This window comes from Catenovulum agarivorans DS-2 (assembly GCF_000568405.1).
Lineage (GTDB): Bacteria > Pseudomonadota > Gammaproteobacteria > Enterobacterales > Alteromonadaceae > Catenovulum > Catenovulum agarivorans_A.
Window position 1 is genome coordinate 1 of record NZ_ARZY01000019.1, and the last position, 57,671, is coordinate 57,671.

A 57,671-nucleotide genomic window follows, 5' to 3' on the forward strand; every position below is an offset into this window, starting at 1 on the left:
AGTTCATTTTCTTATGCGCAGCTCAGGTTAAATTGATTGTTGTACCAATAATCTTGGCTGTTAAGGTGCTGTTCCATTGCATCTAATTGGTGTGGAATGCGCTTTTCTAATACCTCGCGCACTTGTTCTTTTTCGCCAAAAACTTTAAGGCCAATGACTCCGCCACTAAGTTGGTCAACTGAGCTTGCAAAATAAAACAACCATTGCATAAATTTTATATCTTGTTCGTGAGTTAATTGTGGTGCGTGCTCGCGGCAAATATCTAAACAAATTGCTCCTGCTTCAAATAAAACTTCACCGTTGTCTTTTTCAATAGTTGGCATTAACCCATGTGGGTTGATTGATTTAAACGGTTCAACTTTATGTGCGCGTTGAGTTGCATCTAGCTGGATAATTTGTAGTGGCAAATTTAGTTCGTTGGCTAGCCAGCGAACTTTTAAAGAGCGGTCGTATGCAAATAGGTGGTATAGCTTCATGGCGATTTCCTTGCTTTAAAATTTAAGTAACCGATTGGTGTAAAATAATTTAGTTGAGTTACTTTATTTATGCAAGGTATTTTTTACCGAATGGTGTAAAATGCGTTTGTGTAGAAGTATGGAGGAATTATTTAGAGCAAAATTTCTTTTTCATGGATGAAAAAGTGAAGCGTACAAGGATGTATTTACAGCGGTTTTGCGAAAATAATTCCCTCCAAACTTAGAATATAACTGATGTGAACTTCAGGTGATTTATTTAAGATGGCAAGAAGCAAAAATTACGACCGACAAGCTGTGATAGAACAAATAACCAAAGTGTTTTTAGCTAAGGGTTATGAATCAACTTCAATGGCTGATTTAATGTTATGTACAGGCTTAAACAAAAAAAGTTTGTATAACGAATTTGGTAACAAACAAGCTATGTTTATTGTTATTTTGGCTAGTTTTATCGAAAAAGAGCGTAGTTGTGTTGCACCTATTTTTACCCGAGAGCCACTTGGTTTAGCCAACATACGCGCCTTTTATCAACATATTTTAAATGAATTTTCTGAAACAGGTTGTTTGTTAACACTCAGCATCAACGAAGCAAGTTGTATTCCCGAGCAGGCGCTAGAAATGGTTAATCAAAGCTTTTTAGGCCTTGAACAAGGCATAGCTGCAAACTTAGCTGCCTGTTTAGGCGATAGCAAACAAACTGAAATGTTTGCACGTAATATGTTGTCGCTAATGTTGGGCTATGCAAGCTTAACTCGCTCGCCAGCTTTACGTTTAAACAATGAGCAACAGTTAAATGCCTTGCTTGATTTTATCGAGCAGAACGCTTGCTAAATTTTACCTGTATTGTGGTTAGATGCCTGCCTACTAATCGGCTGAGTTAAAAAACACGAACTCGTAACGGAACAAATTGGACAAACTATTCTATGGAAATGGTCTTTTCAAAATATAAAACTCAGGCGATTTTTGCCTCGCTTATTTTAGTTGTATTGCTCGCTGTCTTCGGCAATTTTATTCAAGCTAAAGCCGCGATATTTTCAGTCGCTTTCATCACATTTTGTGGCTGGTTGCCGAATAAACCTTGGCAGAAAACCAGCCAAATAATATTACTGACAGTCGCATCTGTCGGACTAATTCTGCATTTAGTGCCAGGTTTTAATAATATTTTAATTTGGCAAGACAGGCTTTTTAGCGACAGTAGTGTGCCACACACTTTCTATATAAATTTTGATAAAGCACTGGTGGCGATAGCTTTATTGTTTTATTTATTTAGGCAACGCGGGCTGCATGAAAAAGCTCGTCAAACGACTCGCCACTTATTAACCGTTGCGGCCGCCACACTTGTTGTTACATTTGCTTCGGCTTTATTGTTTGGCGTGATTAACTGGGACTTTAAATTACCTGACAACATTTTATTATTCGGCCTTAGCATGGTGTTTATCACAGTGACAGCGGAAGAATGTTTGTTTCGCGGGGTTTTACAACGCTCTTTTTCACATAAAATTGGTGTGTGGGGCGTGCCAATTATTGCTGTGCTGTTTGGGTTAGCGCATCTACCGTTTTCTACTGGCTTTGCTATTTGTGCCACCATAGCCAGCTTAGGGTACGGTTATGTGTATTATAAAAGTGGCCAAATAATCTGGCCGGTAATGCTACACTCAGCGGTTAATTTCACCCACCTGTTTTTGTTTAGTTATCCGTTGCTCCAATAGCTCATTATAAATATTTGCCATCCAACGGATATATGGCTACTTTCGACGGTCAAAACGCAGAATAGCAATTTGAACCAAATTTTTTAAGTGCAAATCAAGTTGCACTCGATATTAGGGAAAATAAATGAAAAAAATATTGAAAGCATGTTTGTTGTCATGCACTTTATTAACAGGTTTTAGCACTTTTAACTTAGCTGCAAATTCACCAGAGCAAGTTGCAACTGACTACAGTCAAATTGAAGAATTTTTTGTAGTGAGTGCTGGTTTTAAAGAATACCAAGGCAAACCAGCGGCTTGGGTCGGTTTATCTAAACCTATCAAACAAAACCAGTCGTTAAACTTGAATATAGATTTAACCAGCAAAGAACAATTAGTCGATGGTGGTTGGGTTTTAGATGACACTAAAACCAATCTTTATTTTCCGGGGTTAACCCCAGAGCAATCTTATACAATCAAAGTTCGGGCGAATTTAACCAGCTTTCAAGATGAAAAACTTGGTGATGTTTTCCAAAGCAGTTTTACCACACCAAAAGTTCAGCCAAGTGCGAGTTTTTTGCAATCAGGCTCTATTTTAAATCCTAGTTTTTCTGAAGGTTTACCTATTGTTGTCGTGAACCTAAATTATGTTGATGTCGAATTTTACCGTTTATCAGAAGAGCAATACCGCAGTGTATTAACGCAAAAAGCAACTGCTGAGCAACGTAGTTACCGCATTCAATCCATTATCAAACAAGCAGAACTGGTTTATTCGCGTAAATATCAAACTAAGGCTGACAAAAATCAAAAACAGCAACTGGTGTTATCAACAACTGGTATTGAAGCGCTGAAAGAGCCAGGTGTATACATGGCCTTTATGCGCGGGCATGGCGAGTATGGTAAAGCACAAACGGCTTTGTTTAATGTCAGCCAGTTAGCACTTGAAGTTAGAGAATATAAAGAAAGGTATTTATTAACTGTATATCAGCAGCAATCAGCGCAACCTCAGTCCGATGTAAAAATTACTTTGTTTGATAGAAAAGGACGGCAGATAGACTGGGCTGAATCTACCAATGCACAAGGGCAAGTTTTTATCGATAAATCATTGTCTGCTGTTGTTGCAACGGCAAGCAGCAAAGGTGATTTTAATTTAATTGATTTAACCAGTTATCAAAAACTGAATTTAACTGACTTTGTAACCACTGGTAGAAATAACTTACCGGTTGAGATATTTAGTTGGGGCGCAAGAGATCTATATCGCCGCGGTGAAATGCTCGAATACTATGCTTTGCTTCGTGACCAAGATGGCCAACGTGTTGCAGATTTTCCAATCAAAGCCGAGCTCGTTTCAGCAGATGGTAAAAGTTTAAATCAAACAATACTGCAGCCTGACGCAGATGGTCTGGGTTTATATTCTTATCGTTATCAATTGGCAGATGAAGTTGCAACAGGCCAATATAAACTTTTGTTTAAACTCAACGACAAAATATATCGGCACAATTTTACAGTTGAAGACTTTATGCCAGAGCGAATGGCAATTGAAATAATAGATGACAAAACATTGCTGGAGCAAGCTGGAGATGCTCAACAGGCCGTTAAAGCACTTTATTTATACGGAGCACCCGCAAGCGATAATAGAATGGATGGCAATGTCGCAATTCGCACGACAGAAAATGCACTAGCAGATCACCCAGGTTTTTATTTTGGTGACAATTCTAAGTTAGGACAGCTTGACTATTATGCCATTAATACGGTGAATACAAATGTAGAAGGCCAAGCTAACTTAACCATTGCAGATAAATGGAGCCGAATTGACGCTGCACTTGAAATAAATGGTTATGCAAATTTATACGAATCAGGCGGTCGGAAAGTTACTAAAAAATTTACTAAATATTGGTGGCCTCACTCAAGTTTAATTGGCATTAAACCCAGTTTTGAAAAATTAACTAGCGAACAAAATAGCCTTGCAGACTTTAGCTTAATTCGCGCAAAACAATCAGGTCAGTTAATAAAAGATGATGTGTTGGTCAGTTTAGTTTGGCACAAAACTAGCTATCTTTGGCAGCACAATGAGCGTGGTGGTTGGCAGCGTATAGAGCAAGTTGAAACAATCCCTGTTTGGCAAAAATCACAACAAATTACCGATGTTTTAAAAGTTTCATTGCCGGTTAAATGGGGTAAATACCAGTTAATTGTTAAGTCAAAAAAAGACGGACGCACAAGCAAACTATTTTTTAATGCTGGACCTGACTGGTATTCGTATTGGGCACAAGATCACGGTAACCAAGTTAAACCAGACCAAATTACACTCGCATTTGATCAAGCCGGTTACCAAAATAATGATGTCGGCAAAGTTAAATTGCACTCGCCGTACCAAGGCCAAGGTTGGTTACGGATTGAAGCGGAAGACTTGTTATATCAACAAGCTATATCCGTTAACAAAGGCGAAAACCTAATTGAATTTCCCGTAGGTGATTGGCAGCAGCACAATATTTATTTATCCGCAGTGGTTGTTTCTCCAGCTTCAAAAAATAACCAACTACAGCGAGCACTCGGCTTAGTGCATTTACCATTAGCACGAGAACAGCGCCAACTGACAGTGGCAATAGATACGCCTGAGACAACTAAACCAGACCAAACATTAAATGTGGCGGTTAAAGTAGAAGGGAGTAGTGAAAACACCAAAGTTGTTTTGGCCGCTGTAGATGTGGGCATATTAAATTTATACGGCTACAAAATGCCATCGCCGTTCGACTACTTTTTTGCACGGCGCGCATATCCTGTGGTGTTGCGCGATAACTTTAATCAGATTATTGCTGCCAATGATTTAACCAAAGCCAATATATTGTGGGGCGGTGGTGCAGCACTTTCGCATGGTGGCCAACAAGCGGCTGCACAAGTGCAATTAGTCTCGTTTTTATCTAAGCCCACAGCTGTGGATGCAAATGGTATGGCCAATGTCGCAGTGCCTATTCCATATTTTAACGGCAAATTAAAATTAGTTGCGGTTGCTTTTGATGCCAACAAATTTGGTGCAAACTCAGCTGAAACTAAAGTTGCTGATAAACTGGTTAGCCAAATTAACTTGCCAAGGTTTATTGCGGTAGGTGATACAGCAACTGGCGTTATTGATTTAGCCAATACCAGCCAAACGGATATGGATTTAGCGTTGACTTTGCAAGCAACAGGCATCAAAGCTGAGCTGGCTAACTCTCAGGTTTCGGTTGAACCTGGGCAGCGCATTAAAGTTAATTTTAAGTTGGATGCAAGAGATGCAATTCAACAACTAGCTGAATTAAATTTAGCCATTAAACAAACCAATCAGCCTGATCAAACAACAGACGCCGAGCCTTTTCAGTTAACCCGCATATGGAAACTTGCTGTGCGTCATCCATACCCTGCAGAGCGCCAATATCAACAATTTCAACTCAGTGCAGGTGATAAGCAGCAGTTGCAAGTTAATTTAGAGAACTGGCATCAACAGGTGCAATCAAGCATTCAAATGAGCAACCGCCCTGATTTTGCATTGGCTGAGCAAATTTCCCGATTATTTGCATTTCCATTAGGTTGTTTAGAGCAAACATCCAGCCGATTGTTACCTTGGTTGGTATTACCGCCAAACATGCGTGAACAATATATAGATGTTTTGGCTGAGCAGTCGTTAAGCCAAACTGTCCAGCAGGGTATAGATGGTATTTTAGTTAAACAAACGCCATCTGGTGGACTGAGTTTATGGTCAAACCGTGGGGTAGAACATTCGTGGTTAACTGTGTATGCCACTGATGTTTTATTAACGGCGCAAGAAGCAGGTTATGCAGTACCACAAGAAAAAATCGATTTATTATTTAAACGCTTGGCGTATTTTTTACGTGCCAGCAGTATTAACGACGGTTATGGTGACTTGTTGCACTACCAGTTTGCCACCCGCAGTTATGCAGCTTATATATTGGCCAAACAGAGGCAGGTAAATCTTACCCATATGCATAAATTGGCTGAACAAGTAAATCATGCCAAATCGCCTTTACCTGTTATTCAATTAGCCGCTGCGTTTGATCTGAAAGGCATACCCAAAGAGCGCAGAAAACTGATTAAACAGGCGAGAAATATCACTTACCAAAAACAATATTCAGCCGATTACAACAGTGAAATACGAGACTTGGCGCTGTCGGTAAATATTTTGCTGAAACATAACCTCGCAACAAAATGGGCACAAGCATTAAGTTTTGAGTTATGGCAAAAACTCAAACACAAATCTTGGTTTAATACCCAACAACGCATGGCTTTGGTGTTAGCTGATTTAGCTTTAGCTGAAAAGTTTTCTGAGCCGTTTAACTATCAACTCAATGTTGCGGAGGCCGAATATCAAGGGCCAGATAAACAGTCTGCATTTTATCGAGTAGACGGTTTAAATATTCAGCAAACAAGCATAGAGAACAGCTCCAAAAAAGACTTATTTGTCAGTGTTATCAGCCAAGGTTACCCAGAACAAATTACCGCGACAAGCAGCCAACAATTAAAAGTTGAACGCAGTTATTACGATTTATTTGGTAATCCAGTAGATATTAATGATGTTTTTGTCCAGTCAGGCCAAAGGTTTTTAGTGCGGTTGCAGGTAAGCAGTGATAAGAGTTATCGAGACCTAATGCTGGTTGATTTGTTACCCGCAGGCTTTGAAATTGAACGAGGCGATATCGAGCAGCACCTGGACATTCATAAAGTTAAATTTGCCCAGCAAAGTATGGCGCAGCTAGTGAAACGTAGCTCGGTTGACTACCAAGCAGGCCGAGACGATAGATTTATTGCCGCAATTAATACCTCTAGTCATGCACCAACCGATGTGTTTTATATAGTGCAAGCCGTGACTCCAGGAGAATTTATTCATCCGCCTGCTTTGGTTGAATCTATGTATCAAGCTGATTTACGCGCGGTCGGTGAAAGTGGGCGAGTGAGTATTGAAAGTTATAATCCAGCGTTACATTAAAAAGCTTGTTGTTGCCCTAGTATTACTGCTGTTTGCACTCAAGGTTTTAGATTTAGTTTTTCCACTAAATCTAACTAAATTAACCGACAGCGCAACAGTGGTTACCGACCGCAACGGCGAGTTACTGCGCGCATTTAGCAATAAAGAGTACATTTGGCGCTTTCAGGTAGAGCAAAGCTCGGTTAGTCCATATTACCTTCAGGCATTATTAACTTACGAAGATAGATATTTTTATTATCACCCCGGGGTCAACCCTGTCGCTTTGCTTCGAGCGCTTTGGCAAGGCATTAGCTCGGGCAAAATAGTTTCAGGTGGTTCAACGTTAACTATGCAGCTTGCACGTTTGCTGCATCCGCATGAAAAAAGTTTACTGGGTAAAAGTCAACAAATATTGCGTGCTTTGCAGCTTGAATGGCACTTTGATAAAACACAAATATTAGATATGTATCTAAACTTAGCACCTTTTGGTGGTGTAATTGAGGGGGTAGAGGCAGCCAGCCTAACTTATTTCGATAAAAAATCGCTTCACCTCACTAAAGCAGAAGCTGCATTGTTAGCTGTTTTGCCACAAGCGCCTTCACGTTATCGACCAGACAGACACCCAGATAATGCACAACAAGCGCGTAATAAATTATTAGACAGAATGGCTGAATATTCAGTTTGGCCACAGCAACAAGTAGATGAGTTGAAACAATTGCCTGTGTATGCTGATTATTTTAGCCAGCCACAAATAGCACCTTTGTTGAGTCGGCGTTTACGCCAGCAAAAGCAAAACCAGATTGAAACTTTTATCGATAAATCACTGCAACAACGTTTGGCATTTTTAACTAAACAGCATGTAACCCAGTTAGGTGATGAAATATCCGCTGCAGTTATGGTGATGCATGGCTTAAATGGCGAAGTGGTCAGTTACATCGGCTCTGCCGATTTTTACAGCCAAAAACGCAAAGGCCAAGTTGATATGATTAGTGCCATCCGCTCGCCAGGTTCAACCCTTAAACCTTTTGTATATGCGGATGCGATTGAATCTGGACTTATTCACGAAAATAGTTTGCTGTTAGACATACCAGTTGTCAGAGGCAACTACAGCCCTCAAAATTTTTTAGGGGGATATTCGGGGCCAGTTACTGCTAAGCAAGCCTTGTTAAAAAGTTTAAATATTCCGGTGTTGCAAGTGGTTAATCATTGCTCTATCAAAGCGCTCACCGCAAAATTAGAAAATGCTGGGCTCAAATTGATTTGGCCCGAACATGCTGAGCCCAATCAAGCTTTAGTATTAGGCGGAGTGGGCACACAACTAGAAAGTTTAGTGCAACTTTATTCGAGTTTGTTAAATCAAGGTATTGCCGTAATACCTAGGTTTGGTAAAGAACAAGCACTAGAAACAAGATTTGCCATGCAGCCAGGTGTTGCTTGGATAATACAAAATATCTTGCGTCAGCAGCAGTCTAATTGGCAGTTTGAGCAGCAGCCAATTGCCACCTCTGCAATTGGTTGGAAAACGGGCACAAGCTATGATTTTAGAGATGCTTGGGTGATAGGTTTTAGTGGTAAATACATTATTGGCGTGTGGGTCGGGCGAGCGGACGCGCAGCCAATTTTCGACAACACAGGTACGCAAAATGCTTTGCCTTTATTTATGCAAATTGCCAAACAAGTTGAATCAGACTTTAAACCGACTAAACCAACATCCGTTAGTCAAGCTGATACTTGTTGGCCATCGGGCAAACAATCCCAAACAACAGAAGAAGGCAGTTGTTTATTCAAGCAGCAAAGCTGGTTATACAACTTGCAAGCGCCGCCGAGCATGAATCATCACACGGCTGGTTTTAACGAAGCTTTAAACATTCAGTATTGGCTAGAGCCAAGTGGCCACCGTGCTTATACAAGCTGTGCAAGCGCACAAGCACAAAAAGTTTCGCAAGCTGTGTTTCCAAAATCGTTAAATGCTTGGCTACCAACTGAATGGAAACAAGAAAATTTATTACCCAAGTTATCAGCAAACTGTCGAAATTTGAGCACAAGCAGCAGTGAATTATTGATAACTTCAATACAAGATCAAAGCCGTTTCATTCGCCGCAATGCAACCGACTCGATTCAGCTAGAGCTTGTTACCAATGAGCCGAATGAAACTATTTTTTGGTTCTTAAACGACAGGCCTATTGTTAGCGATAGACTTATAATAAACAAAGCAGGCCAATATAACTTAGTTGCGTTAGCTCAGTCGGGCATGAGTGATCAGGTGAGTTTTATTGTGGAATAGAAACTTGTCGCAAACCTTAACAAAAACAATGTGTGTGTTAGAATACGCGGCCTTGCTACTAGCTATTCACGGGACTTCATACCATGTTAGACAATATCCGCGTTATTTTGGTTAACACTTCGCACACTGGCAATATCGGCTCAACTGCACGAGCGATGAAAACTATGGGATTATCTAAATTGTGGTTAGTTGACCCAGTACAAGAGCCAGATAGTCATTCAAGTGCATTAGCCGCGGGCGCAACAGATGTATTAGGTAACGCAAAAATTGTAAAAACTTTAGATGAAGCAATTGAAGGTTGCCGACTAGTTGTTGCAACCAGTGCCCGTAGCCGCACCTTGTCGTGGCCTGTTATGGACCCTAGAGAATCAGGGGTTAAATTGGTTGAAGAAGCGCAAACAGGCGAGGTTGCATTAATCTTTGGCCGTGAAAATAATGGTTTAAGCAACGACGAACTACAAAAAGCCCATTTTCATGCGGTTATTCCAGCAAATCCAGATTACAGCTCGTTAAACCTAGCAGCTGCAGTACAAACCTTGTGTTATGAAGTGCGCATGGCGCATCTTGCTAATACTGAAATAAAATCAGACGTTGAGCCTTATCCATTAGTAGAAGATTTAGAACGCTTTTATACTCATTTAGAAGGTACATTGTCGAAAACAGATTTTATTGTAAAAAATCACCCTGGACAGGTAATGGCTAAACTCCGCCGCTTATTTAACCGTGCGCGTCCTGAAACACAAGAATTGAATATTTTGCGCGGTATTTTGTCGTCAATTGATAAGCTAGCTAAATAAAAGGATTGATATATGTTTGAGCGCTTAAAAGAAGATATTGATTCGGTTTTTCACCGCGATCCAGCTGCGCGCAATTTTATCGACGTTTTAACTAACTACCCTGGCATGCAAGCCATCTGGTGGCACCGCCTTAGCCACCCTTTGTATAAAAGAAATTGGAAATGGTTAGCGCGGTTTGTTTCCAATTTAGCGCGTTGGTTAACCGGTATTGAAATTCACCCTGGCGCGACCATTGGCCGTCGATTTTTTATCGACCACGGTATGGGCGTGGTGATAGGGGAAACCGCTGAAATAGGTGATGATGTTACTTTGTACCATGGGGTAACTTTAGGTGGTACAAGTTGGAATAAAGGTAAACGCCATCCAACACTCGGCAATGGTGTTGTGGTAGGTGCGGGTGCAAAAGTATTGGGCCCCATTTACATTGGGGAAAATGCCAAAGTTGGCTCTAACTCTGTTGTGGTTAGAGATGTAGCTGAAGGCGCAACAGTTGTTGGTATACCAGGCAAGGTTGTGACCTCTAAAGCTAAACCTAAACAGGCAACAGAAAACGGTGTAACCGAAAAACGCAAAGCTATAGCTGAAAAATATGGTTTTGATGCTTACGCAGTGAGCGCTGATAACCCTGATCCAGTTGCAAATCACATTGGTAGAATACTTGACCATTTACACATAATGGATAGTAAGGTCACTGAACTTTGCCGAGAAGTAAAAAAGATGGGCGGGGATGTTTGCGACCAAGCTTTACCTAATTTGTCGATTGATGACGATGATGTGGTAAGAGCAGAGCAAGATGCTGCGCGTAGCCGACAATCTCAACACGAATCGTTCGATCCACAAATTTAATGTTTCTTTGCATTTAATTTTAACACGGGATAACAAGTTGTTTTCCCGTATTTAGGGTAAGTAACCATAAGTTACTTGCTTGAGGCTGAATATCTGAAAATTCTTAAGTTAAACTAACAAATCTAACTTCTTTTGATATATTAGGTGTATACCGCTTAAAAGGATGAATTCATGCAGCTTCTTTCAATCAATGTCTCTAAAAAACAATTGATTAATTACGGTACTCGTCAAATTAAAACTGGTATTTTTAAAAAGCCAATTCATAAAGCCGTAGAGGTTTTCACTGATCATATTCAGGGTGATGAACAAGCCGATTTACGCAACCATGGAGGGGTAGACAAAGCCGTTTATGCTTATAGCTTTGCTCACTACACATATTGGAAAGATAAACTCTGTATTAAAGAATTAGACTTTGGTAGCTTTGGCGAAAACTTTACGTTCTCAGAATTAGACGAAGCTAGTATTCAAATTGGTGATATATTCAAAATCGGCAATTGTCTATTACAGGTCAGCCAACCTCGTGTACCTTGTTTTAAACTCGGGCTTAAATTTGATAACGCAGAAATGCCACGTTTGTTCACCAAATCAGCCAAAACCGGTATTTATTTTAGAGTATTGCAAACAGGCATTGTAGCACCAGATCAACAGTTAGAATTGGTTGAAAAAGCACAAAACAGCGTGTCGGTACAAACTCTGTTTAATGCCTATTACAACCAAGATGTCGCACAAGGTTTACCAATAATTGCCAAAGCGGTTGAACTAGCTACTTTGTCTGAAGCGTGGAAAGGACAGTTGACGAAGTATGTGGCAAGGCATGCTAAATAAGCCAAACAAATTAATGGCAAACAATTGGCTAGATCGATTAAAGACAGTTTGAGCTAAGCCTACCACTAACACCTTAAAACTGTCTCCTCACAAGCTCTATATGTTTTTGAAATAGATAGCTTTGTTGGTGGGTTACCACGGATGGTTTCAGTTTATTATCTAGTAAATCTTGGCCAGCGGCTTGTGCTTCAAAGTTAAATCCAAGCGATTGTCTTTGGTCTTCAAAACGTTCAACTTCTTCGTCTAACTCATAGCGTGAACAGCTTTTAGCTTGCCAAAAATCAGGCAAAACTATGTAACCTTTGTCGCCAATAATATAAGCATTATTGTTTAACTTACATTGAAATGAAGTGGCTAGATTCGCTTTGCCTGTAGCAAACTCTGCAAACATGCTAACGTCATTATCTACACCTGTTGGGGCAAAATCAGCTGAAACAAACATAGATTTTATATCATTACCTAAAAAGTAATTGGCAATCGCTATTGGGTAAATGCCCATATCAAACAAGCAACCGCCGGCTAAATCAGGGTTGTATTCTCGCCCTTCTGGGTTATAAGGCATAGGGTAACCAAAGTCTGCTTTTACATGTTTCAGCTGGCCTATTTTGCCTTCATCAACCCACTTTTTAGCCTGGATAATTGCAGGTAAAAAGTAGGTCCACATTGCTTCCATTAAATAAACATTGTTTGCTTTGGCTAATTGAGTTAATTGCTCGCATTCAGCTGATGAAACTGTCATCGGCTTTTCACACAATACATGTTTACCCGCTAAAATGGCGGCTTTGGCTTGCTCAAAATGAAAATTGTGTGGGGTGCCTATATATACAATATCAATCTCTGGATCTTGAAATAAAGCGTCGTAACTGCCGTAGGCCTTGTTTATAGCAAATTTATTAGCGAAGGTTTTTGCATTATCTAAGTTTCTTGCCGCTACTGCTAAAACCTGCCCGTTATCAACATATTGCATGTCTTGTACAAATAAGGTTGAAATTCTACCAGCGCCGACAATGCCCCAATTTATTTTTTTCACGCTTTATACTCCTATAGATCGTTTCGGTTTAGGCTACAAGCCAGCTAGATTACTTTCAAGCAAAAACAAACCGTTAGCTGTAGTCACAACTATGTTTTGTTTGTTTTTGCCACCAAATTCAAGATTGGTTATTTTGTTGGCGATATAATTAGGCAAACTAGTGGTGCTTAGTTGGTTATATGACGCTGCACCAAAAGTATTTTGAAATGAAAAATGCCGCTTAGAATTTTTATAGGAAAAGTTGAGCATGACAGCATGTAACTGGCAACTTTAAAGTATACAACTAGCCATAGGTTGATTTTGATATTATTGCAGCTGTGTTAGCTAAGACAACACAGCTGTGTTTAATCACTTTACTAGTTTGTATTAATGATCGTGATGATCATGCTCGTCGTGATCTTCATGTTCTTCTTCAGCTATACCCAACCAGGTGATTTGGCTAGGTGCGAAACCAAGATCAATTTCTGCTGATTCTTCGAAAGTTTCTAAGTCAATTTGCACAACGTGTTTAGCGACTGGATCAGCTACATAAGCATAATGACCATTTTGTGCAACCGTTAAGCTAAATGACATGCCATCTGGGATAGCTGTTGTATCACCATCGCGTACATCTATAGCCTTATGATGTTCCCATTCAATTGAACCATCATGTACATGCTGCTCTAAAATATTAAGCGTGCCATTAGTTTCTAACACTAGAAAATATTCACCGTGATTCGCAAAGCTGTATGCAGCAGGGCGTATGCCATCTGTAGGTTGCCATTCTAGGACAGACATTGAGTTTTCTTCAGGGTTAACTGCAAGTAGAGTTGCAGTATTACCACCGTGCGCTGCCGCTATGCCGATAAATAATTCGCTGTCCTCATGCCCGTATAAAGTGCCGATTCGGCCGCCGTGTAAATCGTCAATATTGGCAATTTTACTTGCGGAAAAGCCTTGTTCGTTTTCTTCAGCCATTAGCACACCATCACTACAACCGAATAGAACAAACTCTTCGTTTTGTGCTGCACCATGAAGGTCAGGGCAGGTAACGCCAAAAGTTTGTTCTAGTTCAAATTCGCCATCGTGTGCATGATATACACCCACTTGGTCAGGTAAAATTTTCGCTGCTGAAGTGCTTTCGACGTCGTCTCTACGAATGGTTGATAATAAGTGTTCACCTCTTGGCTCAGCGACACCATGCATATTAATGGTATAAGTCAGTGTATTCACATTGGTTTGTGAACCAGCAATATCCGTGTCTGAAATAACTTGCACAGATGCTGCTGCACTTGATTCAGCATCACCATCGTAAAATACTGCCAATTGACCGTCATGTGTAACGACGTGAGTAGGGCGGCTTGCTGTTAGTTCGTAGTCCGACATGCTTGGTTGTTGTTTGTAGTCATGTAAGTGGGCTACATGATCTTCTCGCCATAAACCACCATCAATGAATCCAACATAGTCGTTCGTTCTGCTTGTAATGACTGCGTAGCGGTAGCCAGCAGAAGCGTACAGACTGTTTGATGTATGGGTTAATGAAAAACTGTCAATTGAACTGTTTGTATCTAGGTCGAGTATTGAAACTTGTGCATTTTCTGCAGATAAAACTGCGAGACGGCCCATAGATTCAATTGTATATTCATCACCGTGATCATCATGTTCATCTGGTTTTTCGATAGAATCTTTTTCTACTATGTTAGTTTCAGCGTCACCACAACTTGCCAAAGCTAGTACGGCTAATGCACTGGCAAGTGCATTAAGTTTGAATTGATTATTCATGTTTTCTCCTACAACAATTCTATATATATCTATTAATTAAAAATAGCCGCGAAGGCCTACAGCTACGCTGCGCCCTGGTCTTGGTGCTAAATCTTTTAAGAATGACGTGTGCACGTGCGCTCGTGTGTCAGTTAAATTGGTACCCTTGAGAAATACCGTGGTATCCAAATTAAATATGGGAAGATCGTAACCAACGCTTGCGTCCACCAACGTATAACCATCTGTTGCGGTTTCTAGGTTAGCAACTTTGTCCTGTGTGCTATATCGAGTTACGTCTAACTGTGCACTGATATTTTGATGCTGATAGTTAAATTTGCTACCAAAACGTAATGGAGGTGTTCTCGCTAGGTTTTCACCGTTGGTTAATTTCGCTCGTACATAATCGGAAAACAAGGTAGCTTTAAATGCACTCGAAACCTGCCATGCTAATTGCAGCTCGAACCCTCGGAGGGTTACGTCGTCCATCTCGAAAATATATACGGGCAGTTGACCTTCGTGCTCATCAGCATCATGTGTATCGTGATCATGTTCATCGTGGTCGTGCTCGTGATCATGGTCGTGGTTGTGACCATCATCAGCAAATAACCCTGTGGCTTTTTGGTTATAATAGTTGTCTATTCGATTGTAAAAAACGTTAAATACAAAGCCAACGTCACCTTGGGTTTTACGAAGCGTGAAATCAAGGTTGTTGGCTGTTTCTAAATCTATTGATTGCTCAGACAACTCTACATGAGAATGGTCGTCATGCTGTTCTATCGCAAACAAAGCACCAACTTCATAAGTTCTTGTCCCAATGTGTGGACCAAACGACAATAGTTCAGAAGCAGCTGGTGCTCGCTGTGAGCGTGATAATGAAAGGCCGAGATTGTACCCTTCGGTAAAGTCCCAAACTATCCCAGTTGATAAGCTGATTGGCGTGAAGGTTTGTTTAACATCAAACACCCTAATTAAGTTGGCATCATCGTGATCATGTTCATCAATGTTGGGAAGAAGAACTGAATCAGCATCGAGCGTTACCCGCTCTGCACGACCACCAACTTGAAGCAATAAATCTCCTAAGCGTTTTTCTTCAATGATTGAAACGGCAAACGCTTGAGTTGTTGAAGGTGGAGTAAAGGCCTCGCTGCCTTGGGCTGCAACATCGCTGTGTTTATAGTGTAAACTTACACCGCCTTCCCAGCCTGCAAATTTGCTATGCAACAAGTCAATGTTTACTTCGTTGGTTTGGTTTTCAAACACAGTGCCAACGGCATCGTTTTCTATTTCTTCGTGCTCGTAATCAGAAAAGCCGGCTTTGAATTTTACTTGCTTAAGCAACTGATTTTGGTAATTCACTTCACCTAGTAATTGTACACGAGTTTGCGTTAAGTCAGCATAAACACTTTCGTCACTATGTTCGTGTCCGTGCGAGTGCCCTGGAATACCATATTTTCGTTCAAACTGTTCAACCGCCGCACCGAAGTAACCGTTGTCAAACAAATAACTGGCACCAAGCGTTAAACCCTTTGATTTTTCCGCACTGTTGTCAATTTTATTTTCAGCAGTTGGAACTTCGTAGTCTGACGATTCTCGCCAATAGCCATCTGCATACAAGCCGATGGATTCAACGCCTGTCGTCAAGTTAAAAGCTGCAAGTTTCTTATCGTCAGCAGAGTTTGTTTCTAATGTCCATTCGCCACGGGTTGCATTGTCTTTTGGAACTCGACCATCTACGACATTCACAACACCACCAACTGCGCCACTGCCATAAAATAATGTTGCAGGGCCTCTTAATACTTCTATTTGTTCAGCAGTAGATGCTTCTGAAGCAACAGCATGGTCTGGACCCACTCGTGATACATCAGAGACATCCAAACCATTTTGAGCAATCATGACCCGTGAACCGCTTAAACCGCGAATAACCGGTGTACTGGCAACATTCGCATGAAAGTTAGTGTGTACACCTGGTAATTTTTCTAAAGAATCACCAAGTGTTGACAGTTGTTGTTGGCGCAAGGCTTCACCAGATAAAGCACTAACTGGCGCTGAAGATTCCATAACCGACATATGTACAGGCGTGGAAACGACGTCGATAACCTCAATAGGAGAGCGTTCTAAAACCAGTTCAATTTTTTTATTTTCGCCAGCCGACACATCAACGCTTTTGTGTAAATGAGCATAACCAAGCGCTGAAATATGGATGTCTTGGTCACCGGCTTCAAGGTCTTGAATCGAAAATCTACCTTGTTTGTCTGTTTTAGCCTGATGCGAAGTACCTTCGATTTCTACCATGGCACCTGCCACAGCGGTACCTTTGCTATTTACGATCACACCTTCTAGCGTCTCTGCAAGCACACTAGCAGGCAACACAGCGCTGATAAGCAAAGTGAGTTTGGTAAGTTTTTGCATTTTAAACCTTGGATTATATCTTGAAGTTATAGAATGAATTTATGTTATAACGTAACTTTTTATGTATGTTATAATATAACATTGAGCTTAAGCAAGCACGATATACTCAATTGATAAGTAAATTAGTGTGTTTTAATGTAAAAATTACACACTTGGCCGCCGATATTATTTTTGTAACTCTTCAAAAGCCATTGAATAGTGGTGACATGAAAGCTGGTTAGATTATTGCTTAGGTTAGGTACCTAAACGTTTAGTTTGTAAGCTAAGTAAGGATAATAAATGCTTTTATTTGGTTGGATTGTGCTGTCCGTTGCTTTAGCTGCGGTGACTTTGTTACCTATGTTTAATTGCAGTGATTGGAAAATACGGTGTTGGGAATTTCCGAGGTTGCAAATTTTTGTCTTGGCAACTCTGTGCTGCATATTTGGTTTGTATATAAATTTTTCATTGGCAGCAGAAAATGTAAATAGCTTAATAACATGGTCAATTACACTGCTAAATGTCTGGGTGATGGGATATCAAGCAAAATGGCTATATCGGTTCTTACCTTGGATGGAGAAAACATCTAGAGCATGTAAACAACCTAATTCAGAGCAAGTTGGCCTCAAAGTACTGGTAGCTAATGTACTAATGAAAAATCAACATAAAGATGAATTGATTTCACTGGTAAAGCAAACAAAACCAGACATAGTTATAACTTTGGAGTCAGACAAGGATTGGCAGTGCGCGTTGGATCGTGGGATTGCTTACGATTATCCATATTCAATTAAAAAACCGCTAAACAATTTATATGGCATGCATCTATATTCCAAGCTGGCCATAGAAAAATATGAAGTTAGTTATTTGATCGAGCCGAAAATACCTTCGTTTCACGCGCGTGTAAAAATGCCATCGGGGCAAGAGATTAAGCTGCGTGTTTTACATCCAAAACCTCCAAGTCCTACAGAAGCTGACTATTCTCAATCAAGAGATGCCGAATTATTAGTGGTGGGAAAGCAAATTAGCAAAGATGATGTACCAACTATAGTTACTGGTGACTTGAACGATGTTGCTTGGTCACGGACAACCAGAGAGTTTGTGAAATTGTCAGGATTAAAAGATCCTCGAGAAGGACGTGGTTTTTTTAACACTTTTCATGCGATGATCCCAGTATTGCGTTGGCCGCTGGACCATATATTTCACTCTGATCACTTTAGTTTAGTTAAAATGGAAAAATTTAAATTAAAGGGCTCGGACCATTATTCGTTGTTTACTGAATTAGCTTTAGATAAGCAAAGTGTTGAAATTAAATCGCGAGAACATCAACGACAAGACAAAGATTTAGCTAAACAAAGAATGAATGCAGAAAATGCAGATTCACATGATGTACCGGATGTTGAATAACTTTGTGTCCTAGGATATCGATACAACTAATGAAGCAATATTCTGACAGCCGATAATATATGTTATGTTAAATTACATGTGGTGTGTTTGATTATTTCCTCTCTGCCTAAACCCGTTTTCCTGTACATTTACACAACCTTTACACCCAAATGGTGTAAACGTATTACCACACTTTTTATAATGAATTTATTAACAAGTAAGTTGTGAGTGTAGTTTTGAATTTGCCCAAATGGTTACGGTTTGCATATCTATGCTGTTTTAGTGCGCTATTAAGTGCATGCAGCCATAAGCCAGATGTTGCACCGAAAAAGATGGATATTCAAATTCCAGAACAATGGCAGAGTTTACAATCTGATGTGGCAACGCCCCAGCACAATACGCAGTTATTGCAATTACCCAATGAGTTGCAAGGCCTTATAGCTCAGGCGTTAGCACAGAATACGGACTTTTCGGTCGCGATGCAGCGTCTGCAAATGAGCGCAGCAGATTTGCAGATTGCCCAAGGCCAATTGTTACCGGATGTTTCAGCTGCATCAGGCTGGAGTTACAACGAACGTTTCAACGATAATGACAAGCGCATCGATAGCAAAAGTTTGTCACATAAGTTAAGAGTTGCATGGGAGCTTGATGTTTGGGGAAGACTTGCTGAACAAGAAAACGCCGCGAGTGCTGATTGGCAGGCAGTGCAAGCAGATTACCAAGATGCTCAGCAATCGTTAGTTGCACAAGTAATTCAAGCTTATTTAGATTTAACCCTTAACACCGAGTTATCAGCTTTATTTGCTGCCAACTTTGCAAATCAACAAAAACGAGTTTCAACTATGTTGAACCGGGTTGACTTGGGTTTAGCGAAACCAGTCGATTTATATTTGGCGAAAACCAGTTTGCACAATATAGAAACTCAGCTGTCTACTCAAAAGTCTCGTGTGAACGCTGCGCGTAGTCGGCTGAATATTTTATTGGGGCGCTACCCCACTTCACCACTTAAATTGAATTTTGAACCAGTGCAAATAGCTGATTTTTCATTAAGCATTAATCCAGCCAACGTATTGCAATCTAGGCCAGACATACGAGCTGCGGAATATAGAGTCGCGAGTGCGTTTAATCAATGGAAATCTAGTTCTAAGGGGTATCTACCGAGTTTTAGGTTGGCCGCAGATATTAGTAGCAGCGAAAGCAGTTTACGTGATTTGTTTAATTGGCAATCTTGGCTAGCGCGCCTTGCTGCGGATATTTCAATGCCTATATTTGACGCTGATAGGCTAGAGAATATCCATTTAAAAAACGCCAGTAAAGAGCAAATTGCGTGGCTTAATTATCAAAAGCGAATTTTAACCGCGATGAAAGAAATAGAAAGCAGCGTATATGCTGAATATGAACTAAATGAACGTAAAAGTGCCATTTTTCAATCAACTAATGCTATCCAAGCCGCTGAACAATTGTTATTGGCTCAGTATGAGCAAGGAATCACCAATAGTAGTTCGGTATTTAATATTCAAAGTAGACGTATTAACAGCCAAGCTGACTTAGTAAGAGTTAATCACGCTATTTTATCTAATCGAGTAACGCTGACATTGGCATTAGGCGAACATTTCAATTTTGAGGTAAAGGCAAATGAAACATACTAGGCTTTTTAACTCTGTGTCTATTAACTATGGTTTGTGGGTTAAATGGCTCGTTACTCCATTGGTACTAATTTCACTGGTATACGGCGGATTGGCCTGGTTTAACGCTAATCAACCTGAGCCTAAATCTCGGCCGAACAAGGTAAAAAAAATCCGTGTATTTACTTATCCTTCAAAGCAACAAAATTTACAACTAAAAGCGTATAGCCAAGGAGAAGTTACCGCGGTTAACGAAATTGATTTAAAACCACAGGTCAGTGGTAATTTAGTTTATGTTGCAGACAACTTTGTCTCTGGCGGTATTATTCGACAAGGTCAGTTATTGCTAGAAATTGACCCAACAGACTATGAGTTAGCCGTTACACAAAAACAGGCCAAAGTGATTCAAGCACGTCAGCAACTAGAACATGCTCAAGCTGAAGCCGATGCGGCTGCAATAGAACTGGCAAGTTTAGGCAGAACTCAAGTAAGTGATTTGGCCTTGCGTAAGCCACAATTAGAGCAAGCTAGAGCCAGCCTCGCTGCGGCGAAAGCAGAGCTTGAAAAAGCCGAATTGGATTTAGCACGGACAAAAATTTATGCACCTTTTAATGGCAGAGTTGCCAAAGAAAGTGTCAGCCGCTTCCAATATGTTAATAAGGGTAGCAATGTCGCGAGATTATTCTCAACAGATTTAGCTGAAATTCGTCTACCGGTTAATCTAGATGATTTGCAGCAAATTCGTTTGCCTAGTGCGTATTTTAGTAATTACACCGATTCACAGTATACGGTTGAGTTATTTGATGGAATGGAGCCAAGCGCCAATCGTTGGCAAGGTAAAATCGTTCGAACTGAAGCGAATATAGACGCTAAAACTCGTTCTGTATATTTAGTCGCGCAAGTGAAGGACCCTTATAAAAGTGAATTTACTCCGCTTTTAAATGGGAGTTTTGTACATGCAGAGATTGCAGGGGCTTGGGTTGATGGTGTTAGTTTATTGCCAAAAAATTCGTTGAGGAATAATGGTCAACTTTGGGTTGTCGATAAAAATAATCAATTGTTGATCGTCGATGCAAAGGTTTTGCAGCGCACACAAGATCACATAGTTGTTGCTGACCTACCCAATAAAACTAAAGTGATCACCTCTTCATTAGCAATGGCAACAGCAGGAATGAAAGTCATTCCGATAAATAACAAGCATAAGGCGAGCACGAGTGTCGCTTTAACTGTCAGCGGACAACATAAGGAAGACAACAATGCCTTCTAATTCATTGTTGCTATGGTGGATCCGTAATCCGGTCGCAGCTAATCTTGCTATGTTGCTGCTTATGGTTGCGGGGGCGTTGAGCTATTTCTACTCAGTTGAAAAAGAACCCTTTCCAACAGTGCGTTTGCCTATTATGGACATCTCTATGCGCTGGCCTGGCGCAGGACCTAGAGAAATTGAAGACCAAATTGTCGTGCGCTTTGAAGAGGCAATTAAAAATGTTGAAGGCATTAAATATACGGTTTCACGTGCGTTAGAAGGGCGAGCTTTTGTCACCGTAACGGGTGAAGAAAAAATAGATAGACGTAAGTTCGCTGATGATATTCGTGAAAAAATAAATTCAGTAAACGGCCTACCCAATGATGCAGACAAGGTTATGGTCACCGAGCGAACCAATCGTGAACCAATGATTCGTATTGCGTTGCATGGCATGGTCGATACCGCTACATTAAACAAAGTTTCACGGGAAATTCGCCGTGAGGTCGGTTCCCTCCCCCTTATTTCGCTGGTTCAGGTAACGGGTGATTCAGCTGAAGAGGTTTCTATTGAAATTTCAGAAGAAAAGCTTAGTTATTATCAGCTAAGTTTTGATGAAGTCAGTGACGCGATTAAAAAGCAATCAATAAACTTGTCGGCCGGCGTCATTCGCAGTGAAACCGAATCATACACGTTAAGCGTACGAAGTCGCGCTGAATCGCAAACCGAGTTCGAAGATTTAATCATTCGCCGTAATGGTGACGGTGCCGTGTTAAGGTTAAGAGATGTCGCCAAGGTTATTGATGGACCTATAGTTGGCCGTTGGTATTCTTCATTTGATGGTGAGCCAGCGGTTTTAATCGATGTGATGAACTCGGATCATATGAACATACCTAAAATGTCAGAGAGTATTCGTCAATATATCGAAAGAAAGCAAAAGCATTTACCACAGGGTTTAAGCCTTACAATATGGGATGACTGGAACAATGCATACCAAAGTCGGCTGTCTTCAATTTTTAACAATGCAACCATGGGGTTGATTCTTGTATTTGCTACCCTACTGTTATTCCTTCAGCCCAAAGTAGCACTATGGGTCAGTATTGGTATTGCGACTGCATTTTCTGCTGCATTCTGGTTAATGCCTAGCTTTGATATATCGTTGAACATGATTTCGCTTTTTGCCTTTATGATGGTGATAGGTATTGTTGTTGACGATGCCATAGTGATTGGCGAAAGTATTCATGCAGCAAACGAGAAAGGGCTATCGGGTGAACAAGCTGCATATCTGGGCGTTAAAGAGGTTTGCCAACCTGTTATTTTTGGTGTACTCACAACGGTTATTGTGTTTGTTCCTATGTCACTTTTACCTGGTAGCACTGCAGAGTTTACCCGCTCAATTGCATTTGTCGTCATTCTAGCCTTGTTATTTTCATTGTTTGAGTGTTTATGCATTTTGCCCAATCATTTAAAACATTTGACTGAATATTCAGCTCACAAGCGTCAAAGTCGTCTTAAAAAGTGCCAGCAGCAATTTGCCAACTGCTTAAATTATTCTGCTACTCATTTGTATCAACCAGCTATGCGGGTATTACTAAATTGGCGTTATTTAGTTGTCGGTATTTTTATTCTGGCGTTTCTGGCATCGATCAAGCTATTAAACGACAATCATATTTTGCAGTCGTTCGAGCCTAAAATCGAAGCCGATACCATTCGGTTGAATATTTCCATGCCCGAAAATACCTCATTCGAACGAGTCCAACAAGTACATGAAACGCTTAATCGAGCACAGCAAAAACTAAACGAACACATAGCGCAACTGGATTTAGAAAATAACCAGTTTGTTGAGCATGTATATACGCGTATTGGCAACACCAACATACGTAGTTTCATCAAATTAGTGCCAATGGAACACAGAGCCATGGACATTGACAGTGCAACAGCATTACTCACTGAATTTATTGGCGATATTCCTGATGCAGAAGAAATTGATTTTAAAACAACCTTAAACACCCGTGACCCGCGAATCGCATTTATGATCAGTGGCGAAAATTTGGATGCGATGACACTTGCTGCAGCAGAATTAAAAGAGCATATCGCTACTTATGATGATGTGTTTATGGTTAGAGACAACCTCGATAGAGGCAGTAAAGAAATTGTCTTAACCCTTAAACCAGGTGCTGATGCGATAGGGGTAAACATTCGTGAAGTCAGTAAACAAGTTAGACAAGCGTTCTTTGGCCAAGAAGTTCAACGTTTACCTCGCGCTGGGGGTGATGCTCGGGTAAAAGTTAGATACTCACGTAGTGAACGAGAAGCACTCGACTCAATTTTTAAGCTGAAAATTCGCATGCGTGATGGTCGTGAAATCCCTTTAATGTCAGTCGTTGATTTAGAGATTAAGCCTGGAGTAAATCGAATTATCAGGCGCGACGGCAAAAAAGTTGTGTGGATTTGGGCCGAATACGCAGGTTCGAATCGAGCTGAAGTTATAGACAGCGTGCGTAAAGAGTTTATGCCTGATTGGCTCAAGCGCCATCCAGAAATATCGACCGACAGAAGTGGTCGAAATCAAGACCAACAAGCCTTTATTGATCAGGTAATTTATTATGAAGGAATGGCGTTTTTAGTCGCTTATGTCTTAATGGCGGTCGCTTTTGGTTCGTATAGCCAACCGCTATTAATTATGTCGGCGATACCCTTTGCCTTTTTGGGCTCGATTCTTGGGCATTGGGGGCATAGTATCTATTACGGTGCTTTTTCAATGTTAGGTATTTTGGCTGCGAGTGGTGTTGTGGTGAATGACAATTTAGTTTTAATAGATAAACTAAATAAACTAAGCCGGCAAGGGATTAAGCCGTTTGATGCCATTTTACAAGCGGGCACCAGCCGTTTTCGCCCAATACTGTTAACTTCATTAACCACTTTTATTGGCCTAGTACCTATGCTTTCTGGTGATAATGAGCAATCAAAATTTCTTGTGCCAATGGTTGTGTCGCTTGCGTATGGCGTTGTTATGGCGACCTTAGTGACATTATTTTTCGTGCCTTGTTTGTATTTAGTTGGGGTTGATATCAAGCGCAAAACCCACGCGGCATTCGATTGGTGGAGCAACTTGGGAAAGCCTATTAACACTCAGAGCGAATAATGCCCCCAATTTTTATAAGCGAGCCCAACAATATTTGCTTGGCAAGTGGCTTTGTTGCCAAGCAAACCTAGGCTATAGTTCAACAAAAATAGCTTCAATTTTCACATTGCTGCTTGCGTTTGACACTGTATAACTTGCCACTGCCCCTTGCGAAATATCGTTCACCAGTACATCAGATAATTTGTAACCTTCTTCTGCTGCAAAGGTGAAAGTTTGTGATTTGCCCGCTAGTAAAGTGATGTCTCCTTCCAATGGTTTGACATTACCGTGTGCACTGCTCGAAACTGAAAGTGTGTATTTTTGGCTATCGCAACCATTAAATACAATATTTTCAGTGGTGATTGGGTCAATTTGGTTGTAGGTGTTTTTGTTGCTTTCAGTTAAACACACATCATTAATTTTGACTTGGTCAAAACTAATGTCCGACATTTTATAAATATCACCATTGTCTAACACAGTGCCTTCAATTAAACCTTTAGACGCTTTAGCCGTTTGTTGATAGCCATTGCCCGTAAAATCGAGTTGCTGTCCGGTCACAGTAACATTTTCAAAGTGTTGGCGGTATTTGTTTTTGCTCAATTAAGTAATCCAGCATTGCAGCTAAATTAAGCTCTTTTTCCATGCGCTGGCCATCAAGCACCAGTAACAAATTTGGCTTGTCACCTGCTTTATAATTATAAGGGGTGTATACCCAATAATTACGTGGTGTGTTGTACCAAGTTTGTTCTAGTTGTGGTTGGGTTGGTGCAATTACATAGGGGGTAGATATTTTGCCTTTTTGTTTGGCATTAAATACTTTCGCAGTTTTAGTCGCCACTATTTCAGTTGGGTTATTGGGTAAAAGTTTTGCTGATATTGGGTAGTCGCTGTCTAGTCCATCTATAAGGTTAGACTTCACAACTGTATTGGCTTGAACATTAAATGCAAATGCAATGTTCAAAGCCAACAGCAAAGCTAAACTGCCAAAATTTAAAACCCAAAACTTTAAAGCAATCATTGTTTCTTCTGCAACTGCTCGGGCAATGTCCAAGGGCTTTGGTTGTGCCAAGCCGTAGGTTTGCCTTCCATTGCGAGTTTATCGACAAACTGTAGGTCTTGTGCGGTTGGCGAAAATCGAGCATCTAATACTTTAACTGCAACATCGCTTTGGCTAATTTCAAATTCAATTGGTACTAGCCATAAGTTCCAGCGGTTTTTACCGCCCGCTTGTTTTACATATTCGTGGTCAAACGCTGTTACCCACCATTTGCCATATGGATCTTGAACTAAATTGCCGTGGCCAGCATTTTTAACCATCATTCGTCGTTTACCGTACGGGCCTTTTTTAATAAATGGATCACGTACCAATTCATCTAGTGCATTAAACGCTTGGTTATGTGCTTTTAATAAGCTGAGTTTATCCGTGTTATCAGCCCACACCTTGCCGCTAACCAGCAATAAAAAGCCTACACAAAGCACACGTAAAAGCGCACTTGTCTTCAATCCTTTATAGTGATTATTGTTTAGCATTGATTAGCCCTTGCAGTTTTTTAACTACCTGAGGAAATTTGTCTGCTAGGTTATGTTGCTCTACTGGGTCTTTAGACAAATCAAATAATAAGTCACTATCGTTTGTAGGCACTCGACCAGACCGGCCAACATTATTCATGCCTTTTCTAATATATTTCCAGTTTTGATAACGCACACCTGCAATTTTATTTTTGTAGCTTAAAAACACCGCTGATTCACTGCTAAATGAGCTCGTTACATCAGTCGATTGAAAGAGCGGCACTAGGCTTGTGCCATCTAGTTTATATGTAGATGCATCAACGCCTGCTAGTTGTAACACTGTTGGGACTAAATCAACTGTTGAGCTGATATGCGAACTCACCTGGTTTGCTTTAATTCGACTGGGCAAACTGATAATACCCGGTACACGCACACCGCCTTCGTAATTGGTAAATTTGCCATGACTGTAGGGTTTGGCTGAACCCGCGTGTGAACGATAACCTAGCCAAGGTCCATTGTCTGAGCTAAACACAATTAAGGTATTGTCTGATTGATTGGTCGCTTTTAGGTGGTTAATTAATTGGCCAAAGTAATAATCAATTTCTTCTACCGTGTCACCATACAAACCACCTTTGCTTTTGCCTTTAAAATTTTCGCTGGCAAATAAAGGTACATGTGGCATGGCTGGGGTTAAATATACAAAAAATGGCTCGCTTGAGTTACTAATAAACTCAATGGCTTTTTCAAAATAACGTTTAGTCAACGAGCTTTGCTCAGCTGGATATTCAATAATTTTTTCACCTTCAAATAAAGGCACTAACTCTTTGATCCCCTTGTTTTTAATTATCTGTCTTTTTTTGCCGGCTTGTTTAACCATTTGTTGGTCTCTTTGTGCTTTCGCTAAGTCATATCCGTTATTAAATTTTACTTGCTCTGCAAACTCGTGTTTGTAGCCTATATACATATCGTTGCTAAAAGGTATGCCATAGTAATAATCAAATCCTTGAGCTGTTGGTAAAGTGGTTTTTAAATCACCCAAATGCCATTTGCCAATGGCGGCTGTTTTATAGCCCGCTGGTTTTAGCATTTCAGCCAAAGTAACTTGCTCTGGTTTCATGCCCATAGCATCTGGGAAATAAACACCTGTCACGCCATTATTTTTTGGCAATTTGCCTGTTAACAAAGCTGCTCGAGACGCACTACAAACCGACGAAGCAACATAAAAATCCGTCATACGTATGCCAGACTGGGCAAAATTATCCAAATTAGGCGTTTTGATAGTTTGTGAGCCATAGCTGGATAAGTCGGCATAACCTTGGTCATCGGTAAACACCACAATCACATTTGGTTTTTTCTGCTCATATTTTTTTGCATGGGATTGGTTTGCATGCATTGTGCTTCCACAGCCAGTTATAAGAATACACACGCAAGCAAGTAAGAATATTTTTTTAGGTATATAGCTCATAATTTAGGTCGTTAGTTACGATTCAGTTGTGGTTATTCTTCCACAACTTTAAATCTACCTGACTATCTAGACTTCCCAATAACTCGACATTTTGTATTGTTTTCGTCTATTTAACTAATCGAAAAAACGGTGTAATTAAGTGACTTCTGTGGAGTTTAACAGAAAGAAATGCTAACAAGAGTATAACGTGACTATCGGTCATATTTGATTTTGTGTCCCATATTAAGCCAGTCGATTTATTCTAGAGTTTGCCAGAAGGCTATGTAATGTGTTGGTTTTAAATGAAAATTAAAGATTTTCAATTACTAAAGACAAATTGGCAAAGAATAAAGATTGATAGTCACTCCATTCATAGCGCTGTTCATTAAAAATTAACCCACTAATAACATTACAAACAAACCAAAGAAAAAGGGTTTATACATGCAAAAACTAAAAAGCATTTTCGCGACAACAGCTGTGGTTACAGCTTTGTTGGCGAGTGGATGTTCTTTAACTGACAACCAAACTCAGAAATCAGCTAAAAAACAATCGAACGAGAGCTTATTACTTGAGGTTGCGGAAAAACCCCCGTTGGGCTGGAATAGTTTTGATGCTTGGGGGAGCCGTATCAATGAAAAAGATTTTCGCGAAACCGTCGATTTTATGGCTGAACATCTAAAACCGCATGGTTGGGAATACGCTGTTATTGACTATATTTGGTGGAACCCAGCACCAGGTGCGCACAATACTAAAGAAAATTATCAGCGTCGCCCAGGCCATCCAAACGTTTTGCTTAACCCAGATGGTTCATTAAAAAATCCAGCCGAAGCACCAATGGATGAGTATGGCCGGTTACAACCAGCTGTTGAGCGTTTTCCATCATCTGCTAATGGTCAGGGTTTTAAACCGCTGGCTGACTATGTCCATAGCAAAGGTTTAAAATTTGGTATTCACATTATGCGTGGTATGCATCGTCATGCATGGTACTTAAATACGCCAGTAATGGGCACAGATAAAACCGCGCGCGACATTGCTAAATTTAATGATCATGCGGGTTGGTTAAATAATATGTTTGGTATTGAATACCGTGCAGAAGGTGCGCAAGAATTTTATAACTCAATTTTCAAACAATATGCAGAATGGGGCGTCGACTATATTAAAGCTGACGACATGATGGGCCAATGCGGTGCTCCGTTCCATAGTTATTATGCTGGCGAAATTGAAATGATGCGAAAAGCCATTGATAACTCAGGACGCCCAATGGTGTTGAGTCTATCATGTGGTGAAGCACCAATTGCTCATGCAAACCATTTAGAAAACAATGCCAACATGTGGCGTGTGTCAGCTGATTTCTGGGACAAATGGAAAGACTTAAAACGTAGTTTCCAATTATTAGACAAATGGTCGCCATTTATTGGTGAAGGTACTTGGCCAGATGCGGATATGATCCCGTTTGGTCGTTTATCTCTAGATGATCGACCGCATGGCAAAGAGCGCATGTCGCAATTCACCACTGACGAAAAATATACTCTCATGACCTTATTTAGTATGGCGCGCTCACCACTAATGATAGGTGCAGAGTTAAATACCACGCCATTTGAAGAAATTAAAACCTTCTTTATGAATGATGAAGTTTTATACGTTAATCAAAACAGTACGAACAATCGCCAAATCATTCGTTATGACGAAGAAACTGCGAAAAAAGGCGCTAAAACAAATGACTTTTACGCAGCATGGTACGCAGAAGACCCTGCCAATGGTGATGTATTTATCGCACTATTTAATTTAGGCGACGAAGTTAAGTCTGTAGAAATTAACTTCGACATGGAAGATATGCGTGGAACCTACAAAGTTCGTGACTTATGGGCTAAAAAAGACATAGGCACAGCCAAAGTTAAGTTTGCACAAACACTACCGCCTCATGGTGCTGGTTTGTATCGCTTCACTAAAGTGCCTGGTTCGTCTGAAGCTTGGGTAATCCCTACTGAAGAAAAAGCGCACGATAACCAATAACCAAGAATAGTTAGCCACAAAATATTGTGGCTAACTCACTCTAGCTTGTTGACGTAAATGTTAATTAGGTACCGCCATGAAACACACTTTTGTCTTATTAATTTTCACTTTATTTATCTCTATCACTAACACGGCGCTTGCGACAGAAAAACCAAATATTTGGGTGTTAACTGATTTCTCCGATCCAACCGACAGGCGTACAGGTGGGCATCCACAAAATGATCCTGACGATCAAGTGTCAATGGCAAGTTTATTACTCATGGCTGACCACTTTAACATTGCGGGTATTTCAATCGGTTCAACCGACAGAATTGGTTTGCGTAATCCTTTGCCGTTTTTTAACGACATGTTTGTCAAAGCTTATATACACGACATCAACAATATAAACGGCCGACACAGCTACCAAAAAAAGCTGCCTGTTTTTTGGTCTAGTTTAACTAGCAATGGCAAACCAATTCAATTTGATGCCAAAGATGACTACAAAAATATTCAGCAACTGACCACCATTAAAATGCTTGCTGACTATGCCAGTGAAAACTCAGTGTATGTGCTAAGTTGGGGCCCTATGACAGAAGCCGCTATCTTAGTTAAACATCTAATTACTACAGACAACCGACGCGCATTACAGAATCTACATATTATTTCACATTGGACCATGTCATTTATTGCTCAAGGCACGCCTAATGCACCATATAAAGTGGCGAATTGCACAGACGATCTGGACGCTTGCCACTATTTACATCAGCAAGCTGCTGCTCGTCACGATATTAAATTTACTGAATTAGGCTCAATCGGCCAAAGCGGTTTAGTTAATGGATCAATTAAAAACTTGCTACCAGAGAATTTAGAAAACAGTCAGCTAGCACAAATTTTTAATCGCGCAAAATTCTACTACGGTAAACCTGACCAAAGTGATGCGGCAACCATGTGGGTTTTAATTGATGAGTTCAATATTGGTTTAAATGACTTTCAACACAATGGAACATTAACTCAAGACAAAGAAAGCTATTACCAAAAACTGTTTTTACAAGAATCACCAAAGATGATGGACAAATTAATAGCTGCTAGTAAACGCCTAGCGGGTGAACAAATGGACACCAGTAAAATATCATCTGCGTTTACTTATGTTTACAAAAAACGTCAACACTACGAACTTTACGCGCCTTACGAGAACATGTACTACATAGTCAAAGATGAAAATGGCCAAATTGTGTTGGAAGGTTCAAGCAAACGAGGCAACCAAACACTAGAATTAGCGATAAAAGCAGAAAAGTCTTACAGCGTGACTGTACATTATAAAAATTGGCATAACCATTACTGGTTATAAACAAAGGTAAGTAAATGAGCATTCAAACATTGTTGAGCAAATTATTATTCGTAGCGCTATTGCTGACAGGTTGTAAAACCAATATAACCACAAATGCGGATAGCAGCAACACACAACAACCTTCTGCTCTGCAGGTTGAACATGTAGTTACCTATGCCTATCAAGATTTACCAGATGGGGTGCATTCAAGCAAGTTCAGTATTGATGTTGAAGGCCAATCTGTTGTTTTGTTGCAAACAACCCCACCGCCTGCAGAAATGGCAATTAACATTAAACCTGGTAGCCAAGACGGTGCAAAAAGTTATCGCCAAACCCAACGCAGCTTTAGTTGGGGACAATTTTCGTTCGACCCAACAAAAGGCCCAGTTAATGTACAAGTCAGTAAACTGGATGAAAATTCAGGTGATGTCCGGGACATTATCATCCGGCCAAAACAACTTTCAGGTATAGCATACAAAGTAGTAAATAAAGACCTAGCCAACAGAACAGTGCAATTACAAATCTTGCAATCTAATCGAAAACTTTCGGTTGAATTTGTTGATGATAGATACGCTGTTGAAAAAGACTTACCCTTAGATGCCCTACTCATTTTTGCTGACCAAGCAGAATATATGGATTATTCCGCACCACCTGCTAAAGAAGCGAGCGATACCTATGTGGTAAAAGCCAATGAGGGGTTCGACCCACAAAAAGCCGAACAAGCAACTGCCGTATATTTTGAAGCTGGCACACACAACTTAGGTTTATGGTGGGTACCTACAAAAGTTAAACATGTGTATTTAGCGGGGGGCGCTTATGTTATCGGCTCAATTAACAGTGATCATGCAGGTAAAAATGGACAAACGGGCTATACCCTGTCTGGCCGCGGTGTTATTTCAGGTGAAAAATTTGCGTGGCGTGCAGACACCCGAACTCAAGGACAAACTGTTTGTGTAGATAAAAATGGCTATTCAACTGGTTGCCCGAGCGATGGTGTAAAACCGGTTGATATCGACCAAAATGACTTTTTAGTTGAAGGTATCACCCTAGTTAATATTCCATTTTACGCTTTTAGTGTTAGGCCAGAATCGAGCTTTCCACGCTCTGAAGTTAAAGGCACAGTGCGTAATGTCAAACTAATGGGCATGTGGCGCTACAATAATGACGGTTTCGACTTGCCCGCAAATATTAAATTAAGCGACTGTTTTGTCGCCGCTATGGATGATGCATTTAAGGTATACCACAACAATTCAAGCGTAAAAGACTGTGTTGTGTGGCAAATGGACAATGGCGGTATATTTCAATTTGGTTGGTATCCTAAATCTGTCGATACAGCATTAATTGAAAACATCCATGTTATTCACACTGAATGGACAGGTTTAAATAAAAATAGAGGATTGGCCAATTTAACTGAACGTCCAAGTACAGACACGCGCTCTGGCACAATTAAAAACATCCACTTTAAAAACATCTATATGGAAGGACCCGTTTCACGTGTTTTTTATTTGAGAAACGAGTTTTATCCTAACCAATCTTATGCCAATTGGACCTTTGAAAACATACATGTTGAATCTATCCCGAGTTATCAAGAACTGGTTAACATCAAACAAAAATTTGGTGGCAATGGCCAATTGTCACCAGATTTATTGTTTAACGCAGTAGAAAGTTTGAGTAATACTGCATCAATTAAGGATATTATATTTAAAAATGTGTATATTGCAGGTGAAAAGATGACTCAAGCAAATGCGACAACAACAGGGCGATTTACCCTAACACTTCAAGAAGGTGAAACAGTCACATTTGAATAAAATATACATAAATATAAGGGGTAAAAATGTATTTAAACAAATGTTTGCTGGGCTGCTTAATTGCAGCCTTAGTGTTTGTCACTGCATGTAGTAACAAGAATTCAGCTGATACTGATAACGCGGCCAACATTCAAGCTGCACAAACAGGCTGGCAAATGGTACAAACTAAAAATGCCCCCCACCCTAGACATGAAGCGACCTTTATTGAATTTGATGGTAAATTTTACGCTTTAGGCGGCAGACGCATCCAAGCTGTTAGTATATTTGATCCAGCCACCAATAGCTGGTCGCAAGGGGCAAAACCGCCGTTAGAAATTCATCATTTTCAAGCCGCTATTTATAACAACAAAATAGTGATTGCTGGCGCTATGACCGGCCGTTACCCAAAAGAACAAGCGGTCGAAAACATCATATTTTATGATCCAAAATTAGATGAATGGCAACAAGGACCTGAGATACCAGCTGATAGACGCCGTGGTGGTGCGGGAGTTGTTATTAAAAACGATACTTTATATTTGTTGTCCGGCATACAAAATGGCCATTATGATGGCTGGGTGAAATGGGCTGACAGCTATAATTTTAAAACCAAAAAATGGACAATACTGCCAGATGCACCACGAGCGCGTGACCACTTTCAAGCCGCCGAAGTAAACAACAAAATTTATCTAGCTGGCGGGCGAAAAACCTCGCAAATAACTAAACAAGTATTCTCGTTAACGGTAGCTGAAGTTGATGTGTACGATCTAACAACCAACACCTGGTCAACCCTAGCGCAAAACTTGCCTACCCCACGCGCGGGCAATTCAACTATTAGTTTAAACGGCCATATTCTTGTATTGGGTGGCGAAACCAATCGACCAAAACCCGCCCACAATGAAGTTGAGGTGTACAACCCAACTAGCCAAACTTGGTACAACCTGCCTAATTTAAAAGAAGGTCGCCACGGTACAGGTGTTGTTTACTACAACAATGCGTTATGGACATGCTGTGGCTCAGGCGCTAGAGGCGGCAGCCCTGAGTTGTTAACAACAGAAAAGCTCGTTATAAAACATTAACCGCTAACTCTGCTGGGTAACCACGTGCCTTAGCATAAGCTAGGGCTAACTCTGTTACCTGTTTTTCCTGACAAGCCTGGGTAACTGGGAAGTGATGTTTATCTAGCCCCTCGCCGAGCTGATTTACATCTACCAATCCGCAATTTAATAGATCACGTAAAATTGCATCTGCTGCATTCAAAGCAGACGATGCTTTGACAATTTCTGCTCTAGCGTATCGTTTATGGCTAAAAGAAGCAGACATAGCGCGTAAGTCAGGATCTTCGCCCGGAATTTGTTGCGCGCCAAACATAGGTTTGCCATATACCTGCGCGGAAGAAAACTCTGGGATAAATTGGCTTATATGTTTAATTGCGCCTAAGGTGCGGGATTCTACCGTTGCCGGTGGCCATTGGTGATATATTTTGTCTAAAAATATTTGCGGCAGTTTAGGTTGTGCACTGCTGTTACTACTCGCAACCAAACCTTGTTCAAATAAAGTGATCTCTTTGGTCATACCATGCAGTTGAAAATAACCATTGTGGTAAGGCGTTAACTGCGCCATGCCTTGCGGGGTGCCACGTTCACCATAAAATAATACTTCTGGCCATAGGCCCTGACTCTGTGGCCAATGTGCAACATAGGCGGCTTTAAATTCAACCATGCGCTGCCTGTTAATCTTTATTAGGTCGTCTATTTCACCACTTTTAAAGCCGCAGGCATTAACCACATAATCAAAATCTAATTGCTCGGTTGCTTTTGTATGCTGATTTTCAATGGTTAATTGCCAACCGTCTGGCGCTACTCTTGGGGCTATGGCATTTACTTTACTGGCTAATTTGATATGGCAGCTGGCTAAATTTTGTTGAGCTAATTCGGCAATCGCCGCAATACGAAATGCCGACCAGCCATACTCTTGCACTAACACCAGCGGGAATTTTAATTTAGACATGTCAACATGTTTGGCAAAAGCAATTAGCCAGTCGCTGCGTTTTGTGATTTTTGTTGGCAACGGGCTATTGGCTAAAGCTTGTAATTGCGATTGTGAGTACAACTCAAAGTATTCATCTGGTTCGCCGAGTACTTCGTTGCTTGCATCTTCTTTGACTAATTGGCGATACCTTTCGCGCAGTTTACATAAACGCGGTAATAAATCTAATGGTTCGGTTTTTTCTGTTTTCGGTAAAGCTACGAGGGTTGCGCGCGCATTAATCGCTAACGGGAATACTTTCGCTGTTTCAATCGCTTGCTGTAGCAAAGTTAAACATTGTTCATCAGATATTTCCCGGTAAAAATTACCACCGGCATGCAAATGACAAAAAGGCGGGCCATTAACTAAGGTATCCCCCTGCTCAATTACTGTGGTATCTATTCCGAGTTCAGAAAAACGTAAAGCTATAGTGGCGCCAGCAACACCGCCGCCAATAACTGCAACTTTAGTCGAAGGTTGGTTCATTCTCGTGTGCGATCAGGTCTAAATCGGTTATTGTAATGGATCTCAACCTAGTCACCAACAGTTAAAGCTTATTATCAGACTATATGTCCTGAATAAAAGCTTAAGATTGGCTGACTACCAACCAGTAAAAATGAGTATATTTTGATTGTTGCTCACCATTGTTTTGAGATCGCTTTGGCTGTTTCGCGTATTTGGACGTCGTATTTCGGATCAGAAACAATATCGGTCACAACCAGTTTTATTTCACTTGAAATAGGCCCAATTTCATACAGCAAATTCAGTGTTTGCAGCATGATTGATTCATCGTTGCTTAATAAATGCTGTTCAATTCGCTCTTCTAAAATTTTCGATGGCTCAAATTTAGCCAATAATCGGGTCGATTCTACCGCTAAATCTGTATCATAAGGGGCTGCTGTGGCGGCAATTCGTAAACGAATTTGTTCGGCTGTTTGTTGATCAAAATTATGTGACGACAAACCGACAAATACTTGTGTTAGCACATTATCATTGTTTTCCATGTAGCTATGTTCGATAACTCGACGGATATTCTCACCCGCTGTTTGCGGCGATTCGGAATTGGCACTCGCTAGCAGCCTGTATCCGGCAATTCTAAATTCTCCATTGTTGCTTTTTAGCATTTCAAGCGCAACCTGCTCGCGATATTCATCACTAAATTGAAAAACCACATCAAGCAATAATCGTGTTTCAAAAGCATCGGCTTGTGCATACGCTTTAATAAAATCTATAAGTTGATGAGGGTTTTGTTGCAAGGCGAGTTTTAGCTCGTTACGACTGATATTACGCAGCGGTTTGTATAAAAGCAGCTGGCTTAAATCAGCTTGATGTGATTGTACTTGTGTTGGTGATTTCGTTGGCTCTTTTGTAGCATCAGACTTTATGACGGGGCTTGGTGTTAGCCTAGAGTTTTCAATGGTCTGATTATGGTTTGCAACTGTTTGATTGTTGGTGTTTGAGTTTAATACACATCCTTGCAGTAAATAGCCTATCCCTGCTGCCATAAGGCCGATGAACGACCATACAAATATATAGGTTATTTTTTGCATAAAGGTAATGTTCAGTCTGTTGCGTGATTAAGTCATTTGTGGGTAAAAACTGGCGGCAGTAAAACAAGCCTGCCACCAGTCACAGCTCTGGTTCAGCAATTAATTGCAATAAGTACCATTGGTGATATTGGCATTACTGGTTAATCTAAACTCAGTATTCGAATTGGTCGACGCCTTACACTGGCCGCCAAATAAATTTAACGTTGCGCCGGACACGGTTAAATTGGTATTTGATAAATGACCAAAGGTATATAGTTTTGAACGGCTTTTACCAGCAGCAACTGTATGGTTAAATGCACCTCGATAGTCAACCTTGCGCACATAGCCTGTTTGATTGGTACTCACCCAAGCAAATACCCCATGGCGATAACTAGAGTGGTTGTCTTTAACTGTATTTGACCCTTTTAAAATGAGCTTAGCATAGTCAAAACCACCCCAACCAAATTGGTACGGTGCACCAAACTCGTTATGGGTGATATGCACGTTTTCAACTGTCATTTCTGTACGGTAAACCTTGATGCTGTCGTCAAAGGTATCAATATTTGAATAACGAATAGACGACCCAACGCCACCACCAAAACCATCTGTTGTATGGTGATGGTGCACATCACTATTGGCGGCAATTCGTGTATATAAATTAACGTTGTCCACTAACATCAAGGTGTTGTCAGTGTCACCCAATATATGAAATTTTTCAGGGTTACGGCTGGTTAAATTTGAAATTGAAACTGTGCAGTTACAGTCAGCATAAATGGTACTCAATTTTTTACCCGCTGTACCTTTGGCATCTTCTTGCGATTCGCCCCATAAACCATTTGGCGCAAGAATTGACGTCGACCTATTGTTGCCTCGAATAACCACATCATTTGTGCGGCCTTTAAGAATATGGATATTAGCTTGAATGGTTTTATTTTCAGGAATAACAATTTCATCGTAATCGTTGTTGTCGTCTATCACTATAGTGCCTGTTTGATTCGACAATGTGAGTGTGCCACCCGCATTCGCCAAAGTTGACATAGTTAATAAACCAGTTAGTGCTGTGTATTTTGTAATCTTATTCATAATTGCCTCTGTGTGTGAGTATAAACCTATCATTCCAAAACTTGGTGATTAAAGGTAATTATATAATACATTTAAACTTGGATGGCGCAATAGGAAATTAAACATATTAGATAACTAATAGACACCAAATGTTAACAAATGTCGCCTTTATCCTTGTTTTTTGGGGCTTATACCGATAAAAATTTTCTTTTAAACTAAAATATCGAAACAAAAGTAAAATATTTCTCATTCCAAATATTTACATTTGACATACAAATAAGCGCTAAGCTAAGGTTAAAAACGTTTTACTCCAGCGTTTGATCACCGACGTATGAGCGCTTGCTCAATGGGTGAACTGTAAGGAATAAAATATATACTACAATAATACAAACGGAGCTTTTATGTTTAAACAAACTCAATTGACCACACTGATAAGAACCACACTACTCTCTAGCCTAGTTGTTTACCCAGCAGTTAATACCAGCGCGATAGCGCAAGAGCAACAAACTGACGAAACCGAAGTTATTAGCGTTACAGGTATTCGCAATTCGCTTAAAGAATCAGCTTTTATCAAACGAAATGCGACCCAAGTTGTTGATGCAATCACTGCAGAAGACATAGGTAAATTACCTGACAACAATATCGCAGAAGCTTTGCAACGAGTCACAGGATTACAGATTGGCCGTGACGCAGGTGGCGAAGGTGCGGGCTTTCAAGTGCGAGGCTTAAGCCAAAATCGCGTTGAAGTAAATGGCCGTAGTTTAATTTCAAATAATTCCGACAATCGTAATAACTCGTTTACCGGTATTTCGTCGGCGTTGTTTGCTGGTGTAGAAGTCATTAAATCACCCTCTGCATCAGATACTGAAGGCGCATTAGGTGCAACAGTAAGGTTAAAAACTCGCAAACCATTTGATACCAACCCTGGCACAGTTTCAGTCACTGCAAAGTTAGCATACGACGCACTGCGTAAAGACGAAGTAGATCCAGAATTAAGCTTATTCGCCAGCAATACTTGGGATTCTAGCTTAGGTGACTTTGGCGCACTTATTAATGTTTCGTACCAAGACTATAACCAAAGAACTGAACAGGTAGCTAACAATGGGTGGCGCAAACTTAATGCCGCTAGTTATACCAATGGTGGAGTCAATTCGGCAAACCCAGGTTATCCAGTGTGGGTACCTCGTACCAATAGATTTCAACGCTTTGACTACGACAGGCAAAAGGTGGGGGTAGATGCATCTTTTCAATTTGCGCCAAACACAGAGTTAGAATTTTTTGTAGATACCACCTTTATCCAATTCGATTCGCAACAGTCACAACCAAAAGTTGTAGTTGACCTAAAGGGTGGCTTTTTGGGGTTTGACTATCAAGCCGATGATTTAGTGACTGTGACTCATAAAGACGGTGCACAACAAGGCTTTTTAACCGCGGCTAACGTTGTTTCAGAGACCAAAAGTGATGACCCTGAATTTGGCCAAGGTGGTTGGGTTAAATACAACCCGACAAATGTTTTAGGAGAAGAGCAGCAATACGCGTTTGCATTCGGTGGGACATATACAAAGGATGACTATATAATTTCATTGCAAGCACAAACATCGCGCGCCACTAACGATGTAGGAAACATCAATACAAATTTCTTGCTAGCCAAGTCAGAACAAGTTTTACAACAAGTAAATTATGACTTTTCTGGAAAATCGTTACCTCAAGTCGATATTATGCTTCCTAATGATCGCAGTGGGGCAAATAGAGAAGGGTTTTACATGACCAATGTTTGGGCGCGAAATACTGATAAAGAAACAGGTGAAGATAGTTTAAAAATTGATCTTGAGTACACCTTAGATCAGGGAATTTTTACCAGTTTTGAGACAGGTTTACGTCTAGCCAATAGAACAGCAAACCGCAGAGAGTTTCAGTTGGCAGATGTAAATAATTACTTGTCAGACTTAGACCCAAGCGACCCTAACTATGATGACACTACGATTGGTCAAAGTATGAACGTTTTATTAGATGATTTACCAAGCCAAGTGCAAAACATGATAGTGGTCAGCGACGGTGAATATATGTCTGGTGAAGCTGGTTCAATTCCGCGTAAATGGCTAACACTCAATCATATGTCAACTGATGAGTTCAAAGCAATGGCTGATACTGTTCTAGCCTTAGACGATGATCCTGCTTACTCTGGCCCCGTATCTGCTTTTAACGAGATGCCAACTTCATGGTTTGATATTGAAGAAAAAACCACTGCCGTATATGCACAACAGAACTTCGAAGGAGATGATTTTCGTGGGAACTTTGGTGTGCGCTACGTAAAAACAGATGCAACTGTAGCAGCCAACCAAAATGGTGAACCTAAATCTGAAAGCTCGGATTATTCAGACTTTTTACCCAGCTTTAACATTAACTATGATTTAACCGACACCATGAATTTACGATTTGCTGCAGCTAAAGTGATGTCTCGGCCAAACCCAATTGATTTATCACCCGCATTAAACCTTGCTGGCAATAGCCAAAGTGCTTCAATTGGCAACCCCAACCTATCGCCTTTTAAAGCCACACAATACGACTTAAGCTACGAATGGTATATCTCAGATACCAGTGCATTTACCGCTGCTATCTTTTATAAAGATGTCGCTTCGTTTTTTAAAACGGGTACACGCAATGAAATTATCGACGAAACACTAGATCGTAATTCCGATGGTTGTACGGTAGAGTTAGCTAATCAAGGTACAGATCCCAACTGTAATATCGCTAAAGCGCAAGAAGATGAAGTTGTATTGAGATTCAAGGAAAATGGTGAATCTGGCACCATTCAAGGGTTAGAACTGAGTTGGCAACAAGATTTCAGTGAACTATTATCTGCGCCATTTAATGGGTTTGGTTATGTACTCAACTATACCTACACAGATAGTGAACAGCCAGGGCAAAACTTTAACCAAGTGACTGGGGCGGAATTACCACTACCTCAACTGTCTGAAAATAGCTATAACGCGATAGTTTATTATGAGAAAGATGGTTTAGGTGTACGATTTGCCTATAACTACCGAGATGAACGTTTGTTGTCTAATAGCCAGGGTGGTTTAGCGAAATATGCTGATGCCTTTGATCAATTGGACTTATCAATTGATTATGCGATTGATGACAATATTAACTTGTTTTTCAGCGGTAGTAATATCCTAGACAGTGAAGTGTATCAATACGTTGGCATTACCGATGCAACCTTTATGTATCGCAAAACAGGACCACGTTATACCTTAGGTTTACGTGCTAAGTTTTAAGTATTAGTTGGGTCTCAAGTTTAAGCAGCAGCTTTATTGCTGCTGCATCTTACTAGCATAAATAGACCACAAGATTTATTTAGATCTATGGGTGATTGACAGTTCGCCCAAATGCTTTCGCTATAGTTTCAACGTGATTTTTCGAATTGGTTGGAGTAACACTGGACCAATCAACCCTGAAGCTTGCAGTTCAGTATCTTTGCTGATTTTACTTTCAAAAGTAATCTCCGTTTCAAAGACTTTCGGCTGTTTTTGATCAGGGAATTGTTTCGGGTATTTTAAGTCACCGACCATACGATTAACCCAAGTGGTTGCCACATCCACTTTAAGTTTATTATTGCCTGCAACTAAATAGTCAGTGACATCAACTTGTAGCGGTCTACTCCAAATTTCACCTAAATTGTAGCCGTTAATGGTTACACGCGCCACTACTCCTACTTGACCTAAGTGTAAAATCCAACGTTGATCGTTACGAAGCATATCCGCAGACATGTTAAACTGGTTTTGATAACTTATTGAGCCTGAGTAGTGTTTTAATGCCAGTGGTTTCAACTCGGTTAATGAAACTAACTTATCTAGTGTTAATGAGGTTGCAACATCTCGGTTTTGTTCGAAAGTCAACTGCCACGGTGTATTTAGTGCTAATGGTGATGGTAGATCAGTTAGCTCAACGTTTTGTGTTTGGCCATTAGTTAACTGCACTTGGTAGTCGCCGTTTTGAGGCACATCAATTAAGACCTCACCGGTATTATCAATAGCCGTTGGCAACCAGATATCTTTATCTTGCTTTGAAATTTCTTTGATTGCTTTTGGCTGAATCGCTGCATTCACGGATTTTTCAAAAACGACAAAAGTTGACTGCAAACCTTGTAAGGTTATCGGCGCAACTAAACGGTCATTTTCAATACTGTACTGGCCGATGGTTCTGACATTACCTGTAACCGCATCCCAAGCTTGTGGTTGTCCAAGTTTGTTTGGTGATGAACTTTGCAACCTGAAGCTTGGTTTAATATCAACCACAGCTTCTGATTGGTTGGCAATAAAATAAATTTCGTGCGTATCACTGCTGCGATGGCTCCAGATCACCTCTTCTGGCAAACCAGCAAGATCAGCCGGTTGCTTCAGCTTGTTCATGACCTGTGTTAAGTCAACGTTCTCGGCAGAATCAAAGAATACCATACCTTTGCCATATTGGCCTTGAGTAACAGTTTTGCCATCAATTTGTTGCCACAACTCATTCGCTAGTTGCTGAACTTGTTGATCAGCTTGCGGGTAGTTTTGCAAACTGGGTGACTGCGTTGGTTTAGGGCCATAAATAGCGCCACCATCCGCCACTAATTGTTTTATTTTTGCTAATACTGCTGGACGCATAGTGGAGAAATCAGGCAAAACCAATAGTTTAAAGCGAGCACCGCTCGACAAGACGAATTGACCATCGTCAACACTCAAGCCATGTAAAATTATTTCAGCGTTGATAAAGTCATAAGAATAACCACTAGGTAACGCAGGTTTAATTTCACCAGTCATTGTTGGCGCGTTTTCGCCAATGAAGTACATAATATCAGCAACGTAAGTGCCTTGTTGCATCATATAATTACTGCGTTTTACGTAGTCTAACCAACCGCCCATATAGTCAAACCAAGTGTTGTGGCGATTAAATTCAGAGCCAAACCAAGCGTTGACCCCTGGTTTTTTATCTTCATATCCTTGCTGAATATACACATGTAATAAGGTGTGGTTGATACCCTCAACAAATGACCAATCACCGCGCTTTTTAAAGTTCCAAAAATGGTTTTTAAAGGCATCACTACGACCCGCGGTGAAAGACTCCGACATCACGGTTTTGTGGCCATAAATATGTGCCGCTGAAGATGCAGCTTTTAATTCTATCGCGCCCAAGTTACCGGAAGCCCAAAACTCACCACTAACAATATCGGCTTGACCACCGTATTGTAAAAACTCACCCGGAAAGCCCCAGTGACCGTAGTTTTCCAGCCACAATTTTAAACCATGCTGGTGCGCACGTTCACGAATACCCGCAGTGTATTCATAGGATACCCGGTCGGCAACCATACGGCGCATATCCCATAAAAAGCGCTCACTTTGCTCAGCACTATTAACAATACGGCCAGTATACACAGGTAAAAACTGCATCGGATCGTAGCCAAATTGTTGCTGAAAACGCTCAGCAAAACCGTCGGTCCAGTTTTGTGCACCTCGCTCGTAGCTATCGATAACAATATATTTAAGCGCGCTGCGCTCTTCTGGTTTTAAACGATCGTAGATATCACCGACATAAGCATCAAAATGTGCTTGAGCAATTTCTTTGCTCAGTTTATCAATTTCCGGTCCACGGGTCGCTTTGGTCGTCGGGCCATTGGTCGTGCCTGTGGTACGCATAAAATAGTGCACAACCGTCCAGTCACCTGCTGGCGCTTGCCAATTGAGCTTACCTTCATCAACAAATTCTGTAATGTCTAACACTTGTTCGGCATTGAGTGCGAGGCTCGCTTGATCTTCTGGTGTTGGCGCATCCCACTGATAACTATCGTGTTTTGGCTGAGGGTTAGGGAATACTTTACCGAGTTTTTTCTCTACATAACGTTCTAATTTGTAGCCACTGGTTAATACCAGTTCTTTGATGCCAGGGATTGGATTACTGTTTCTGCTTTTACGGCCAATAACTAATGAATTTAAGGTCAGGCGAAATTCACTGGCTGCTACTTTTGGAAAATTGATGACAATTGGCGCATCATGCTCAGGACCAATCGACGCCATGTTTCGTGGACGTTGCAAGTCAAAAGATCTAATTGTTTCAAACTCACCTTGAGCATTTTTAAATGACAAGGTAGCTTTTGCCGAATGAGTATCATTAGGATAAATTTCTAAACTGCGCGCAGTTAATATTTCATCATGAACAAAATCGATGTTTAACTTGCTGCCTTTGTTTTTTAGCACTGATGCTGGAAAGTAATAGACAGACTGATGATCACCATCAAGTAGACCTTCAATATTTGCTTCTACGTGTTTTTCACTGTTAATCAAAGCCGTTGCGCTAACTTTAGTTTGATTATTGTTAAGGCGAATTAGTTCACCGGCAGGCGTTTTAAAGGCTATGACTTTTACATCTTCAGCGTAGCCTTCGGGCTTATTCAAAGAAAGGTTAGTGTTTTGACCACCAACTAAGTGATATTCGCGGTTATCTAAATAACGCATCGACTGATGCATCTCAACCCAAGGGCCACCAGATTGGCTCCAACCAGGTGAGTTAAATAGACCAATATCTATGTTGTACTCGGGGGCTTTTTTGATTGCAAAAAGCAAAACATCCCACCATTCATCTGTAAAAGGTTTGAGCTTGCCATAGCCACCAATACTTGGCTGTAGGTGAATGATGCCGATAAGCGCAGTACTAATGCCTTGCTCCTGCATTTTTTTAAGGTCGTTTTCAACTCCTTCTTTAGAGATATGGTCATTGATCCAATACCAATATACCCAAGGTTTGACGGCATCGGGTGGAGCTTTAAAGTTAGCTTTTAGTTCATCAGCAGGTGCGTGATAAAACGACTCTGGCATTGGGCTAACGGGTTTGTGTAGTTTTTTACTAGGCTCACTGCAGCCAGTTAATAACAAGCTAACTAGTATCGCTGATAAATAACCTATTGGGGTGTTTTTTATTGCCTCAGAAAATCTGTTCATTAATATCTGTGCTGTTGTTCGCACGAATTTCATTGCTTGCTCCTAAGCGCTATTTGCCACGAGTAATATGTTGTTATTGCCAATTAATAAAAGGCAAATCTATTCAAAGTTGATACCCCAAAATTTGTAAATAGCTGACAATGCAATGCCATATTCGCTTAATAATGCTGATAAATATGAGTAGCGAACTCTACAAAAAATGGAGTTATCAAACCTTTAAAAACGTATCTAGCGGCAGCTCGAAAATAGTGAACATAAATAAAATCTACTCATTTTATTTACTTTTTTATACCGCCGAGCGCAAAGTAACCAAAGCGCTACGTGCGAATTCCTAGACGCTACTGTTTCCGAGCAGTACGCGCTTTTTCCTTAGCCAATAGTTGCGCTAATTCAGCTACTTTTTCTGGCATTCTTGCTGCTAAATCTATTTGCTCAGATGGATCTTTGGTTAGGTTATATAACTGAGCGGTTGGTTTGGCGCCAATATCTATATTTTTTCGCTCTTTAATTGCCGCTTTTCTTTTCATCCGATTTTCATTGGCTGGCGTAATATATTTCCATGACCCCATGCGTAATGCTAAGCCAACTGATTGTTGAATAATAAAGTCTCGACCAGGCTCTTGCGCGTTAAACCAAGCATCTGTCAGTACTTGGCTGTCAATCGCCTCTTGATTCTCTAAAGGGATATTAAGGTAATTTGCTAAAGATGCGTAAATATCGACTTGCGTCATTAAAGCATCACTTACCCCAGGCTTAACTCTATTTGGGTAATGGATAATAGTTGGTACCCGAGTACCCGCTTCATGAGCGCTATATTTTCCACCTTTATAAATGCCGTTTGGCTTATGTTCGCCAAGTAACTCTTCAGCTTGATCTTCATAACCATCATTGAGTACTGCACCATTATCGCTGGTGAATAGAATAATAGTGTTATCCAATAAGTTATATTTTTTTAACTGATTGACAATTTGCCCGGTTATCCAATCCATTTGCACAATGGCGTCACCGCGTGGTCCCATGTCTGTTTGTCCTTGAAACATCTTATGCGGTAAACGCGGCACATGAATATCATGAAACGGGAAAAACAAGAAAAAAGGTTGTTCTTTATTAGCGGTTATAAAGTCATTGGCTTTGTCAGTAAACACTTGATAAAAGTCTTCATCTATCCACTCAGCGCTCTTACCGCAGGCCATCCAACCCATACGGCTGATGCCATTAACAATGGTTTTATTGTGACCCTCATCAGGGGTTTGCCGCACTAATTCTGGGTTTTCATAACCTGTGGGGCGATTACCTATTTTGTGTTTGTAGTTAACGTACAAAGGATCATCTTGAGATAAGTTAACCACATGATGATTTTCTAGGTAAACACTCGGAACACGATCTCCCGTTGCTGGCAACAAAAAGCTATAATCAAAACCAATTTCCAATGGCCCTGGTTTTACCGCTTTATTCCAATCAACAAAACCATCGCCCAAACCCAAATGCCACTTACCGACAACGGCGGTTTTGTAACCGACTTTTTTCAACATTTTTGGCAACGTTGGCTGATTTACATCTATCAGTAATGGCGCGTCCCCAGGCAAAATTCGCGCCCGTTTGTTTCTAAACGCTTGCTCACCAGTCAGTAGTGAATAGCGTGAAGGCGTACAGGTTGCAGCAGATGAATGGGCATCGGTAAAGCGGATTCCGTTGTGCGCTAACGCATCAACATTAGGCGTTTTGACGGCTGTGGCACCGTATGCGCCTAAATCACCATAACCCAAATCATCAACATAAAATATGACAATGTTTGGTTTGTCGCTTGTTTGCATGGCCTCTTCTTTGGCTTGCTCCTGACTGCTACAACTGGGCAGTAACAATAAGATAGAAGAGATGATTCCGATATCAATGATAGATTTTATGAAACGCATAAGCTTTATCCTTTATTGACAGCTAAGGACCTACATACAAACCAAAGCAAAAGAAATTTAGGGTCTAGTAGAAAAAGACTAGAACAGGGCCAATTGATACCCCCTGTTTGCTAAATCTACAAAAATTACCTAAATGGTCTTTTCCGGGCCATGCTCTTTAGCATTAGCTAGGTGTTTGAGATCTTCTAGCCTGTCCATCATCATTTCGGTTAACAGATAGGTTAAGTCCTTATTCAATTAATCCGACGAATTTGCGCTTCAACTTCGGCAGGAAATTCTGTTGCGCTGCGTATTTTCATATTCCGATAATAAATTTCAGCGGCTTCAGACTGAAATTGAATTTGCCCTTTGGTTAATGGCTCACCCGTTTTAGTTTGTAGGTTTTCAACAAACATCACCACTTCACCATTTACAATATGTACAGCTTCATCACCTATCGCGTATAACTCAACTGTATTCCAGTTGCCAAACGGTGCATCGTTTTCAATATAAGCATTGGTGTAACGTGCACCTGTTATTATATTGTCGCTGTTTGGGTCGTAATAATACAAACCATTGTCACGTTTGTCTGGTTTTGCGTCTTTTTCAACTAGGTAACCACGGTACTGGCCTCTTGGGCCTTTTAAGCCTAAATAATCACCTATGTCGCTTTCTTGAATTTGATATTCAAGGCAGGCTTTCCAGGTATTCCAAAATACCCCATGTTCACCTGTGCAATGATACAAAAGTCCACTATCACGTTTTGCAGTTAACCTTGGCTCCCAGCGTTGCATGCCCCACTTAAACTGAAATTTTAGATGATAATTTCCATAGTGCTTTAGCGTATTAATGCCTGCATACACTTGCCCTGTTACTTTGATAACGGGTTGGCCATCTTCTTCAATAACAGTAAAAATGTTGAGTGGATCGTTATTTAAACCCAGCGGTGTGCCTTTAGTTACGTCATCACTTTGAAATGTGCCTTTTGGTAAGCCTTTAACCGTTGAGTGCGGCACCCCACCCCAAAATTCGAATTGAGATAAATTTTTATCAATTAAATCATGCCAATTGTTTTGTTGATTTGCGTGAGTTGGCAAAATGAAAATTGCCGAACAGAGTGTGAACAGTTTGAGTGCTTGATGTTTAGACATGTATTTGTCCTTAGTTTTTGTTGTAGGTTTAAAGATTTTCTTGGTCTATAAAGATAAGGTTAGTTCCCTGAAAATTGATAGCACCATTTGTGCCTAAAACTTGAGCATTTGATTTAATGTTTGTGAATTGATACTTGATTATCTAATATTTAAAGGTCGTTTTTGTTGTGAGGTATGCGAGTTGTTGTTAGTTAAGCGCGTTATCATGTCGTTTGTTTTATTAGTTTGCGCGTTTAGCAATACTGTTACTTTTGCAAACAATAACACAATAGTATTTTCATGCAGTTTAAACCCTGAATCTGAATTTAGCCGAGCACTAAACAGCATTTATACTCAAGCGTTTATTGCCTTAGGCTACTCATTTGAAATGCGTTATTTTAAGTCGGCCACCCGTGCGTTAGAAGAAGCACAAAAAGGTAACACTGACGGCGAATGTGCTAGAGTTGGTGGTTTCCCTGAGCGATTTGACTATAACAATCTATACAAATTAAATGCGGTTGTCCGTACCAGTGATTTTGCCGCATGGACATACAACCCAACAATCACATTTTCTGATGTCGAATCACTTAAACAAAGCAATTATAAAGTTGGTTTTCAAAACGGCTCGTTAATAGCTCAAGAATTTGCAGAATTACACCAGTTATCAAATTTGCATATTGCCGCAAATTTTAGGAGTACGCTAAAAATGTTAGAAGCAGAACGCATCCATGTATTTATTTCAGGCTCAGATATGGTGTTAGAGCAAGCTCATCAGATAGTGGCAAAACCGATTCACAAAATAACCCGTTTTTATCAATTTAACTCCTACCCTTATTTACACAAAAAACACGCTCAGCTAATTCCACGGCTAGAGCTGCACCTGAATGAGCTATTGCCAGAAGGCGGAATAACTACCGCAGCATTTTAACTTATAGAGATGAAAGCGCAGTAGTTCAAAAGTGGAATTCCATTAGTAAACAAAGCTAGCGCGGCTTGAGGATTCAACTGATAACTTGTAAGCTCAGTGCATTAATTTATTTACGATTCAAATTAACATGACACCTGCAATTAACCTTGCCAAAAAAGCCAAAATTAGCCACACAATTCATGAATACCTGCATGATGCTGCTAGCGAATCATATGGCCTTGAAGCTGCTGAAAAGCTTGGCGTTAACCCAGCGCAGGTGTTTAAAACTTTGGTTGTGAGTTTAGACAACAAAACACTCGCGGTAGCGGTTGTGCCAGTTGCGTCTATGTTAAGCATGAAGCTTATTGCACAAGCCGCTGGTGCAAAAAAAGCGGCTATGGCTGATAAAAACGATGTTGCTCGTTCAACGGGTTATGTTATGGGCGGTGTTAGCCCGCTAGGGCAAAAAAAGCGCTTAAAAACTGTAATAGATTCATCCGCGCAAAATTTTGCCACTATGTTTGTCAGTGCAGGCCGCCGCGGTTTGGAAATTGAACTTGCAGCGGATGATTTAAAACAACTCACCAATGCCTGTTTTGCCAACATTTGTGCTGAAAGCTAACCACCGGGTCGGTATTCAGCCTGTGGTATTTTCACTTCTGGCAACCATTTAGATAACTTTTCAACTATCGGTGAATACTCATCCTTGCTAATCAAATTATTGTATTCGTTTAATTTTCATATCTTGCTCTGGTTATTGGTAATGCCATTTATAAACCCAAGGATCTTTGGTTTCTGTTTGATAACTTTGTAATTGGGCCATTAAGCGATTCTTAATGGTTTGGAAGTCTGGATGATCAGCTAAATTGATATGTTCACCATAGTTTGGCGAATCTTCCCGCATGTCGTACAGGTCTAAATAAATAGTCTTTAAAATTGCGCTTACCGAAGTTGACTAATTTGCGTTCAATTGCACCTTGCCAAGTGCTGGCTATTTGTAAATCCGACGCAAACGGATATTGCAAACCATGGGCAATATTCCATATCAATTTAAAGTCGCGATTGCGTACCACTCGCATTGGGTAGTACATAGTAATTTCATGAAACGTATGTGAGGCGTATATAACATCACGGCCATGGTTTTTGTTTGGCTCATTTAACACGGGCACAAATGATGTACCGTTAAAATCAGACTTTTTAAAAGGTACCTGTGCTAGCTCTAAAATGGTTGGGGTAATATCAACCCAACTGACCATAGCTTGTGTTTTGTTTATCTTTTGTTCAGTTACAGCTTTGTGCGCTTTTGCCGTTTTTACCACTAACGGCAAACGAATACCTGGTTCGTAAACTGTGGTTTTAGCGCCTGGCATAGCTGTGCCATTGTCTGACAAATAGATAATCACTGTATTGTCGTATTGGCCTGCGGCTTTTAATAAACGCACTAGTTCGCCCATAGTGTCATCCACACGAGAGACCGACTGATAATATTCGGCTAGCTCGCGGCGCGTTTCAGGAATGTCGGGTAAATAATCTGGTACTTCAACATCTTCTGCTTGATAATCTAAGCGTTCTAGCGCTAAACCTTTATCGTCAGGTTTATTGCCAAACGTATTGTCACCTAAACTGTTTTTAGCGTGATCTCTGTGTGGGTCGTTAGTTGCTAAATACAAAAAGAAAGGCTCATCCGACTTTGCAAAAATAAGCGGCTCAGCCGCTTTGGCCATGCCAACAGAATTGCGCGAGCCGTCCGCACTTTGGCCAACTACTTTTAAATATTGGTCAAATTTATACGTTGCCCGCGGGCCTATGTGAAATTTACCTACTTGGGCTGTGCGATAGCCAGCTTGTGACAAACGTACAGGTAAAGATTTTACATGGTCAAAAGTTGCAAAGTGATGATAAGAATGTTCGTGACCATATTGTCCGTTGGCATGGTTTTGTAAACCCGTTAATAAAACCGAGCGGCTGGCACTGCAACTGGCAGATGTGCCATAAGCATGATTAAACAAAATGCCTTCTTTGGCGAGTTGGTCTAAATGAGGTGTGCGAATGCTGTTATTACCATATGCGCCAAAAGCTTCGCGACCATGATCATCCGCGACCATCAATACAATATTTGGTTGTTTAGCATTAGCGCTGCCTAACGGTATACTCAGTATAAAAGTAAGCCAAAAAAACAGCAGTTGGCAGCCGCGAATATTTGTTTTATTCATCATCTTCCCTTCACTGAAAAGCCAGTAAATTATTTTGTTTAAATTTTGTAACACTTAAACAAAACAAGTAATGATAAATTGCGCCTGTATAACGACCTTTTATTCTGACCCGTGGTCACATTTGGTTTTACTGGTATTAACATTCCCCGTTTCATTTCATTATTCAATACTAATCAACTGTTTTAATTTACTTTTATTGTTTTTCTAGCAAGTGATTTAAGCGAACTGTTAATTTTAAATTTTTTGAGTTCCCTCGCCTTTTATTAATCTGATACCTGACACATTTTGTAAACATTTTGTCAAAAAGGAGACAAAGGGTCACGGATTAGGATGGAATATTATAATACAATTAACCATCAGTTAAAGAACTCTCGTTTGGTCAGTTACCAAATTGGATATTAATTAAAGCAAATAGATTAAACAGGTGAATTTGTGACAGAAAGTATTGCACTACAACCTATGGATTGGTTTTCGTTTATTGCTTATTTTGCGTTGCTCAGTGTAGTTGGTTACCTAGCTGGCCGACGCAGCAAAACCCAAGCAGAAGAAAACTCAGAAGACTATTTTTTAGCAGGCCGCAGCTTACCTTGGTATGTAGTGGGTGCTTCATATATTGCGGCGAACATTAGTACCGAACATTTTATTGGTTTGGTCGGCGCTGCATTTATATATGGTATTTCAGTCGCAACCGGTGAATGGAGCACAGTAATAGCCTTCACCTTTATGATTTGGATTTTTATTCCATTTTTATTCTCAGCCAAAGTATTTACCGCACCTGAATTTTTAGAGCGACGCTTTAACACAGGAATGCGGGTATTTTTTGCGATAGTGACTGTTATCGCCAATATCTTCGCCTTTTTAGCGCCTGTTATATACGGCGGTGGTTTAGCGCTAGATGCTATTTTAGATTTTAATGCTGTAATGGGTTGGCAGGCTGATTCAGCAAACGGTTTATATTTATCCATAGCATTAATTGGTTTTGCTGCAGGTATTTGGGCAATTTGGGGCGGCTTAAAATCGGTCGCTTGGATGGATTTACTCACCATTATCGTAATGGTTATCGGCGGTTTATCCGTTACTATTTATGGTTTATCTGCACTTGGCCACGGCGACATCTTTACTGGCTTCTCAACTATGGTTGAGCGCAACACGGCTGAAACAGGTGTGTGGCAGCAAGCAGTTGCACATATGAGCCAAGAAGCAGTCGGTACAGATGATTATCAGCGCTTATCAGTCATTCAACCTTTATCTCATCAATTAGTGCCTTGGTCACATTGGGTGCTCAGCTTCTTCTATATTGGTTTGTGGTACACAGTTATCAATCAGTTTTTAATTCAACGTGTATTCGCAGCAAAAAATGTTTATCACGCACGTATGGGGATTACCTTTGCTGCTTATTTAAAACTCTTGTTGCCGTTTATTGTGGTTATTCCTGGTCTTATTTATTTTGCAATGCGCCCAGATATTATTTTAGCGGGCGATAGCATTAACGATGTGCGCCAAGCCGCCGACCAAACTTATATAACACTAATTGTTGAAGTGATCCCTTACGGTTTACAAGGTTTGTTAATGGCTGCGCTGTTTGGTGCAATTCAATCGACTGTGAGCGCAGTACTGACTTCAACATCTGCGGTCATTACCATGGACTTCTACAAACGTTTTATCAACCAACAGGCCAAAGAGCATGACTTGGTGGTATTAGGTCGCTTGATCACATTTATTATCTTAATTGGCTCAATTGCACTGGGTATTTGGATAAGCACGCAAAAAGTCAGTTTATTTGCCTACATTCAAGAATTATTCACCTTCTTCGCACCACCTTTCTCAGCAGTATTCCTTCTGGGTACCTTCTGGAAACGTGTTGGTGGTCAAGCTGCGTTAATTACCGTTTCTGTCGGTTTTATTTTTGGTATCGCAGTTAAATTATTGGTTAATTCAGGCAATGCACCAGACATCCTAGCGCCGTATGCCAACCAAGGTATTTTGAACTGGATGTTATGTATGTTGCTGTGTACAGGCCTTGCGTTTGTTACCGCCAAACCGCGTCCAGAACAAGTTACTGACGATCTAACCTTTAACTTTAACAGCATGAACTTTAATGAAGGTTTAGGCGAGAAGTGGTATCAGCACGTTGGTTTATGGTCGGGTTTATCAATTTTCTTAATGGTGGGCTTCATCATTCTATTTTCCGTAATCTTATAAGTTGAGAGAAAACAGTTATGAGTTATTTTAATTCACACCTTGCGCAAACTCCGCCAATGGGTTGGAACAGTTGGGACTGCTACAGCGTAAGCATTAATGAGCAAGAGCTAAAAGCAAACGCAGATTTTATCGCTAAACATTTAAAACAATTTGGATGGGAATACGTTGTATTAGATTTAGGTTGGTATGCGGTAGGTGCAACCCACAGTACGTACAAACAGCCAGATATTCCAGTAGTAATTGACGAGTTTGGCCGTTTTATTCCATGCCCAGAAAAATTTCCATCTTCTAAAGGTGGGCAAGGTTTAAAACCAATTGCTGATTACATTCATAGCCTAGGATTAAAATTTGGCATTCATATAATGCGTGGTATGCCGTTGCAATCCGTTAAACAAAAAACACCAGTTAAAGGCACCAATGTAACGGCTGATCAAATTACCTACGAGCGCGAAGCCTGCCCTTGGTTTAACAGTTTACGCACGCTTAACTTTGCAAAACCTGAAGCACAAGCGTACTACGATTCAATTTTTGAGTTGTACTCAGCTTGGGGTGTTGATTACATAAAAGCGGACGACGTAAATAGTTGGCACGAAGTGACCAATAGCGACGGCTCGCCTACAGGTAATGGTTCACCCTACCGTATTGACGATATTGAAGGCATCAGCAAAGCGATTAAAAACTGTGGTCGAGAAATGGTTTTAAGTTTATCGCCAGGTGGCCCAGAAACCACTTTAATTAATCACTTACGTAGCAACTCAAACTTGTGGCGTATTTCAGCTGATTTTTGGGACGAATGGGGCTCGCTTAAAAAACAAATGGAACGTTGCGCAACTTGGGCTGAGTTTGCCACGGCAGGCCATTGGCCTGATGCCGATATGCTGCCAATTGGTTATATGCCACGCGGTGAATCAGGTGGGCAACAGCGTAAATCAAACTTTACCAGTGCCGAGCTTCACAGCTTAATTTCACTTTGGTGTATGGCACGCTCACCTTTAATGATAGGTGCTGATTTACCATCAACTGACGCTGAAACCATTAAATTGCTCACCAATCAAGCGGTTATTGATATCAACCAACATTCACATAGCAACAAGCTAGTAAAGAGCGACAATGGTGTAGATATTTGGTTTGCCAAAAGCAGCAAAACCACCAGCGACTATGTTGCTTTTTTCAATAAAAACGATCAAGAAGTTAGCTATCAATTTGATTTAGCTGAGTTGAATATCAATACAACAGGCATTCAAGAGTTGTGGCAACGTTACGAAGTAACTGTATCAGGCTCCAAAGTGAGTTTTAGCATAGCGCCGCACGATGTTGTGTTAATTGCATGTCATGCGTAAACATTAAAATTTAATAAAAAACCGTCATTGCGAGTTTGGTTGCCAGACTCGCAAAAATAAAAAATAACAAAAAAACAATAACGAATAAGGGAAATATGGCCTCATAAAATAATGAGTTATATTAATACAAAAGTTTCCAATCAATAACAACAGCAATGGAAACTCGACACTAACGAGAGAAAATTATGTCATTTTTAAATACGCTAAGTTTAAAGTCGCGCATTACTGCCTTAGTGATAATACCACTATTGGTCGTTGCTTGGCTGAGTTTTGAACGTTATCAACAAGCTTCGTTGTCGCAACAAAATTTAGCCAAAATTGGCGCATTAATGGAGCTAATTAGCCAATCGTCTCATTTGCTTACGGCACTTCAGAACGAACGAGATTATTCATTTGGCTATGTAAATTCTAAAAAAGCTCGCTATGGCAAAGAAATGACAACGGCTCGAGCCAAAACCGACCAACAAATTATTCGCTTTAAACAAGCAATTGCTGAGCGTCCTGAATTAACTGAAATGAGCAGCATAAACAACAAACTAAAGGTTATTTTAGGTTCATTTGATGAGTTAACAAATGTACGCGCAGAAGGGGTTGATCAACTTACCAACAAATTAACGAGTGGCAAATTCACCTTTCGGACATACAAAGACAGAAATACCAAGATAATTCAGCTAGTTGAAGAAATTATTGCGCTTGCAGATGACAAAGAGTTATCGAATAAAGCAACTGTGTTGCATGCACAAATGATGGCAAAAGATATCTACTCAGAAATGCGCGGATTAATGTATGGAGCTTTTGTAGTTAAAGGGACTATGGGCCCTGCGCGTTTTCGCCATTTTGTAAATATTGAAGCTGTATTAAGCGAATACCAAGCAAAAATAATGCGTCAAGCTTCACCTGATGTTCGCAGTATTATTAACCGAATAAATTCCAACCCGAATCAATCGCAAGTTGTTGGTTTAATTAAAACACTATTACAAAAACTAAATGAAAGGTTAACTTACGATGCGGATGAATATTTCTCTAACATAAGTCAACTAATTCAAACATATCAAACAGCTGAAGAGCATGTACTAGAAGAGATTGAACACTTATTGGCAGCAAAATCTGCTCATGCACAATACCTGGTCAATTCAACGCTTATCTTAGCCATTGTTTTATTGATTGTGATTGCAGCAATTTCAATATTGCTCATCAGAAGTGTTACTGTGCCGCTAACAGCCTTAGTTTCAACTTGCTTGGAAATAAGCCAAAGCAAAGATATATCTAAACGAGTATTGATACAGGGAACAGACGAAATATCTGAAGTGGGTAACGCACTTAACTCATTACTGTGCAGTTTTGATACCGCGTTGACTCAAGTTTATCAACAAACGCAACAGATGAATGAAATAGTAGCGCAAGTAAATACAGCATCAAATACCAGCTTGCAGTTGTCAACCAATCAAAACGACGCAACTGACAATGTGTCGGTTGCCATGAATGAAATGACCGCATCCATATGCGAAGTCGCACAAAACACCCAACAAACTTCAGACGCGGTGCAACGAGCGCATGACTTTTCAGTAGACTGCGCTGATATGGCCAACCATAGCCAATCGTTAATTAGTAATTTAATTACCGAGCTCGGCGCAACCTCAGACTTAGTGAATAGATTAAATGAACAAACCAATAGCATCAGTTCTGTTATTACAGTAATACAAGCCATTGCAGAGCAAACCAATTTGTTGGCCTTGAATGCGGCAATTGAAGCTGCGCGCGCTGGTGATCAAGGTCGTGGATTTGCGGTAGTTGCAGACGAAGTACGCGGTTTGGCAAGTCGAACGCAAGAATCAACCAAACAAATTGAGCAACAAATTGAATCTCTATTAACTGGCTCAGACCAAGCTGATCAAAGCATGGGCGCATTGAAAGCAACAGCTCAAAAAGCCATAGATGTGGTGTTAGAAAGTGTTGCTGCATTTGGCAAAATGAAAGATGAATTAGATGTTATTTCCGACATGTCTAGCCAAATAGCAACAGCTGCTGAAGAGCAAACCAGTGTATCCAACGAAATTAACGAACGTATTCACGCAGTGCGCCACGACGCCGAGCAAATGGCTGAACACGCCCAAACAGGCAAAAACTCGAGCGCGTCGTTAACCACCGCATGTTCAACTTTAAAAACCTGTGTAAACCAATTTACTGTTAGTTAGGTTATCTTTATGAAATTAATAAAAAAATTACTTCTGCCAATTACCACCACTGCTTGTTTACTCAGCTGTAGTTATGCATTTGCCGAGCAAACGGCAAACAAACCCAATATCTTAATGATAGCCATTGATGATATGAACAACTTTCCTGGCGCTTGGGGTGGCCCAGCGATAACGCCGAACATTGATAGACTCGCTAAACAAGGCATTCAATTTATGAGTGCCCACCCTGCCGTGCCTGCGTGTAACCCTTCCCGCGTTGCGATTATGACAGGTTTGCGCCCAGAAATTACTGGCCAACATGAAAACAAGGGTAATTTTAGAAATAAACCAGCGAATAAAAAAATTAAAACCATTCCGCAATGGTTGGCCGACAATGGCTATAAAACTGCAGCGGCAGGCAAGATATTTCATAAACCACGCGGTACAGGGGCAAAACCCGAGCCGCAGTCTGATCCACAATCTTGGCATGAACAAAGCGCGAACAACACAGGTGTAAGAGGCGCACATTTGTATAAAGATGAAAATGGCTATGCTAAGTGGTTGAACGGTATTGCAGAATACGATGGCCAAAAAATTAGCGCTTATTTACGTAAATTTGCAATTTGGGGTGCGTCCAGCGAAACCACAGAAGAATCGGGTGACTACCAAACAGCACAATACTGCAATGACTATGTAAAACAGCAACACGACAAACCTTTCTTTTTAGCTTGTGGTATTTTTCGCCCGCACTCCCCTCAAGTTGTGCCGCAAAAATACTTAGATATGTATCCAATAGAATCAGTTAAATTGCCGCCTAAACCCTATGCCGACATGCTCGACATTGTAAAAAGAGAGCGAGTTAACTTTTCAACCAGTGTCGCTAAAGCAGTTATTGATAACGAAGCTGAATGGAAACGTGCCATGCAAGCCTATTTAGCCAGCGTAACTTTTGCCGACGAAATGATAGGTAAAATTGTTGATGGTTTAGATAATAGCCAATACAAACACAATACCATTGTTGTGCTGTGGAGCGATCATGGTTTTCAAGTAGGTCATAAACAACGTTGGGAAAAGTTTTCGCTTTGGAACCAAGCAACCCAGTCGCCTTTTATAATGCGTATGCCAAACACAACTCCAAGTAAAATAAACCACCCAGTTTCGTTGTTAGACATTTACCCAACACTTGCAAATATTTTAAATATTGCCGAACCACATAAAATGTCGGGCAATAATTTATTACCGCTGATAAATAACCCAAATATGCATTGGGACAAACCAGCAGTAATTACCTACATGCCTGGCAACCACGCCATCCGTTTAGGCAGCTTTAACTACATAAAATACGACCATGGCGCTGAGGAGTTTTACGACTTAAGCAAAGACCCAAATGAATATACCAACTTAATAAACGAACCCGCGTATCAATTAGCAATTAAAAAAATGCGCAAGTATTTGCCAGTTGAGTAGGTTTTTGCTTGGTAGCGTTAAAAATTGGATTGTTAACTGAATAGCCACATTGAGGTGTGGCTTTTGGGTGTTGGGTTAGGTTTTAACTTTTCCTTAGGGCGTGAAGCGGACTGCAACCCTAGAATGTTTTTGGTCAGAAACAATTTAGAGCCGAAGGACGGCTCTGTGCCAATTGCAGACACTCGTAAGTATTGCCGCCCAGTGTCTGCTATTACTTTGTTAGTAGACATAATCAGCTTGATATGGGTAAAGCTAGCTACTATTCTAGCTTTTTCTATCTAAAAGTCGCTT

39 protein-coding genes (1 of these 39 running past the window's edge) are annotated in these 57,671 nt (G+C 40.5%); 22 read left to right on the forward strand and 17 right to left on the reverse strand.

The window, feature by feature from the left end; genetic code table 11:
* Window positions 1–11: 11 nt before the first annotated feature.
* Window positions 12–476 carry a glutathione S-transferase family protein gene (locus DS2_RS10750; protein WP_035014782.1) on the reverse strand — a complete coding sequence of 155 codons (465 nt, stop codon included), beginning with the start codon at window positions 474–476 and terminating at the stop codon, window positions 12–14.
* Between the two features lie 261 nt (window positions 477–737).
* On the opposite strand from DS2_RS10750, the gene DS2_RS10755 reads away from it, so the two are divergent.
* From DS2_RS10755 to DS2_RS10785, 7 genes are all read left to right on the forward strand, one after another.
* Window positions 738–1,304 (forward strand): TetR/AcrR family transcriptional regulator, encoded by a 567-nt coding sequence (locus tag DS2_RS10755; RefSeq protein ID WP_035014783.1) that lies wholly within the window; start codon window positions 738–740, stop codon window positions 1,302–1,304.
* Window positions 1,305–1,396: 92 nt separating this feature from the next.
* Window positions 1,397–2,182 carry a CPBP family intramembrane glutamic endopeptidase gene (locus DS2_RS19910; RefSeq protein WP_051479798.1) on the forward strand — a complete coding sequence of 262 codons (786 nt, stop codon included), beginning with the start codon at window positions 1,397–1,399 and terminating at the stop codon, window positions 2,180–2,182.
* A gap of 124 nt (window positions 2,183–2,306) precedes the next feature.
* Complete coding sequence (locus DS2_RS10765) at window positions 2,307–7,139, forward strand: alpha-2-macroglobulin family protein (RefSeq protein WP_035014784.1); 4,833 nt, start codon at window positions 2,307–2,309, stop codon at window positions 7,137–7,139.
* Entirely contained in the window at window positions 7,111–9,402 is a 2,292-nt protein-coding gene (gene pbpC, locus DS2_RS10770) for a penicillin-binding protein 1C (RefSeq protein WP_035014786.1), read from the forward strand. Before DS2_RS10765 ends, pbpC begins: the two co-directional genes overlap by 29 nt.
* 83 nt (window positions 9,403–9,485) lie before the next feature.
* Window positions 9,486–10,199: a tRNA (cytosine(32)/uridine(32)-2'-O)-methyltransferase TrmJ gene (trmJ, locus tag DS2_RS10775; RefSeq protein WP_035014787.1), complete on the forward strand. Its 714-nt coding sequence runs from the start codon at window positions 9,486–9,488 to the stop codon at window positions 10,197–10,199.
* 12 nt (window positions 10,200–10,211) lie between these two features.
* The gene (gene cysE / locus DS2_RS10780; protein ID WP_035014788.1) at window positions 10,212–11,045 is read left to right on the forward strand and encodes a serine O-acetyltransferase; all 834 of its coding nucleotides are present in this window, start codon (window positions 10,212–10,214) and stop codon (window positions 11,043–11,045) included.
* Between the two features lie 171 nt (window positions 11,046–11,216).
* On the forward strand, window positions 11,217–11,870 hold the full coding sequence (locus tag DS2_RS10785; RefSeq protein WP_035014789.1) for an MOSC domain-containing protein: 654 nt from the start codon (window positions 11,217–11,219) through the stop codon (window positions 11,868–11,870).
* A gap of 73 nt (window positions 11,871–11,943) precedes the next feature.
* Here DS2_RS10785 and DS2_RS10790 read toward each other — a convergent pair whose 3' ends face one another.
* The 3 genes from DS2_RS10790 to DS2_RS10805 form a co-directional block, all read right to left on the reverse strand.
* Window positions 11,944–12,900 carry a Gfo/Idh/MocA family protein gene (locus DS2_RS10790; RefSeq protein WP_035014790.1) on the reverse strand — a complete coding sequence of 319 codons (957 nt, stop codon included), beginning with the start codon at window positions 12,898–12,900 and terminating at the stop codon, window positions 11,944–11,946.
* Between the two features lie 366 nt (window positions 12,901–13,266).
* A complete protein-coding gene (locus DS2_RS10800; protein ID WP_035014792.1) occupies window positions 13,267–14,661 on the reverse strand; it encodes a hypothetical protein in 1,395 nt (464 codons plus the stop codon).
* Between the two features lie 36 nt (window positions 14,662–14,697).
* Entirely contained in the window at window positions 14,698–17,049 is a 2,352-nt protein-coding gene (locus DS2_RS10805) for a TonB-dependent receptor (RefSeq protein ID WP_035014793.1), read from the reverse strand.
* Between the two features lie 279 nt (window positions 17,050–17,328).
* Here DS2_RS10805 and DS2_RS10810 point away from each other — a divergent pair, with 279 nt between their 5' ends.
* The 4 genes from DS2_RS10810 to DS2_RS10825 all read left to right on the forward strand — a co-directional run bounded on the left by DS2_RS10810 (window position 17,329) and on the right by DS2_RS10825 (window position 24,424).
* Window positions 17,329–18,432, forward strand: a complete 1,104-nt coding sequence (locus DS2_RS10810; protein ID WP_035014794.1) for an endonuclease/exonuclease/phosphatase family protein — start codon at window positions 17,329–17,331, stop codon at window positions 18,430–18,432.
* A gap of 203 nt (window positions 18,433–18,635) precedes the next feature.
* The gene (locus DS2_RS10815; RefSeq protein ID WP_152537592.1) at window positions 18,636–20,060 is read left to right on the forward strand and encodes a TolC family protein; all 1,425 of its coding nucleotides are present in this window, start codon (window positions 18,636–18,638) and stop codon (window positions 20,058–20,060) included.
* Window positions 20,047–21,303 carry an efflux RND transporter periplasmic adaptor subunit gene (locus DS2_RS10820; RefSeq protein WP_035014796.1) on the forward strand — a complete coding sequence of 419 codons (1,257 nt, stop codon included), beginning with the start codon at window positions 20,047–20,049 and terminating at the stop codon, window positions 21,301–21,303. The genes DS2_RS10815 and DS2_RS10820 overlap by 14 nt, the downstream gene beginning before the upstream one ends.
* Window positions 21,293–24,424 (forward strand): efflux RND transporter permease subunit, encoded by a 3,132-nt coding sequence (locus DS2_RS10825; protein ID WP_035014797.1) that lies wholly within the window; start codon window positions 21,293–21,295, stop codon window positions 24,422–24,424. The genes DS2_RS10820 and DS2_RS10825 overlap by 11 nt, the downstream gene beginning before the upstream one ends.
* 72 nt (window positions 24,425–24,496) lie before the next feature.
* Here the strand turns inward: DS2_RS10825 and DS2_RS10830 are convergent, their stop codons facing one another.
* From DS2_RS10830 to DS2_RS10845, 4 genes are read right to left on the reverse strand one after another with little or no spacing between them, the layout of a single operon-like run.
* A complete protein-coding gene (locus DS2_RS10830; protein ID WP_035014798.1) occupies window positions 24,497–25,003 on the reverse strand; it encodes a hypothetical protein in 507 nt (168 codons plus the stop codon).
* A complete protein-coding gene (locus DS2_RS10835; RefSeq protein ID WP_035014799.1) occupies window positions 24,972–25,421 on the reverse strand; it encodes an alpha/beta hydrolase-fold protein in 450 nt (149 codons plus the stop codon). The genes DS2_RS10830 and DS2_RS10835 overlap by 32 nt, the downstream gene beginning before the upstream one ends.
* Window positions 25,418–25,933 (reverse strand): hypothetical protein, encoded by a 516-nt coding sequence (locus DS2_RS10840; protein ID WP_035014800.1) that lies wholly within the window; start codon window positions 25,931–25,933, stop codon window positions 25,418–25,420. Before DS2_RS10840 ends, DS2_RS10835 begins: the two co-directional genes overlap by 4 nt.
* A complete protein-coding gene (locus DS2_RS10845; RefSeq protein WP_035014802.1) occupies window positions 25,920–27,305 on the reverse strand; it encodes a sulfatase in 1,386 nt (461 codons plus the stop codon). The genes DS2_RS10840 and DS2_RS10845 overlap by 14 nt, the downstream gene beginning before the upstream one ends.
* 492 nt (window positions 27,306–27,797) lie before the next feature.
* Between DS2_RS10845 and DS2_RS10850 the strand changes: the two genes are divergently transcribed.
* The 4 genes from DS2_RS10850 (at window position 27,798) to DS2_RS10865 (ending at window position 33,538) form a co-directional block, all read left to right on the forward strand.
* Complete coding sequence (locus tag DS2_RS10850) at window positions 27,798–29,369, forward strand: alpha-galactosidase (protein WP_081754253.1); 1,572 nt, start codon at window positions 27,798–27,800, stop codon at window positions 29,367–29,369.
* 76 nt (window positions 29,370–29,445) lie between these two features.
* A complete protein-coding gene (locus DS2_RS10855) occupies window positions 29,446–30,696 on the forward strand; it encodes a nucleoside hydrolase-like domain-containing protein (protein ID WP_035014803.1) in 1,251 nt (416 codons plus the stop codon).
* Between the two features lie 14 nt (window positions 30,697–30,710).
* Entirely contained in the window at window positions 30,711–32,483 is a 1,773-nt protein-coding gene (locus DS2_RS10860) for a hypothetical protein (protein WP_035014804.1), read from the forward strand.
* 26 nt (window positions 32,484–32,509) lie between these two features.
* Window positions 32,510–33,538 (forward strand): Kelch repeat-containing protein, encoded by a 1,029-nt coding sequence (locus DS2_RS10865; RefSeq protein ID WP_051479799.1) that lies wholly within the window; start codon window positions 32,510–32,512, stop codon window positions 33,536–33,538.
* Here the strand turns inward: DS2_RS10865 and DS2_RS10870 are convergent.
* The 3 genes from DS2_RS10870 to DS2_RS10880 all read right to left on the reverse strand — a co-directional run bounded on the left by DS2_RS10870 (window position 33,525) and on the right by DS2_RS10880 (window position 37,099).
* On the reverse strand, window positions 33,525–34,973 hold the full coding sequence (locus DS2_RS10870; protein ID WP_035014805.1) for an FAD-dependent oxidoreductase: 1,449 nt from the start codon (window positions 34,971–34,973) through the stop codon (window positions 33,525–33,527). The genes DS2_RS10865 and DS2_RS10870 overlap by 14 nt on opposite strands.
* 152 nt (window positions 34,974–35,125) lie before the next feature.
* The gene (locus tag DS2_RS10875) at window positions 35,126–36,037 is read right to left on the reverse strand and encodes a hypothetical protein (protein WP_035014807.1); all 912 of its coding nucleotides are present in this window, start codon (window positions 36,035–36,037) and stop codon (window positions 35,126–35,128) included.
* Window positions 36,038–36,136: 99 nt separating this feature from the next.
* Window positions 36,137–37,099: a hypothetical protein gene (locus tag DS2_RS10880; protein WP_035014808.1), complete on the reverse strand. Its 963-nt coding sequence runs from the start codon at window positions 37,097–37,099 to the stop codon at window positions 36,137–36,139.
* 380 nt (window positions 37,100–37,479) lie between these two features.
* On the opposite strand from DS2_RS10880, the gene DS2_RS10885 reads away from it, so the two are divergent.
* Window positions 37,480–40,356, forward strand: coding sequence for a TonB-dependent receptor (locus tag DS2_RS10885; protein WP_035014809.1), 2,877 nt, complete (start codon window positions 37,480–37,482; stop codon window positions 40,354–40,356).
* A gap of 120 nt (window positions 40,357–40,476) precedes the next feature.
* Here the strand turns inward: DS2_RS10885 and DS2_RS10890 are convergent, their stop codons facing one another.
* The 3 genes from DS2_RS10890 to DS2_RS10900 all read right to left on the reverse strand — a co-directional run bounded on the left by DS2_RS10890 (window position 40,477) and on the right by DS2_RS10900 (window position 47,098).
* The gene (locus tag DS2_RS10890) at window positions 40,477–44,088 is read right to left on the reverse strand and encodes a glycosyl hydrolase (protein WP_235188585.1); all 3,612 of its coding nucleotides are present in this window, start codon (window positions 44,086–44,088) and stop codon (window positions 40,477–40,479) included.
* Window positions 44,089–44,393: 305 nt separating this feature from the next.
* Window positions 44,394–45,968: a sulfatase family protein gene (locus DS2_RS10895; protein ID WP_035014810.1), complete on the reverse strand. Its 1,575-nt coding sequence runs from the start codon at window positions 45,966–45,968 to the stop codon at window positions 44,394–44,396.
* A gap of 233 nt (window positions 45,969–46,201) precedes the next feature.
* Window positions 46,202–47,098, reverse strand: coding sequence for a 3-keto-disaccharide hydrolase (locus DS2_RS10900; protein ID WP_051479800.1), 897 nt, complete (start codon window positions 47,096–47,098; stop codon window positions 46,202–46,204).
* 205 nt (window positions 47,099–47,303) lie between these two features.
* On the opposite strand from DS2_RS10900, the gene DS2_RS10905 reads away from it, so the two are divergent.
* Both DS2_RS10905 and ybaK read left to right on the forward strand, forming a co-directional pair.
* The gene (locus DS2_RS10905; protein WP_152537593.1) at window positions 47,304–48,005 is read left to right on the forward strand and encodes a hypothetical protein; all 702 of its coding nucleotides are present in this window, start codon (window positions 47,304–47,306) and stop codon (window positions 48,003–48,005) included.
* A gap of 127 nt (window positions 48,006–48,132) precedes the next feature.
* A complete protein-coding gene (gene ybaK / locus DS2_RS10910) occupies window positions 48,133–48,606 on the forward strand; it encodes a Cys-tRNA(Pro) deacylase (protein ID WP_035014812.1) in 474 nt (157 codons plus the stop codon).
* 132 nt (window positions 48,607–48,738) lie between these two features.
* Here the strand turns inward: ybaK and DS2_RS20575 are convergent, their stop codons facing one another.
* Complete coding sequence (locus DS2_RS20575) at window positions 48,739–48,888, reverse strand: hypothetical protein (RefSeq protein WP_160168560.1); 150 nt, start codon at window positions 48,886–48,888, stop codon at window positions 48,739–48,741.
* Window positions 48,860–50,200, reverse strand: coding sequence for a sulfatase (locus DS2_RS10915; RefSeq protein WP_152537594.1), 1,341 nt, complete (start codon window positions 50,198–50,200; stop codon window positions 48,860–48,862). Before DS2_RS10915 ends, DS2_RS20575 begins: the two co-directional genes overlap by 29 nt.
* Before the next feature lie 429 nt (window positions 50,201–50,629).
* Here DS2_RS10915 and DS2_RS10920 point away from each other — a divergent pair, with 429 nt between their 5' ends.
* The 4 genes from DS2_RS10920 to DS2_RS10935 all read left to right on the forward strand — a co-directional run bounded on the left by DS2_RS10920 (window position 50,630) and on the right by DS2_RS10935 (window position 57,380).
* Window positions 50,630–52,399 carry an SLC5 family protein gene (locus DS2_RS10920; protein ID WP_051479802.1) on the forward strand — a complete coding sequence of 590 codons (1,770 nt, stop codon included), beginning with the start codon at window positions 50,630–50,632 and terminating at the stop codon, window positions 52,397–52,399.
* Between the two features lie 17 nt (window positions 52,400–52,416).
* Complete coding sequence (locus DS2_RS10925; RefSeq protein ID WP_035014813.1) at window positions 52,417–53,739, forward strand: glycoside hydrolase family 27 protein; 1,323 nt, start codon at window positions 52,417–52,419, stop codon at window positions 53,737–53,739.
* 185 nt (window positions 53,740–53,924) lie between these two features.
* Complete coding sequence (locus tag DS2_RS10930; RefSeq protein WP_035014814.1) at window positions 53,925–55,934, forward strand: methyl-accepting chemotaxis protein; 2,010 nt, start codon at window positions 53,925–53,927, stop codon at window positions 55,932–55,934.
* Between the two features lie 9 nt (window positions 55,935–55,943).
* The gene (locus DS2_RS10935; RefSeq protein ID WP_035014815.1) at window positions 55,944–57,380 is read left to right on the forward strand and encodes a sulfatase; all 1,437 of its coding nucleotides are present in this window, start codon (window positions 55,944–55,946) and stop codon (window positions 57,378–57,380) included.
* A gap of 264 nt (window positions 57,381–57,644) precedes the next feature.
* Here the strand turns inward: DS2_RS10935 and DS2_RS10945 are convergent, their stop codons facing one another.
* Window positions 57,645–57,671, reverse strand: the 3' portion of a protein-coding gene (locus tag DS2_RS10945; protein ID WP_200870135.1) for a Fic family protein. The gene runs 972 nt beyond the window's last position; 27 of the gene's 999 nt are visible here — the last part of the coding sequence; its start codon lies off the right edge, out of view; it ends in the stop codon at window positions 57,645–57,647.

What these genes read in the sequence shown, in the direction of transcription:
- DS2_RS10750 (WP_035014782.1), bottom strand. Translation starts at nt 476, where the DNA reads ATGAAGCTATACCACCTATTTGCATACGACCGCTCTTTAAAAGTTCGC.
- DS2_RS10755 (WP_035014783.1), top strand. Translation starts at nt 738, where the DNA reads ATGGCAAGAAGCAAAAATTACGACCGACAAGCTGTGATAGAACAAATA.
- DS2_RS19910 (WP_051479798.1), top strand. Translation starts at nt 1,397, where the DNA reads ATGGAAATGGTCTTTTCAAAATATAAAACTCAGGCGATTTTTGCCTCG.
- DS2_RS10765 (WP_035014784.1), top strand. Translation starts at nt 2,307, where the DNA reads ATGAAAAAAATATTGAAAGCATGTTTGTTGTCATGCACTTTATTAACA.
- trmJ (WP_035014787.1), top strand. Translation starts at nt 9,486, where the DNA reads ATGTTAGACAATATCCGCGTTATTTTGGTTAACACTTCGCACACTGGC.
- cysE (WP_035014788.1), top strand. Translation starts at nt 10,212, where the DNA reads ATGTTTGAGCGCTTAAAAGAAGATATTGATTCGGTTTTTCACCGCGAT.
- DS2_RS10785 (WP_035014789.1), top strand. Translation starts at nt 11,217, where the DNA reads ATGCAGCTTCTTTCAATCAATGTCTCTAAAAAACAATTGATTAATTAC.
- DS2_RS10800 (WP_035014792.1), bottom strand. Translation starts at nt 14,661, where the DNA reads ATGAATAATCAATTCAAACTTAATGCACTTGCCAGTGCATTAGCCGTA.
- DS2_RS10805 (WP_035014793.1), bottom strand. Translation starts at nt 17,049, where the DNA reads ATGCAAAAACTTACCAAACTCACTTTGCTTATCAGCGCTGTGTTGCCT.
- DS2_RS10810 (WP_035014794.1), top strand. Translation starts at nt 17,329, where the DNA reads ATGCTTTTATTTGGTTGGATTGTGCTGTCCGTTGCTTTAGCTGCGGTG.
- DS2_RS10820 (WP_035014796.1), top strand. Translation starts at nt 20,047, where the DNA reads ATGAAACATACTAGGCTTTTTAACTCTGTGTCTATTAACTATGGTTTG.
- DS2_RS10825 (WP_035014797.1), top strand. Translation starts at nt 21,293, where the DNA reads ATGCCTTCTAATTCATTGTTGCTATGGTGGATCCGTAATCCGGTCGCA.
- DS2_RS10835 (WP_035014799.1), bottom strand. Translation starts at nt 25,421, where the DNA reads ATGATTGCTTTAAAGTTTTGGGTTTTAAATTTTGGCAGTTTAGCTTTG.
- DS2_RS10840 (WP_035014800.1), bottom strand. Translation starts at nt 25,933, where the DNA reads ATGCTAAACAATAATCACTATAAAGGATTGAAGACAAGTGCGCTTTTA.
- DS2_RS10845 (WP_035014802.1), bottom strand. Translation starts at nt 27,305, where the DNA reads ATGCATGCAAACCAATCCCATGCAAAAAAATATGAGCAGAAAAAACCA.
- DS2_RS10850 (WP_081754253.1), top strand. Translation starts at nt 27,798, where the DNA reads ATGCAAAAACTAAAAAGCATTTTCGCGACAACAGCTGTGGTTACAGCT.
- DS2_RS10855 (WP_035014803.1), top strand. Translation starts at nt 29,446, where the DNA reads ATGAAACACACTTTTGTCTTATTAATTTTCACTTTATTTATCTCTATC.
- DS2_RS10860 (WP_035014804.1), top strand. Translation starts at nt 30,711, where the DNA reads ATGAGCATTCAAACATTGTTGAGCAAATTATTATTCGTAGCGCTATTG.
- DS2_RS10865 (WP_051479799.1), top strand. Translation starts at nt 32,510, where the DNA reads ATGTATTTAAACAAATGTTTGCTGGGCTGCTTAATTGCAGCCTTAGTG.
- DS2_RS10870 (WP_035014805.1), bottom strand. Translation starts at nt 34,973, where the DNA reads ATGAACCAACCTTCGACTAAAGTTGCAGTTATTGGCGGCGGTGTTGCT.
- DS2_RS10875 (WP_035014807.1), bottom strand. Translation starts at nt 36,037, where the DNA reads ATGCAAAAAATAACCTATATATTTGTATGGTCGTTCATCGGCCTTATG.
- DS2_RS10880 (WP_035014808.1), bottom strand. Translation starts at nt 37,099, where the DNA reads ATGAATAAGATTACAAAATACACAGCACTAACTGGTTTATTAACTATG.
- DS2_RS10885 (WP_035014809.1), top strand. Translation starts at nt 37,480, where the DNA reads ATGTTTAAACAAACTCAATTGACCACACTGATAAGAACCACACTACTC.
- DS2_RS10890 (WP_235188585.1), bottom strand. Translation starts at nt 44,088, where the DNA reads ATGAAATTCGTGCGAACAACAGCACAGATATTAATGAACAGATTTTCT.
- DS2_RS10895 (WP_035014810.1), bottom strand. Translation starts at nt 45,968, where the DNA reads ATGCGTTTCATAAAATCTATCATTGATATCGGAATCATCTCTTCTATC.
- DS2_RS10900 (WP_051479800.1), bottom strand. Translation starts at nt 47,098, where the DNA reads ATGTCTAAACATCAAGCACTCAAACTGTTCACACTCTGTTCGGCAATT.
- DS2_RS10905 (WP_152537593.1), top strand. Translation starts at nt 47,304, where the DNA reads ATGTCGTTTGTTTTATTAGTTTGCGCGTTTAGCAATACTGTTACTTTT.
- ybaK (WP_035014812.1), top strand. Translation starts at nt 48,133, where the DNA reads ATGACACCTGCAATTAACCTTGCCAAAAAAGCCAAAATTAGCCACACA.
- DS2_RS20575 (WP_160168560.1), bottom strand. Translation starts at nt 48,888, where the DNA reads ATGCGGGAAGATTCGCCAAACTATGGTGAACATATCAATTTAGCTGAT.
- DS2_RS10915 (WP_152537594.1), bottom strand. Translation starts at nt 50,200, where the DNA reads ATGATGAATAAAACAAATATTCGCGGCTGCCAACTGCTGTTTTTTTGG.
- DS2_RS10925 (WP_035014813.1), top strand. Translation starts at nt 52,417, where the DNA reads ATGAGTTATTTTAATTCACACCTTGCGCAAACTCCGCCAATGGGTTGG.
- DS2_RS10930 (WP_035014814.1), top strand. Translation starts at nt 53,925, where the DNA reads ATGTCATTTTTAAATACGCTAAGTTTAAAGTCGCGCATTACTGCCTTA.
- DS2_RS10935 (WP_035014815.1), top strand. Translation starts at nt 55,944, where the DNA reads ATGAAATTAATAAAAAAATTACTTCTGCCAATTACCACCACTGCTTGT.